The 55222-nt window shown below is 69.0% G+C and carries 59 protein-coding genes (2 of these 59 running past the window's edge); 20 read left to right on the forward strand and 39 right to left on the reverse strand.

Going from position 1 to position 55222, the window contains the following annotated elements:
* The 17 genes from FFS10_RS01995 to FFS10_RS02075 form a co-directional block, all read right to left on the reverse strand.
* A protein-coding gene (locus FFS10_RS01995) for a DEAD/DEAH box helicase family protein (protein ID WP_137890932.1) crosses the window boundary here: on the reverse strand, positions 1-1001 show its beginning. It extends 2449 nt beyond the left edge of the window; the window shows 1001 of its 3450 coding nt (coding positions 1-1001); it begins with the start codon at positions 999-1001; its stop codon lies off the left edge, out of view.
* 33 nt (positions 1002-1034) lie between these two features.
* Complete coding sequence (locus tag FFS10_RS02000; protein WP_137890933.1) at positions 1035-1613, reverse strand: hypothetical protein; 579 nt, start codon at positions 1611-1613, stop codon at positions 1035-1037.
* Positions 1610-2869 (reverse strand): AAA family ATPase, encoded by a 1260-nt coding sequence (locus FFS10_RS02005; RefSeq protein WP_137890935.1) that lies wholly within the window; start codon positions 2867-2869, stop codon positions 1610-1612. Before FFS10_RS02005 ends, FFS10_RS02000 begins: the two co-directional genes overlap by 4 nt.
* A gap of 35 nt (positions 2870-2904) precedes the next feature.
* Positions 2905-4101, reverse strand: a complete 1197-nt coding sequence (locus tag FFS10_RS02010) for a restriction endonuclease subunit S (protein WP_137890937.1) — start codon at positions 4099-4101, stop codon at positions 2905-2907.
* Positions 4098-4778, reverse strand: a complete 681-nt coding sequence (locus tag FFS10_RS02015) for a type I restriction-modification system subunit M N-terminal domain-containing protein (protein ID WP_137890939.1) — start codon at positions 4776-4778, stop codon at positions 4098-4100. The genes FFS10_RS02010 and FFS10_RS02015 overlap by 4 nt, the downstream gene beginning before the upstream one ends.
* 110 nt (positions 4779-4888) lie before the next feature.
* Entirely contained in the window at positions 4889-5224 is a 336-nt protein-coding gene (locus FFS10_RS02020) for a hypothetical protein (protein WP_137890941.1), read from the reverse strand.
* A gap of 55 nt (positions 5225-5279) precedes the next feature.
* The gene (gene htpG, locus FFS10_RS02025; RefSeq protein ID WP_137890943.1) at positions 5280-7199 is read right to left on the reverse strand and encodes a molecular chaperone HtpG; all 1920 of its coding nucleotides are present in this window, start codon (positions 7197-7199) and stop codon (positions 5280-5282) included.
* A 92-nt stretch (positions 7200-7291) separates the two neighbouring features.
* Positions 7292-8323: a diguanylate cyclase gene (locus FFS10_RS02030; protein ID WP_137890945.1), complete on the reverse strand. Its 1032-nt coding sequence runs from the start codon at positions 8321-8323 to the stop codon at positions 7292-7294.
* 62 nt (positions 8324-8385) lie between these two features.
* Positions 8386-9372: a pseudouridine synthase gene (locus tag FFS10_RS02035; RefSeq protein ID WP_249931132.1), complete on the reverse strand. Its 987-nt coding sequence runs from the start codon at positions 9370-9372 to the stop codon at positions 8386-8388.
* Between the two features lie 39 nt (positions 9373-9411).
* Positions 9412-10188 carry a LamB/YcsF family protein gene (locus FFS10_RS02040; protein ID WP_137890947.1) on the reverse strand — a complete coding sequence of 259 codons (777 nt, stop codon included), beginning with the start codon at positions 10186-10188 and terminating at the stop codon, positions 9412-9414.
* 101 nt (positions 10189-10289) lie between these two features.
* Positions 10290-11336 carry a 5-oxoprolinase subunit C family protein gene (locus FFS10_RS02045; protein WP_137890949.1) on the reverse strand — a complete coding sequence of 349 codons (1047 nt, stop codon included), beginning with the start codon at positions 11334-11336 and terminating at the stop codon, positions 10290-10292.
* On the reverse strand, positions 11324-12100 hold the full coding sequence (gene pxpB, locus FFS10_RS02050) for a 5-oxoprolinase subunit PxpB (RefSeq protein ID WP_137890951.1): 777 nt from the start codon (positions 12098-12100) through the stop codon (positions 11324-11326). The genes FFS10_RS02045 and pxpB overlap by 13 nt, the downstream gene beginning before the upstream one ends.
* A 27-nt stretch (positions 12101-12127) precedes the next feature.
* A complete protein-coding gene (locus FFS10_RS02055) occupies positions 12128-13438 on the reverse strand; it encodes a TRAP transporter large permease (RefSeq protein ID WP_171015986.1) in 1311 nt (436 codons plus the stop codon).
* Positions 13439-13457: 19 nt separating this feature from the next.
* Positions 13458-13991 (reverse strand): TRAP transporter small permease, encoded by a 534-nt coding sequence (locus tag FFS10_RS02060; RefSeq protein ID WP_137891103.1) that lies wholly within the window; start codon positions 13989-13991, stop codon positions 13458-13460.
* A gap of 122 nt (positions 13992-14113) precedes the next feature.
* Positions 14114-15079 (reverse strand): TRAP transporter substrate-binding protein, encoded by a 966-nt coding sequence (locus tag FFS10_RS02065; protein WP_137890953.1) that lies wholly within the window; start codon positions 15077-15079, stop codon positions 14114-14116.
* Positions 15080-15092: 13 nt separating this feature from the next.
* Positions 15093-15917 (reverse strand): putative hydro-lyase, encoded by an 825-nt coding sequence (locus FFS10_RS02070; protein WP_502702589.1) that lies wholly within the window; start codon positions 15915-15917, stop codon positions 15093-15095.
* Between the two features lie 742 nt (positions 15918-16659).
* On the reverse strand, positions 16660-17535 hold the full coding sequence (locus tag FFS10_RS02075) for a LysR family transcriptional regulator (protein WP_137890957.1): 876 nt from the start codon (positions 17533-17535) through the stop codon (positions 16660-16662).
* Positions 17536-17774: 239 nt separating this feature from the next.
* Here FFS10_RS02075 and FFS10_RS02080 point away from each other — a divergent pair, with 239 nt between their 5' ends.
* Entirely contained in the window at positions 17775-18419 is a 645-nt protein-coding gene (locus FFS10_RS02080) for a 2OG-Fe(II) oxygenase family protein (RefSeq protein WP_212744071.1), read from the forward strand.
* Here the strand turns inward: FFS10_RS02080 and FFS10_RS02085 are convergent.
* Positions 18400-19125 (reverse strand): Crp/Fnr family transcriptional regulator, encoded by a 726-nt coding sequence (locus FFS10_RS02085; RefSeq protein ID WP_137890959.1) that lies wholly within the window; start codon positions 19123-19125, stop codon positions 18400-18402. The genes FFS10_RS02080 and FFS10_RS02085 overlap by 20 nt on opposite strands.
* A 176-nt stretch (positions 19126-19301) precedes the next feature.
* Between FFS10_RS02085 and FFS10_RS02090 the strand changes: the two genes are divergently transcribed.
* The 9 genes from FFS10_RS02090 to FFS10_RS02130 all read left to right on the forward strand — a co-directional run bounded on the left by FFS10_RS02090 (position 19302) and on the right by FFS10_RS02130 (position 30041).
* Entirely contained in the window at positions 19302-21236 is a 1935-nt protein-coding gene (locus FFS10_RS02090) for an AMP-dependent synthetase/ligase (protein WP_137890961.1), read from the forward strand.
* Positions 21237-21316: 80 nt separating this feature from the next.
* Positions 21317-22102: an ABC transporter ATP-binding protein gene (locus FFS10_RS02095; protein ID WP_137891107.1), complete on the forward strand. Its 786-nt coding sequence runs from the start codon at positions 21317-21319 to the stop codon at positions 22100-22102.
* Positions 22103-22117: 15 nt separating this feature from the next.
* A complete protein-coding gene (locus FFS10_RS02100; RefSeq protein WP_137890963.1) occupies positions 22118-23047 on the forward strand; it encodes a branched-chain amino acid ABC transporter permease in 930 nt (309 codons plus the stop codon).
* 95 nt (positions 23048-23142) lie between these two features.
* A complete protein-coding gene (locus FFS10_RS02105) occupies positions 23143-24219 on the forward strand; it encodes a branched-chain amino acid ABC transporter permease (RefSeq protein ID WP_137890965.1) in 1077 nt (358 codons plus the stop codon).
* A gap of 44 nt (positions 24220-24263) precedes the next feature.
* Positions 24264-25586 carry an ABC transporter substrate-binding protein gene (locus FFS10_RS02110; RefSeq protein ID WP_137890967.1) on the forward strand — a complete coding sequence of 441 codons (1323 nt, stop codon included), beginning with the start codon at positions 24264-24266 and terminating at the stop codon, positions 25584-25586.
* A 106-nt stretch (positions 25587-25692) separates the two neighbouring features.
* On the forward strand, positions 25693-26502 hold the full coding sequence (locus FFS10_RS02115; protein ID WP_137890969.1) for an ABC transporter ATP-binding protein: 810 nt from the start codon (positions 25693-25695) through the stop codon (positions 26500-26502).
* Positions 26503-26535: 33 nt separating this feature from the next.
* The gene (locus FFS10_RS02120; RefSeq protein ID WP_137890971.1) at positions 26536-27810 is read left to right on the forward strand and encodes a phenylacetate--CoA ligase family protein; all 1275 of its coding nucleotides are present in this window, start codon (positions 26536-26538) and stop codon (positions 27808-27810) included.
* Positions 27811-27901: 91 nt separating this feature from the next.
* Positions 27902-28888 (forward strand): tripartite tricarboxylate transporter substrate-binding protein, encoded by a 987-nt coding sequence (locus FFS10_RS02125; protein ID WP_137890973.1) that lies wholly within the window; start codon positions 27902-27904, stop codon positions 28886-28888.
* Positions 28889-29024: 136 nt separating this feature from the next.
* Positions 29025-30041, forward strand: coding sequence for a Bug family tripartite tricarboxylate transporter substrate binding protein (locus FFS10_RS02130; protein WP_171015984.1), 1017 nt, complete (start codon positions 29025-29027; stop codon positions 30039-30041).
* A gap of 411 nt (positions 30042-30452) precedes the next feature.
* Here FFS10_RS02130 and FFS10_RS02135 read toward each other — a convergent pair whose 3' ends face one another.
* Positions 30453-30785 (reverse strand): DUF1840 domain-containing protein, encoded by a 333-nt coding sequence (locus FFS10_RS02135; RefSeq protein WP_137890977.1) that lies wholly within the window; start codon positions 30783-30785, stop codon positions 30453-30455.
* Positions 30786-30987: 202 nt separating this feature from the next.
* Between FFS10_RS02135 and FFS10_RS02140 the strand changes: the two genes are divergently transcribed.
* The 6 genes from FFS10_RS02140 (at position 30988) to FFS10_RS02170 (ending at position 36699) form a co-directional block, all read left to right on the forward strand.
* Positions 30988-31461: a MarR family winged helix-turn-helix transcriptional regulator gene (locus FFS10_RS02140; protein ID WP_137890979.1), complete on the forward strand. Its 474-nt coding sequence runs from the start codon at positions 30988-30990 to the stop codon at positions 31459-31461.
* Entirely contained in the window at positions 31458-32312 is an 855-nt protein-coding gene (locus FFS10_RS02145) for an enoyl-CoA hydratase family protein (protein ID WP_137890981.1), read from the forward strand. The genes FFS10_RS02140 and FFS10_RS02145 overlap by 4 nt, the downstream gene beginning before the upstream one ends.
* 2 nt (positions 32313-32314) lie before the next feature.
* Entirely contained in the window at positions 32315-33487 is a 1173-nt protein-coding gene (locus tag FFS10_RS02150; protein WP_137890983.1) for an acyl-CoA dehydrogenase family protein, read from the forward strand.
* A gap of 93 nt (positions 33488-33580) precedes the next feature.
* A complete protein-coding gene (locus tag FFS10_RS02160) occupies positions 33581-35188 on the forward strand; it encodes an AMP-binding protein (RefSeq protein WP_137890987.1) in 1608 nt (535 codons plus the stop codon).
* Positions 35189-35280: 92 nt separating this feature from the next.
* A complete protein-coding gene (locus FFS10_RS02165) occupies positions 35281-35673 on the forward strand; it encodes a RidA family protein (protein ID WP_137890989.1) in 393 nt (130 codons plus the stop codon).
* 84 nt (positions 35674-35757) lie between these two features.
* Positions 35758-36699, forward strand: coding sequence for a diguanylate cyclase domain-containing protein (locus tag FFS10_RS02170; protein ID WP_137890991.1), 942 nt, complete (start codon positions 35758-35760; stop codon positions 36697-36699).
* A gap of 2 nt (positions 36700-36701) precedes the next feature.
* Here FFS10_RS02170 and FFS10_RS02175 read toward each other — a convergent pair whose 3' ends face one another.
* The 8 genes from FFS10_RS02175 to FFS10_RS02210 form a co-directional block, all read right to left on the reverse strand.
* A complete protein-coding gene (locus FFS10_RS02175; RefSeq protein WP_171015983.1) occupies positions 36702-37349 on the reverse strand; it encodes an EAL domain-containing protein in 648 nt (215 codons plus the stop codon).
* Between the two features lie 2 nt (positions 37350-37351).
* Positions 37352-37948 (reverse strand): MarC family protein, encoded by a 597-nt coding sequence (locus FFS10_RS02180; protein ID WP_137890993.1) that lies wholly within the window; start codon positions 37946-37948, stop codon positions 37352-37354.
* Between the two features lie 82 nt (positions 37949-38030).
* The gene (locus FFS10_RS02185) at positions 38031-39452 is read right to left on the reverse strand and encodes a DcaP family trimeric outer membrane transporter (RefSeq protein WP_137890995.1); all 1422 of its coding nucleotides are present in this window, start codon (positions 39450-39452) and stop codon (positions 38031-38033) included.
* Between the two features lie 76 nt (positions 39453-39528).
* The gene (locus FFS10_RS02190) at positions 39529-40266 is read right to left on the reverse strand and encodes an amino acid ABC transporter ATP-binding protein (RefSeq protein ID WP_137890997.1); all 738 of its coding nucleotides are present in this window, start codon (positions 40264-40266) and stop codon (positions 39529-39531) included.
* Positions 40263-41051 carry an amino acid ABC transporter permease gene (locus tag FFS10_RS02195; RefSeq protein ID WP_137890999.1) on the reverse strand — a complete coding sequence of 263 codons (789 nt, stop codon included), beginning with the start codon at positions 41049-41051 and terminating at the stop codon, positions 40263-40265. The genes FFS10_RS02190 and FFS10_RS02195 overlap by 4 nt, the downstream gene beginning before the upstream one ends.
* Before the next feature lie 35 nt (positions 41052-41086).
* Entirely contained in the window at positions 41087-41851 is a 765-nt protein-coding gene (locus tag FFS10_RS02200; protein ID WP_137891001.1) for an ABC transporter substrate-binding protein, read from the reverse strand.
* Between the two features lie 77 nt (positions 41852-41928).
* Positions 41929-42870, reverse strand: coding sequence for an arginase (gene rocF / locus FFS10_RS02205; RefSeq protein WP_137891003.1), 942 nt, complete (start codon positions 42868-42870; stop codon positions 41929-41931).
* A 333-nt stretch (positions 42871-43203) separates the two neighbouring features.
* Positions 43204-43902: a YggS family pyridoxal phosphate-dependent enzyme gene (locus FFS10_RS02210; protein ID WP_137891005.1), complete on the reverse strand. Its 699-nt coding sequence runs from the start codon at positions 43900-43902 to the stop codon at positions 43204-43206.
* Positions 43903-43938: 36 nt separating this feature from the next.
* Here FFS10_RS02210 and FFS10_RS02215 point away from each other — a divergent pair, with 36 nt between their 5' ends.
* Genes FFS10_RS02215 through FFS10_RS02225 form a run of 3 tightly spaced genes read left to right on the forward strand, consistent with a single transcriptional unit; the run spans position 43939 to position 47125 of the window.
* Positions 43939-44982 carry a type IV pilus twitching motility protein PilT gene (locus FFS10_RS02215; protein ID WP_137891007.1) on the forward strand — a complete coding sequence of 348 codons (1044 nt, stop codon included), beginning with the start codon at positions 43939-43941 and terminating at the stop codon, positions 44980-44982.
* A 56-nt stretch (positions 44983-45038) separates the two neighbouring features.
* Entirely contained in the window at positions 45039-46175 is a 1137-nt protein-coding gene (locus tag FFS10_RS02220; RefSeq protein WP_137891009.1) for a PilT/PilU family type 4a pilus ATPase, read from the forward strand.
* A gap of 8 nt (positions 46176-46183) precedes the next feature.
* Positions 46184-47125, forward strand: a complete 942-nt coding sequence (locus tag FFS10_RS02225) for an NAD(P)-dependent oxidoreductase (protein ID WP_137891011.1) — start codon at positions 46184-46186, stop codon at positions 47123-47125.
* Positions 47126-47146: 21 nt separating this feature from the next.
* Here FFS10_RS02225 and FFS10_RS02230 read toward each other — a convergent pair whose 3' ends face one another.
* The 3 genes from FFS10_RS02230 to FFS10_RS02240 form a co-directional block, all read right to left on the reverse strand.
* Positions 47147-47806, reverse strand: coding sequence for a BON domain-containing protein (locus FFS10_RS02230; protein WP_137891012.1), 660 nt, complete (start codon positions 47804-47806; stop codon positions 47147-47149).
* Positions 47803-48402: a phosphoheptose isomerase gene (locus tag FFS10_RS02235; RefSeq protein WP_137891014.1), complete on the reverse strand. Its 600-nt coding sequence runs from the start codon at positions 48400-48402 to the stop codon at positions 47803-47805. The genes FFS10_RS02230 and FFS10_RS02235 overlap by 4 nt, the downstream gene beginning before the upstream one ends.
* Before the next feature lie 65 nt (positions 48403-48467).
* Positions 48468-48860, reverse strand: coding sequence for a YraN family protein (locus FFS10_RS02240; RefSeq protein WP_502702599.1), 393 nt, complete (start codon positions 48858-48860; stop codon positions 48468-48470).
* On the opposite strand from FFS10_RS02240, the gene rsmI reads away from it, so the two are divergent.
* On the forward strand, positions 48851-49765 hold the full coding sequence (gene rsmI, locus FFS10_RS02245) for a 16S rRNA (cytidine(1402)-2'-O)-methyltransferase (RefSeq protein WP_137891018.1): 915 nt from the start codon (positions 48851-48853) through the stop codon (positions 49763-49765). The two genes, FFS10_RS02240 and rsmI, sit on opposite strands and share 10 nt — an antisense overlap.
* Before the next feature lie 11 nt (positions 49766-49776).
* On the opposite strand, the gene FFS10_RS02250 is transcribed toward rsmI, so the two are convergent.
* The 9 genes in view from FFS10_RS02250 to hpaD are tightly spaced (at most 57 nt apart) and all read right to left on the reverse strand, a layout consistent with a single transcriptional unit that may run on beyond the window.
* A complete protein-coding gene (locus FFS10_RS02250) occupies positions 49777-50250 on the reverse strand; it encodes an EamA family transporter (protein ID WP_137891020.1) in 474 nt (157 codons plus the stop codon).
* A complete protein-coding gene (locus tag FFS10_RS02255; protein ID WP_171015982.1) occupies positions 50250-50633 on the reverse strand; it encodes a type II toxin-antitoxin system VapC family toxin in 384 nt (127 codons plus the stop codon). The genes FFS10_RS02250 and FFS10_RS02255 overlap by 1 nt, the downstream gene beginning before the upstream one ends.
* 50 nt (positions 50634-50683) lie before the next feature.
* Complete coding sequence (locus tag FFS10_RS02260; protein WP_137891024.1) at positions 50684-51013, reverse strand: FitA-like ribbon-helix-helix domain-containing protein; 330 nt, start codon at positions 51011-51013, stop codon at positions 50684-50686.
* Positions 51014-51070: 57 nt separating this feature from the next.
* Entirely contained in the window at positions 51071-52051 is a 981-nt protein-coding gene (locus FFS10_RS02265) for a 2-dehydropantoate 2-reductase (protein WP_137891025.1), read from the reverse strand.
* Positions 52048-52857 (reverse strand): class II aldolase/adducin family protein, encoded by an 810-nt coding sequence (locus FFS10_RS02270; protein WP_137891027.1) that lies wholly within the window; start codon positions 52855-52857, stop codon positions 52048-52050. Before FFS10_RS02270 ends, FFS10_RS02265 begins: the two co-directional genes overlap by 4 nt.
* 10 nt (positions 52858-52867) lie before the next feature.
* Positions 52868-53680 (reverse strand): aldolase/citrate lyase family protein, encoded by an 813-nt coding sequence (locus tag FFS10_RS02275; protein WP_137891029.1) that lies wholly within the window; start codon positions 53678-53680, stop codon positions 52868-52870.
* A 17-nt stretch (positions 53681-53697) separates the two neighbouring features.
* Entirely contained in the window at positions 53698-54501 is an 804-nt protein-coding gene (gene hpaH, locus FFS10_RS02280; protein ID WP_137891030.1) for a 2-oxo-hept-4-ene-1,7-dioate hydratase, read from the reverse strand.
* Positions 54502-54506: 5 nt separating this feature from the next.
* The gene (locus FFS10_RS02285; protein ID WP_137891032.1) at positions 54507-54938 is read right to left on the reverse strand and encodes a 5-carboxymethyl-2-hydroxymuconate Delta-isomerase; all 432 of its coding nucleotides are present in this window, start codon (positions 54936-54938) and stop codon (positions 54507-54509) included.
* 13 nt (positions 54939-54951) lie between these two features.
* Positions 54952-55222: the 3' portion of a 3,4-dihydroxyphenylacetate 2,3-dioxygenase gene (hpaD, locus tag FFS10_RS02290; protein ID WP_137891034.1), read on the reverse strand. Its footprint extends 653 nt past the window's final position; 271 of the gene's 924 nt are visible here — the last part of the coding sequence; its start codon lies beyond the right edge, outside the window; its stop codon occupies positions 54952-54954.

The following is a 55222-nucleotide window of genomic DNA, read 5'->3' on the forward strand; positions in this document are numbered from 1 at the left end:
TCCTTCTTGTGGAAGCCCTGCACCGGGCGCGGCGGATAGCGCGTGTCGTCCCACAGCCAGTGTTCGTAGCCGTTCGTGGTGTAGATCAGCGGGCGCTGGCCGAACTGGCGTTCAAGACAATCGGCGTACAGCTTCGCCTGCTGCTGGCCCACGCGGGCGTCGCGCCGCGTGCGCTTGGCTTCCACCATCGCCAACGGCTTGCCGTCGTCGCCCCAGAGCACGTAGTCCACAAATCCCTTGCCCCCGGCATTGGGCATGCCGGCGACTTCGAATTCGCGGTCGCGGGGCTGGTCCAGCCCCCAGCCCGCTTCTTTCAGCAGCAGGTCGATGTAGAGGTCGCGCGTCTGCGCCTCGTTGTAGTCGTGGGCGTCGGGCGTGGCCGCGTTGGCGGCCTTGGCGGCGGCCACCTCGGCGCGCAGGCGGGCAAGCTCTTCGTCCAGCGCGGCGGACTTCAGCTGTACCGCGGCCAGCGCGGCGTCGCGCGCGGCCAGGTCGTCGGCCAGTTTCTGCAGCGCGGCCTGGGACTGTGCCGCCGCGCCGGCTGCCTCGGGCCGGGGCAGCCACTCGGGGTGGAACTGCTGCGCCGCATCGGGCCGCGCGGCCACGTTGCGCCCATAGTGGCGCGCCAGCCAGAACGCCACCTGGAACAGCTCACGCAGCACGGCCACGGCATCGGGCGCGGCCATCGCGCGGGCGCTGTGCACGGCGCTGTTGCCCTGTTTGCGAATCACGTCCATCTTGGCGTGCAGGCCCGGCCCCACCAGCGCCTTGAAACTCGGCTCGAACAGGAAGGCTGATAGGTCCGGCTTGTAGGGCATGCGCAGGCTGCCACCGCGCCCGCCCTCGGCCTGGTACAGCCAGGCCACCGCCAGCTCCAGCGCGCGGCGCGCGTAGAAGCAGGCCGTGCGCGGATCGGCAAGGGCGGCTTGCTCGGCTTTCAGGACCTCGACATGCAGGGCGGGCCACTCGGCGTGCAGGAAGGAAAAGTTCGATGGTGTCATGCGTTCTTTTCTCTCCTTGGCTTGCCGTCAGCGTTATTTGGCGACCTGCCCGCCCGCGACAACCGCGTCGGCAATCAGCGGAGCCACTTCTTGCAATCCGTCCAGGGTCAGTTGTCCTGCCAAGTACAACTTGTACCAAGACCGGCGCCACTTAATGATCCGCTCACCGTCGCGCAGCTTGAGCTCTTTGAGGGTGAGCTCCGCCTTCGCCCGGCAGCTCTTCGGCACGGCCTCCGTCAGCACCATTTGCAGAGAGGGCAGCAGTATCTTGAACCAACCCGCTTTCACCTCGAAAGGGTCCAGAACCGTGTCATCCTTGTTCCGCTTGGACGAATTCAGGGTGTTCGAAGCGAACCGGTAATTGCTCCATTCGTAAGCGAGGGTCCGGTGATTTTTGAAACTCAAATAGTGGTCCACAGAGCCGCCTGTCGGGTCCAGCATCGCGGCGTAGCCACACCGGTTGGCAAACCCATCTGCGAGCGCGGACGTGAACGGCACCCAAAGTGTTTTGGGGCGTTTGGCGTTCGGGTTGGCCTTGAGCCACTGGTTCCCGGGTGTCTTGACCTCGGCGTCAAACTTGGCGGGTTTCTTTACCTTGGCAACGGGAATCACGAGCGCGCTCCCGTGGCACCCTTGATGGCGTTGGTGTGAACCAACCATCGAGGCCAGAACTCATCTCCTGCTGGCAGCAGCTTTTGCAGCTGCGCGTGGATGGCCTTCTTCGACTCGAAGCCGGCTGGCAACGGCCTTTCCTCACGCATGAAAGCTTCTGCCGCTTCGATGGCCTTTTCGGCTTCCATCGAGCGTGCTTGTTCCAGACCAAATGTTTCCGACACCAGCCAGTTCGTCACGTCGCCCTGCGTGGCCCAGCCCCCTTGCTCCAAGTTAACTTGACCGTTGCGCAAAGACAGGTGAATCAGGTCATCCAGGGCTTCGTCAAAGAACGGCTCCAGGGAGGCAGCCACCAGCGGCGCATGGGTGGCCACCAAGACCTGCGGTGGTGTGCCGGGCGCGCCCCGCAATTCGTCAATGGCCTTCAACATGCTTGGCAGGACCGTCCGCTGCCAGCGCGGGTGCAGGTGAGTCTCTGGTTCGTCAAACAAGATGACAAAACGGTCCTCGGGTTTCTTGCCCAGCAACTTGGCCGCCACGTTGTGTTCGTGCCACGCCCAGACCAGAAAGTAAACCAGGGCCAGCACACGACGAACCCCTGCAGAGGCCAGCGCCACCGGCACGGTCCGATGACCCACCAGCAAGGTCGGTCGATCACGCCCTTCGCCAATGAACACCCGCTGAGGTTGCCCAGCCCGCAAGGGCTCTGAGGGGGGCGACATGACTTCCAGCACCTTTTCCAGCGCCCGAAACTGGGGCTTGCGCCCTTCCTGCCAGTTCACCCAGTCGCGCTCCAGTCCCTCGCAGACACGCTGACCATTCACCTCCAGCCCGTTCCACACTTCGTCGGCCTTGAAGTGGTAGGCCGACGGGCGGGAGGGGTCGGTTCGCCAGTAGTTGCGAGCGGGGTCCCAGACAGAGAAGCCGCCATCAATGCGGATGTATACCACGATGCCTGGCATTACTGGTCGTGCGGCGGGCAAAGGCCAGCTCCCATCCGATTTGGAGTAGGTCGAGGCAATCACCTTGGGGGCCGCTGTCTTGCCCTTAATCGCAAACTCAATGGATGCCTTCTTGGAGGTCATGGGCAGCGCCACAGCGCCCGCCCAGGTGCGCGTGAGCGCCCACCATGCCAGGTCGAGCAGGAAGCTCTTGCCCAGCCCGTTGTCACCAGCAATCAGGTTCAAGCGCGGAGCCCAATCAACCCGAACATCGGGCGAAAGGCCCACGTTGGTGAGGTGCAGATACTTGAGCATGGCGGGCTTCCTTAGACGAATAGCGTGAATTTACTTCACAGCAAACCTGCAAACGCCCGCTGCTGCAGCGAGGCGAACAGCGCGTCCAGCCCGGCCAAGGCCGCGCGGTGACTGGCTTTGAGGGCTGCTATGGCCTGGATGCGGGTGGCGAAGGTTTGTTGGAGGGGGAGCGGGGGCTGGATAACCTGCGTTTCACAAATCTGCTTGATGTTTAGCGTGGGCTGGCTGACCGTTCGCAGCTCGGCGGTGAAGTACCGCTGCACAAAGTCCGTTCGCAAGTAGCTGGCTACAAAAGTACGGTTCACCTTCTCCGACAACGGAACTCGCGCCACGGCACGCGCAATGTTGAATCCTTTCATGGCGGGATCGACCAGCGCAACTACGCCGATGGAACCCACGCAGGTGACCAATACTTCATCGCCTTTCAACCGTGAGCGCTTGTACGCAGCCTCAATAGCTGGATCAATCCGCTTTAGTGCTTTCGGGTCGAAGTTGCCGTCAACGACGTCACCCACCCGGACCAAGGGAATACCCACATCGAGCGCGTCGCCCGGCTGAACAACGCCGTAGTTGATCGTGTCATCTGGTCGCACCAACTGATCCAAGCGAATGATCGACCAGCCCTTCGGATTCGTCACCGGGTCGCCGAACATGTCGAGGAAGATGGACTGGGCGAGGCCGTCGAGTTGGGCCAGGGCGGCGCGGCGCTGGGTGCGCAGGGTTTCGGCCTGATCCAGGATGGCGGCGATGCGGCGTTGTTCGGGGAGGGGTGGGAGTGCAATCTCAAGATCGTCGAGGTGCTCGTTCTTGAGGTTGTTGATGTTCGCGCCTGCTGCCAAGCTGGAGATTTTTCGCCGGTAGTCGCCAGTCTTGAAGAAGTGCGCAAAGAACGAGGCATCGACTTTGGCGTTTGGGCGAAGCACTTTGCAAAACGCACCAAACCCGCCGTTGAATGAGCTTGGCGCAGGAGCCGCCTTGCCGACCACATCCAGGCTTCCGCTGGATGCCGTTATGACAACATCGCCTTTTTGCACCAGCTGCTTTTGTGAGATTCGAGCACTCGGGACATAGACCAGATCGTCGAATACGAGTCCTTCGTCAGTGATGTTCCCGGCTCTCAGAACTGGAAGGTAGCCTTCTTTCGGAATGCGCGATGCGTCTTCCTTTCCATACGAAACGCCGCGGACCTGCTCCGCAAGATCGCCGACACGCGCTCGAACCGGAGCGCTCACTTCAACAACCCCTCCAGCGCCCTCATCCCCCGCGCAATCTCGTCCTCCAGCCGCACCAGTTCGGCCAGTATCTCGGCGGGTGCGCGGTGCTGCACGGGCTCGTGCACCACTTCCTTGTAGCGGTTCAGGCTCAGGTCGTAGCCGTTGGCGGCAATGTCGGCCTTGGGCACGCAGAAGCTCTGGGCGGTGCGGGAGCGGGTGAGTTCGGGCGAGCCCTCACCCTTGGTGTCGCGGTCTTCCAGGGGCACGGCGTCCAGCAGATCGACCACCTTGGCCAGCAGCGCCGGCGTGGGGATGGTGAAACGCGCGTCCTTCATGTGGTGGGCGTAGGTGGAGCCTTCGCTGGCACCACTCGCGCCCAGTGTGCGCAGGAACGGAAACACGTGTTCGCCGACCACGGTGAACATGTCGGCCGGGGCCTGGTTCTTGAAGCGGCTCCAGCGCAAGGCTTCGTAGGGGCGGCCACGCGGGTCCAGGCCCTCGGGGAAGATGCGGCGCTGCAGCGGCGTGCCGAGCCGGACGGCCTTGTTTTCTTCCAGCGTGTGCAGGTCGTCCAGGCGGCGCAGGAACAGCAGGTAGGTGATCTGCTCGATGACCTCGATGGGATTGGCGATGCCGCCGGACCAGAAGGCGTTCCAGATCTGGTCGATTTTGCTTTTCAGGTCGCCGGTAAGCATGTTTGGAGAATGGAACGGGGGAGAGAGGCGCTGAGTGTAGCCATGAAAAAACCCCGTCCGCGGCACCGCGGGCGGGGTTTGACAGGCGGTTGAGGGGACCGGCTGGCCGTTTATTTCGCGTCGCTGCCCGGCTTGCGCTGCGCCGGATCGTTCGGGTCGTAGAGCACCGTGCCGGTGCCCACGCCCACCCCCACGCGCGCGCCACCCACATCGGTGCCGGCGCCCACGCCTACGCCGCCCGTGACCTGGCCGCGCTGGTTGACGCCGACGCCCACGCCGACCGGGCCGGAGCCGGCCGAGACGCCGGCGTTCACCCCGCCCGTGCCCACGCTCACGCCGATGGAGACGCCGGGCGCGATCGGCACGCCGACGCCAACCCCGGCGCCCAGGCTGCCGCAGCCGGCCAGCAGCACGGCGACGAGCAAAGGCAACAGGGCGCTTGTCATGGCCTCATCCTAGCCACAAAGCGCTTCCACGTCGTCACAAGGTGTATGACGGAGCTCAGGCCAGCAGGGCGTTGACGCGCTTGACGTAGGCCGCGGGGTCCTCGGGCAGGCCGCCCTCGGCCAGCAGGGCCTGGTCGAACAGGATATGGGCCAGGTCATGGAAATGCACCGAGCCATCGAGCTTTTTCACCAGCGGGTGCTCGGGATTGACCTCGAGCACGGGCTTGACCTGGGGCGCCTGCTGGCCGGCCTGCTTGAGCAGGCGCGCCAGCTGCATGCTCATGCCAGCGTCCTGCACCACCAGGCAGGCCGGGCTGTCGACCAGGCGCGTGGTCACGCGCACGTCCTCGACCCGGTCCTTGAGCGCCTCCTTGAGCTTGGCCAGCAGCGGCTTGAAAGCCTCGGCGGCTTCTTCGGCGGCCTTCTTCTCGGCCTCGTCCTGCAGCTTGCCCAGGTCCACCGCGCCCTTGGCCACCGACTGCAGCGGCGTGCCGTCGAAGTCATGAAGGAAGTTCAGCGCCCACTCGTCGACGCGGTCGCTCATCAGCAACACCTCGATGCCCTTCTTCTTGAACACCTCGAGCTGCGGGCTGTTCCTGGCCGCGGCCAGGGTGTCGGCCGTGATGTAGTAGATGGCCTCCTGGCCCTCCTTCATGCGCGCCTTGTAGTCGGCGAAGGACACGCTGGCCTGGTCCGAGGCGGTGGAGGCGAAGCGCAGCAGCTTGGCGATGCGCTCGCGGTTGCCGAAGTCCTCGCCCAGGCCCTCCTTGAGCATGGCGCCGAACTCCGCGTAGAACTTGCCGAACTTGCCGGCGTCGGCCTTGTCTTCCTCGCTCGCATCGGCGGCCGGGACCTCGCGCCGGGCCAGGTCCTCCAGCATGGCGAGCACGCGGCGCGTGTTGCCCTCGCGGATGGCCTTGACGTCGCGGCTTTCCTGCAGCAGCTCGCGGCTCACGTTGAGCGGCAGGTCGGCCGAGTCGACCACGCCCTTGACGAAGCGCAGGTAGCCGGGCAGCAGGGCCTCGGCCTCGTCCATGATGAAGACGCGCTTGACGTAGAGCTTGAGCCCGCCCTTGCGCTCGCGGTTCCAGAGGTCGTGCGGCGCATGGGCCGGCAGGTAGAGCAGCTGGGTGTACTCGGTGCCGCCCTCGACGCGGTTGTGCGACCAGCTCAGCGGTGCCTCGAAGTCGTGGCTGATGGCCTGGTAGAAGGCCTGGTACTGCTCGGCCGTGATGTCCTTCTTGGCGCGCGTCCACAGCGCCGTGGCCTGGTTGATGGTCTCCCACTCGCCGGTCTTGATCATCTGGCCGGGCTGCTCGTTCTCGCCCTCCTTCCACTCCTCCTTCTCCATCAGTATGGGCAGGCTGATGTGGTCGGAGTACTTGCCGACGATCTCCTTGAGCTTCCAGCCGTTGGCATACTCCAGCGCGTCCTCGCGCAGGTGCAGGACGACGCTGGTGCCGCGCTGCTCGCGCAGTATGGACTCGACCTCGAAGTCGCCCGTGCCGCCGCTGACCCAGCGCACGCCGGCTTCGGCCGAGAGGCCGGCGCGGCGCGACTCGACGGTGATCCTGTCGGCCACGATGAAGCCCGAGTAGAAGCCCACGCCGAACTGGCCGATCAGCTGGGCGTCCGCCTTCTGGTCTCCCGAGAGCTTGCCCATGAACTCCTTGGTGCCACTCTTGGCGATGGTGCCCAGGTGGTCTATCGCCTCCTGCTCGCTCATGCCTATGCCGTTGTCGCTGATGGTCAGCGTCCTGGCGTCCTTGTCGAAGGACAGGCGCACCTCCAGCTTGGGTGCGTCCTCGTACAGCGCGGCGTTGTGCAGGGCCTCGAAGCGCAGCTTGTCGCAGGCGTCGGAGGCGTTGGAGATCAGCTCGCGCAGGAAGATTTCCTTGTTGGAGTACAGCGAGTGGGTGACCAGGTGCAGCAGCTGCGCGACCTCGGCCTGGAAAGAATGGGTGTGTTTGCTCATGTGAAAAAAGCGTATGGACAGAAGGGAACAAACCGGATCGATCGCGCCCAGATGGGGGCGACCGGTCCGCTTTCAAGGGGCGGAACCGCGACTCACCAGCCGCTGAAGGCCTCGACCCGGCTGCCCCCGCGGCGAATCGCCGTCTGCAGGGCATGATCGGCGCGCTCCGTCAGCTGCCGCGGGTCCTGGTCCCGCCCCGGCACCATGGCCGACAGGCCGATGCTGGCGGTCATGGAGCGCCCGGCCCAGGGGTGGTGCTCCAGCGCCAGCCGCACGCGCTGGGCCGCCGTCATGGCCGAGCTCACGCCGTTCGAAGGCAGAATCGCCGCGAACAGCTCGCCGCCGTAGCTGGCAACGAGGTCGCTGCAACGCAGCGCTTCCACGATCAGCGCCGCGGCCTGGGCCTGAGCGGCGCTGGCCTCGTCGGGTGACCGCCCTTGCTGTGCCGCCGGCTGCGCCAGGGCGCCGCGCACCGCCACCAGCAGCATCGCCAGGGACTCGTTGCGACGCGCGTGGCGTTGCCACTCCTCGGCCAGGCGGCGCTCGAAGGCCCGGCGGTTCCAGACCTGGGTGAGCGGATCGACGGCGCCCAGCCTCTCGCCCAGCCAAGTCAGTTGACGCAGCTCGAACTGGGCCACCGCTTGGCGCGCCAGGGCCGCCAGCGCCTGACGCTGGGCATTGCTCAGGGCGCGGACCTGCCGGTCGAACACGCAGAGGACGCCCAGCGCATGACCGGAAGACACGACCAGCGGCGCGCCGGCGTAAAAGCGCAGGCCCTCGGCCCCCTGCACCCAGGGATGTTGGGCGAAACGCGCATCGCGCGTGGCATCCAGCACCTCGAGCAGCCGGCCGGGCTGCTCGATCGCCCGGGCGCAGAAGGAAACGGCGCGCGCAACCTCGCGCTCGGCCCAGCCGTGCATGGCCTTGTTCCATTGCCGGCCGACATCGACCAGGGACAGCATGGCCACCGGCGCCGCACAGACCTGGGCCGCCAGCAGGGCCAGGTCGTCGAAGGCCGGCTCGGGCGGCGTGTCGAGCAAGCCGTAGCGGCGCAGGGTATCGAGCCGGTGCGCCTCGTTCGCACTGGCTGGCGGGGCATCGGCGAAGGCCGTCAGCGGGTTCATGGCGGGTCTCCCCAAAGCGCCTCTTTGAATGTTGTGGCCGGCGCTCGCGAAACTGTAGCAGATCAGAACCGCTCCTGCGGCCCCAGGTACCGCCACTGGCCCAGCGGCAGCTGGCCCAGCGTCACGCCGCCGATGCGTATGCGCTTGAGTCCCACCACCTTCAGGCCCACCAGCTCGCACATGCGCCGGATCTGGCGCTTCTTGCCCTCGGTCAGCACGAAGCGCAGCTGCTCGGGGTTCTGCCAGTCGACCCGGGCCGGCTTGAGCGGCTTGCCGTCCAGGCTCAGGCCATGGCGCAGGCGCGCGAGCTGCCCGGGCGGGAAGGCGGCCTGCACGTCGGTCGTGACCTCGCCGGCCGGCGTGGCGTAGCTCACGCGCACCAGGTATTCCTTGTCCACCAGGGAGTCCTCGGCTATCAGCTGGCGCGCCACGCGGCCGTCCTGCGTGAGCACCAGCAGGCCGACCGAGTCGATGTCCAGCCGCCCCGCGGGCGCCAGGCCGCGCAGCTGGGCCGGGCTGAAGCGGGTGGGCGAGGGATCGCCGCGCCAGTGGTTGCGCGCCTGCACCAGGCTGGCCGCCGGCTGGTGGCCGTCCTCGGCCTGGCCGCTGACATAGCCCACCGGCTTGTTGATCAGGATGGTGACCTGCTGTGCCTGCTGGCCCTGGGCCTGGCGATCGACCGTGATGCGCGCCTGGGCCCCGACCTGCAGGCCCATGGTGGCGAGCTCGCCGTCCACGCGCACCCAGCCGCGCTCTATCCATTCGTCGGCCTCGCGGCGCGAGCACAGGCCCAGATCGGCCATGCGCTTGTTCAGGCGCACCGTATCGGCCGGACCGGCCTGGGGGCGCGGCGCCGCAGGCGCGGGGCCTCTGGCCTCGGCGCCCCTCACCGGGTGCTGCGGGTGCTCCTGGCGCTGCTTGGCCGGCGGTGGCGCCGGCCGCGCCGGGGCGGACGGGCGCGGGCCGCCGGCACGGCGCACTGGCGCGGCAGCGGGCGGCTTGGCGGCGGCCGGCGCCGGCTTCCTGGGCAGGGACAGGGTCTTGCTCATCGCCGGGATTGTCGCACCGGCCCCGTCCCGGCCGGGCGCTCAGCGGCCCAGCCGGTCCAGCCCCACGATGGCGTAGCCCGCCGCCTCCAGGCCCTGGCGGATCGCGCCGGCGGTCTGGACGGCGTCGGGGCTGTCCCCGTGCACGCAGATGCTGTCGATGGCGGTGGGCAGGCGCCTGCCGCTCACGCTGACGATGGCCTGCTCCTGGAGCATGCGCAGCACATGGGCCAGCGCGGCCTCGGCCCCGTGCACCATGGCCCCGGGCTGCGAGCGCGGCACCAGTTGCCCATCGTCCTGGTAGGCCCGGTCGGCGAACACTTCCAGCGCCACGCGCAGCCCCAGGCGTTCGCCGGCAAGGGCCAGTTCCGAACAAGGGGGCGCGAGCAGCAGCAGCTCGCGGCCGGCGGCGCGCACCGCGCGCACCACGGTCTCGGCCAGGGCCGGGTCGGCGCAGGCCATGTTGTGCAGGGCGCCATGCGGCTTCACATGGCTCAGCGCCCCGCCCTCGGCGGCGGCCAGGGCCTGCAGCGCCCCGACCTGGTAGACGATGGCGGCCTCCAACTCCGCCGGCGCCATGTCGATGCGGCGGCGGCCGAAGCCCTGCAGGTCGGGAAACGAGGGATGGGCCCCGAGGCTGACCCCCTGCGCCAGGGCCTGCCGCACGGTCTGGCGCATGACCAACGGGTCGCCGGCGTGGAAGCCGCAGGCGATGTTGGCGCTGGCGACGACGGCCAGCATGGCGCCGTCGTCGCCCATCTTCCAGGCGCCGAAGCTCTCGCCGAGGTCGGCGTTCAGGTTGATCTCTCGCTGGTTCATGGCTCGTTCCGTCAGTTGCCGCCGGGCCGCCCCAAGGCAACTGCGGCCCCCTCGGGGGGCAGCGCAGCACACGCAGTGGCAAGCGTGGGGGCTGTCATCACTCATTGTCCCCACGCGGCGCACACCATGCCGCTGACCAGGTTGGCGGCGTACAGCGCCTCCTCGTCGACGAAGCCCGGCGGCAGGAAGCTCTCCAGACCCGTCGCCCAGGCCTGCCAATGCGCCCGCAGCTCCTGCAGCGCCTGGCGCGCCGCGCCGGCGTCCACGGCCTCGAAGCGCAGCGCCTGGCCGGGCCGGGCCTGCGCCAGGCGCGGCAGGTCGGCGCTGATCACGGTCGCGATCTTGGGGTAGCCGCCCACGGTCTGGCAGTCGGCCAGCAGCACGATGGGCTGGCCGCTGGCCGGCACCTGGATCGCGCCGGGCGTGACCCCGTCCGAGACGATGTCGGCCGCGGCCGGGCTCAGGTGCGCCAAGGGCGCCCCGCTCAGCCGCATGCCCATGCGGTCCTGCTCCGGCGTGACCTGCCAGGGCGAGGCCAGGAAGGCGGCTATCGCCGCGGGCGTGAAATGGTCCTGCTGCGGGCCCAGCATGACGCGGATGGCGCCGGCGCCATGCTCGAACGGCGCGCGGGCACGCCTTTCCTTGGGCCCGGCGCCGGCCGCCAGGCTGCCGCAGGGCAGGCGGTCGCCGGCCTCCAGCGCGCGGCCCCGGAGGCCGCCTATGCCGGCGCGCTGGTAGGTGGACCGGCTGCCCAGCTGGGGCGGCACCCGCAGCCCGCCGGAGACGGCCAGGTAGGCGCAGCCGCCCACCACCGCGCCCAGCTGCAGGCGGTCGCCGACCTCCAGCGTGGCGCTGACCCAGGGCGCCAGCGGGCTGGCCACGCCGCTGGCCCGCACGAGCTTGCCACTGGCCTGGCCGGCCAGGGCCAGCCGCACCGGCCCCTCGCGCACGACCAGGCCGGGCCCCGGGCCGCGCAGCTCGACGCAGGCCTCGCCCAGCGGGTTGCCGACCAGGGCGTTCGCCGCGTCGGCCAGCGGGCGGTCCAGGCAGCCCGAGACCGGGATGCCCTCGTGGCGGCGGCCCAGGCGCCCGCCGTCCTGCACGCTGCAGCCCGGTCCGCCCGCGGTGATCTCGATCAGGCCGGACATGGCGCCTCCTGCGGGTCCAGGAAAGCTTCGCGCGGTATCCGCCCGACCGCCAGCTCGGCGAGCAGGCGCTCGTATTCGCCGCGCGCCACCTCGTACCAGCGCACCTGGTCGCCGGCGGCCAGCCAGGCCGGCTGCTCGCCCTGCGCCAGCGAGAACAGGGGCACGGGGGTGCGCCCGAGCAGGTTCCAGCCGCCCGGGCTGTCCCAGGGGTAGACGCTGCACATCTCGCCGGCCACGGCCAGCGAATGCGCCGGCACGCGCTTGCGCGGCGTGGCCAGCCGGGGCATGGCCAGCTGCGGCGGCAGGCCGCCCATGTAGGGAAAGCCGGGCATGAAGCCGATCATGTAGACGCGAAAGCGCGCCTGGGTCAAAAGGTCGATCACCTGCTGCACCGGCAAGCCCTTGGCCTGGGCCAGCGCGGCCAGGTCGGGCGCGAATTCCTCGTCGAAGCACACCGGCAGGCGCCAGCGCCGGCCCTCATGCGCCCGCTCGTCCACCGCGCCGGCCAGGGCCAGCAGGCGCTGGCCCAGGGCGTTCGCGTCGCTGGCCAGCGGGTCGTAGTGCACGGTCAGCGAGCGGAAGCTGGGCACCAGGTCGAGCACCGTGGCAAAGGCCGGCTCGGCGCCCCGCGCCGCGCGCACGGCGTCGGCCAGGTTCATGACCCGGGCGTTCAGCCCCGGGTCGATGCGGTCGCCGAACTCGACCGTCCAGGCGCTGTCGCCCAGCGGCAGCAGGCGAGGTGCCGCAGCGTATGCCTGAATCATGGTTCGAGCTCCCGTGCGCCGCGGCGCCTAGTTGGCCACGCCCATCACCAGGTCCGGCAACAGGGTCACGATGCCGGGAAAGGCACTGACGAGCGCGATGCACAGCACCAGGCAGCCGAAGAAGGGCAAGGCGGCCTTGGCGATCCGGTTGGCATCCTTGCCGGTCATGTTCTGCAGCACGAACAGGTTGAATCCCACGGGCGGCGTGACCTCGGCGATCTCCACCAGCAGCACCACGAAGATGCCGAACCACACCAGGTCGAAGCCGGCCTTCTGCACCATGGGCAGCACCACGGCCGCGGTCAGCACGATCATGCTGATGCCGTCGAGCGCGGTGCCCAGCACCAGGTACACCACCACCAGCGCGGCGACCAGGGCCAGAGGCGAGAGCTGCATCGCGTCGACCCATTGCGCGAGCTCGCGCGGGATGCCGGTGAAGGCCATGGTCTTGGTCAGGAACGCGGCGCCGGCCAGGATGAACATGATCATGCAGCTGGTGCGGGTGGCGCCCATCAGGCCCTCGCCGAAATTGCGCCAGGTCAGCGAGCGGCTCCACAGCGCGAGCGCCAGCGCACCCAGCACGCCATAGGCGGCGCACTCGGTGGCCGTGGCCCAGCCCGCCACCAGCGCCCAGACGATGAACAGGATCAGCGCGCCGCAGGGAATCAGGTTGCGCGAGAGGCGCAGCTTTTCCCGCAAGCTGATGGGCGGCTCGGCGGGCGGCATGCGCTCGGGGTGGCGCAGCGCCCACCACATGATGTAGCCGGAGAACAGCGCCATCAGCAGGAAGCCCGGCATGAAGCCCGCTAGGAAGATGCGGATGATGGACACGTCGGCCGCCACCGCGTACACGACCATGGTGATCGAGGGCGGGATCAGTATGCCCAGCGTGCCGGCCGTGGCCAGCGAGCCCAGCGTGGTCTGCTCGTCGTAGCCGCGCTTCTTCAGCTCGGGCAGCGCGACCTTGGCGATGGTGGCGCAGGTGGCGGCCGAGGAACCCGACACCGAGCCGAAGATGCCGCAGCCCAGCACGGTGGTGTGCATCAGCCGGCCCGGCACGCGGCCCAGCCAGGGCGCCAGGCCGCTGAACATCTCCTCGCTGAGCTTGGTGCGAAACAGGATCTCGCCCATCCAGATGAACAGCGGCAGGGCCGCCAGCTCCCAGCTCGCATTGCTCTCCCAGAAGGCCGAGAACAGGTTCAGCCCCGGCTGGGTGGAAGTGAAGAAGGCCTGCCCGACCCAGCCGCAGATGGCCAGGGTCATCGCAATCCACACGCCGCCCGAGAGCAACAACAGCATCAACAGCAGCAGCACGCCGCCCACCATCAGGATGTCCATGATCGTTTGCTCCAGGGGGTCAGAGGTCGGACGAGAAATCGCCCGCGGCGTGGCGCTCCTCGACCAGGCGCACGAAGGTGGGCAAGCCGCCGCGCAGCACGATGAGGAACTCGTCGGCCACGGCCAGCACCAGCAGCAGCGCGCCCAGTGCAAAGCTGAGCTGCGGAATCCAGATCGGCAGCGGCAGCAGGCCCTGCGCCACCTCGTTGAAGGCCCAGCTCTGGTAGGTGAAGCTGCAGGCCCACCAGGCCAGGTAGGCGCTGGCGACGGTGGCCACGCCGAGCGAGAACAGCTCGAAGGCGCGGCGCGGGCCGGGCGCCAGCTTTTCCAGCAGCAGGGTCACGCGCACGAAATCGCCATGCTTGAAGGCATGGGCCATGGTCAGGAAGGCCGCCGCGGCGCACAGCCAGGCCACGACGTCGGTGATCGCGCCCGTGGCCCAGCCGAACTGGCGCCCCAGGGTCTGCACCACCATCAGCGCGCCGATCAGGGCCACGCAGGCGGCGCCGAGCACGCCGGCACCGAGATAGATGCCGTCGAGCGCGCGGCGCAGGCGCGACCCGCCGTCCGGGTCCGCGGCCCGGGTCTCCCCGGGCAGGGGCGGCGTGCGCTGCGCCGGTGTAGGTTGAGCCGTTGTGTGCATGTTGGTCTCCTGTGGGGCCGCCTGCGGCCCGTTCACTTCCTGTGGTAGGCGTCGACGATGGCTTTGCCATCGGCGCCGGCCAGCTTGAGCCAGTCCTCGGTCATGCGCGCGCCTATGGCCTTGAGCTCCTGCTTGAGCGTCTCGCTGGTGGGGTCGACCTTCATGCCCTTGGAGGCCAGCGTCTTGACGTACTCGCCGTCCTTTTCCTCGCTGATGCGCCAGCCGCGCTGCTCGGCCGCAGCCGCCTGCCTGAGCACGGCCTCCTGCGTGGGCTTGTCGAGCGCGTCGAAAGCCTTCTGGTTCACCACCACCGCATTGCGCGGCAGCCAGGCGTTGACGTCGTAGAAGTACTTGGCCTGCTCGTAGAGCTTGCTGTCTACGCCGCTGGCGCTGGAGGTCAGGAAGTTGTCGACGCCGCCGGTGGCCAGCGCGGCGCTCAGCTCGGCCAGCTGGATGGTCACTGGCTGGGCACCCACCAGCTGCGCGATGGTCGAGGTGGCCGGGTTGTAGGCGCGCATCTTGGTGCCCTTGAGGTCCCTGGTCGAGGCCACCGGCTTGATCGAGTACAGGCCTTGCGGCGGCCAGGGCACGGCGTACAGCAGCTTCAGGCCCTGCGCCGCCAGCGTCTTGACCAGGTAGGGCTGCGAGGCCTCGTGCAGGCGCCTGGCCTCGGCATAGCTGGTGGCCAGGAAGGGGACCGAATCGAGCCCGAAGATGGGCGCCTCGTTCGCGGCGCTGGAGAGGATGAACTCGCCGATCGACGTCTGGCCCGACTGCACGGCGCGCTTGATCTCGTTGGCCTTGAACAGCGAGGCGTTGGGGTGCACCGTGATCTTGAGCTTGCCGGCGGTGGCCTTGCCGACATCGTCGGCAAACTGCTGCAGGTTCTGCACCTGGTAGGTGTTGGCGCCATAGCCCGAGGGCAGGTCCCATTTGCTCTGGGCGGCCGCGGCGCCGGCCATCATGAGAATCGAGAGAGAGAGGCCAAGCTTGTTCATGGGGGCTCCTGGGTCAGAAAGTGGCGATTCGGCTGTTGAGAAGGTCGGTGATCAGCATGGCGCCCGGGGCGTGGGTGATGCAGAACTCGGGACGCGCCTGCTGGACGGCGGCTTGCGGGGTCACGCCGCAGGCCCAGAACACCGGCATCTCGTCGGGCAGGACATCGACGGGATCCCCGTAGTCGGGGCGCGACAGGTCCGCCACCCCGATCAGGCCGGGGTCGCCCAGGTGCACGGGCGCGCCATGCACGTTGGGAAACCGGGAAGTGATCTGGATCGCACGGATGGCGTCCGCTGCGCGTAGAGGACGCATGGACACGACCATGGGGCCGGAGAAGGCCCCGGCGGGCTCGGTCTGTATAGCCGTGCGGTACATCGCGACGTTGCGCCCCTGCTGGACATGGCGCAAGGGAATGCCCGCCTCGATCAGGGCCTGCTCGAAGCTGAAGGAGCAGCCGATCACGAAGCTGACCAGGTCCTGCGTCCACAGCGCGCGGATGTCGGTGACCTCGTCGACCAGCTCGCCATGCCGCCAGATCCGGTACCGGGGCACGTCGCTGCGGATGTCGATGTCCGCGCCCAGCGTCGGCAGCATCGCCTGCCCCGGCTCCGAAACGGCCAGCAGGGGACAGGGCTTGGGATTGCGCTGGCAATAGCGCAGGAAGTCCGTCGCCCATGCCTGAGGAAGAATCACGACGTTGCCCTGCACATGGGCTTGCGCCAGCCCGGTCGTGTGCGAGGTCCAGACCCCTTCGCGGATCAGCGCCCTGATCCGGTCGGCGTTCAGCCGCTCTGATTCTTTCAGCGCATGCGGGCGCTGCTGCGTCGGTAAACCCACGGTGTCTCCTTTTGTCGTCGCCCGATTGACTAGGCGCATGGACAGATTGTCGAGACCACCACCGACCGAATCAAGATCATTATTTTTCTATCAGACCATCGAAATTTTCGATGGTGAACCCAGCTTCGGTAAGGCCTTAGCGCCACCCCTTTCAAGGTCTTGCTTTCTGCACGCGTCGCACCTCGCGCCGTGGCAGGCGGTGCCCGGCGGGGGCTCATACTGTGGCGGTCGGCATGCGCCGACTGCGCTGTGCTGAACGGCCTGGGGCCGGCGCGGCCGAACTCGCTCCGCGCCCTGCGGGCGCTGCACTCGGACAGCGGCCGCGAGTCAGAAACGAAGCGCGCTGCGCGCGCCCGGCCCCAGACCGCCCAGCACAGTCGCCACAGAAATCGCCCCCACCGGGCACCGCCTGCCGCGGCAAAGTGATGACGCAGCGCTCAATCCTGTAGGAGCGCCAATACGGCCTCTGCAAAGGCTTGCGCGGGTAGGCTGCAGCGCGCCTGCGAGGCGCCGAGAAGCGCAGGGCGCGTGGCCGCGCGCGCAGCGCGCTTCGTGCTCTGACTCGTCGCAGCTGTTTGAGCGGAGTGAGCGCAGCGAACGCAGCGAGTTCTGCGACGGGCCACGTGACCGAGCATCGCAGGGGAGTCGCCGCGCAGCGGCGACCGGATCGCTTGAAGCGCTGCGGCCTGCCCGTGCACGCCTTTGCCGCGCGGCGCGACGAACACCTTGAAAGGGATGGGCCTTAGCGCGTATCGAAGCGCATGGCCGACGCCAGCACGGTTTCAAGCACCTGGCTGGACGGATCGACCCGATAGCTGGCGTGGATGGGCAAGGGCTGGAGCTGGACGTCGGCGCGCAGCGTCTTGAGGTCCGACAGGCTTTTGAGCCGCTCCACCGCCAGCCGCGGCAGCGTGGCGATGCCAAACCCGCCCTGGACCAGCTGCACCATCGCCGATATCGACGAAATGCTGTGCACCCGCAGCGGCGCGATCCGGGCCTGCCGGAACAGGTCGATCAAGGTATGGTGGGGCTGCGAGCCGCGCTGGAAGGTCATCAACTCCATGCCGGCCAGGGCCTGCAGCGTATAGACGCGCTTTCGATGCAGGCGGCTGTTGCCTATGAAGGCCATCTCCATGGGGCGCAGCACCCTGTTCCTGATGCCCTCGCCGGAGGCGGGCAGCGCGGCGAAGGCCAGGTCCAGGGTGCCCCGGGTGACCTGGTCGATCAGGATGGGCGTGGTCTCCACCGTGAGCTCCAGCGCCAGCGAGGGGTGATCGACCCGAAGCTGTTCTATCCAAGGGATCAGCCAGGAGTGCAGCACGGACTCGATGGCGCCTATGCGTATCGACATCGCCACTTGCTCGCCGGCCCCCATCTCGGTCTTGATTTCCCTTTGCAGCTCGAGCAGCTGCTGCGCATAGCTGAGAAAGCGTGCGCCGGCAATCGTCAATCGGAACTGCTTGTCCCTGCGGTCGATCAGAAGCACGCCCAGCTCTTCCTCCAGGGCGCTGATGCGGCTGGACATGGCGGACTGGGTCAGGAAAAGCTTCTCCGCCGCGCGGGTCATGCTGCGCAGCGAGGCGACCCAATAGAAGGCTTCAACAAATCGAAGGTTCATGGCGCTCCACCCACCCGGCCGATACGGCCTGCGCGGCACATCGACTGGCGAATTTCGGCAGCGGTGCCGGCGGCGGCCCAGTCTAACGCAGCGTGGGCTGGCCGCTGGAGGGGCGATGCCCAGCCTTGGCGCTGCGCCGCCTCTGCGTGGCCGAGACGCCCTGCCGACTTGGCGCCGCATGACGCGGCGCCTATAGTGCTGAGGCAGGGACTGACCCTTGCGCGGCACGAGGTGACGGCATGAGCGACGCGGGCGACAAGTGGATGGAAACATCGGACGTGATCAGCATGTTCCCCACCCTGGTCTGGAAGATCCAGCTCCAGGCCGCGCTGCACCAGCCCCTCGATGCCCGGATCCTGGCCCTGCTGGCCCAGATGCGGGCGGAAGCCGAACGGCCCGCCCAGGCCCATACTTGGCAGTCGGGCCACGACCTGCACCGCTGCGAGGAGTTGCGCGAGCTGCAGGCCTGCGTCCTCAAGGCCGGGCGCGGCGTGCTGCGCGCGCTGCGCATCGGCCAGGACGAGCTCGTCGTCACCGGCTGCTGGGCCAATGTGCTCGGGCCGGGCGCGGCGCACCGCATGCACAGCCATCCCAACAACTTCCTCAGCGGCGTCTACTACCTGCGCACGCAGGCCGGCGCCGACACGATCAACTTTCACGACCCGCGCCCGCAGGCGCGCGTGATCCGGCCGCCGGTGACGGAGCTCACCTCGGCCAACACCGACCAGGTCGTGGTCAAGGTGGCGGACGGCACGCTGCTGCTGTTTCCCTCCTACCTCGAACACTCGGTCGACGCCAACCAGAGCAAGGGCGAGCGCGTCAGCATCAGCTTCAACCTGATGTTCCCCTCGTTCACCGAGCAGCTCAGCCAGCCGCTGTGGTAGTCAGGCCGCTGGCGCGCAGCGCCTGCAGGTCCAGCACGCGCAAGCCCCCGTACTCCACGCGGATCGCACCCTGCGCGGCCAGCGCGGCCAGCGCCTCGTTGACGCGCTGGCGCGACAGGCCCACGAGGTAGGCCAGCTCCTGCTGGGTGATGCGCAGCACCTGGCCCACGCCGGGGTAGAGTACCGGGTTGAACAGCGCGGCCAGGCTGCGCGCCACGCGCAGGTCGGGGTCGTTCATGCGGTCGATCTCGCGCGCCGCGATGAACTGGCCCAGCCGCTCGTTGAGCTGGTTCATGACGAAGCGGTTGAAGCCGATCGAGTGGTCCAGCAGCCAGTGGAAGGTGTCGATCGGCAGGCCCGCCACCACGCTCCTGCGCAGCGCCTGGATGTTGTAGCGGTAGGCCTCGCGCTTGAGCGCCGTGCCCTCGCCGAACCAGCCGCCGGGCGGCACGCCGGTAAAGGTCATGGTCTGGCCCTGGGCGTTGTCGCTGCTCATCTTGAGCAGGCCGTCGACCACGCCAAACCAGTAGGTCACGGGCCGCCCGACGCGGCACACATAGTCGCCCGGCAGCGCGTCGCCCACGCGCAGCTCGTCGAGCGCGCGCTCGCGCTCGAGCGGCTGCAGCCGCGCCAGCCACGGAATGCCAGCCAGCTCCTGGGCGGTGGGCGCGCGGCGGCGCTGGTAGAGGGGCGATTCGGTGGCCATGGCTCGGGGACGGCTGCGCCAGGGCCTGCTCACAGGCCCTAGGGAAAGTCCTGGGGGTTGAGACCCCTAAATTGTCGTCGCAACGACAACATGGCGTCAAACTCACGCCTACATTCGCGGCATGAAACGGCCCGCCGCGTGGCGCGCGGGTCCAGGCCCAGGAGACAAGGAAGACCATGTTGACCACGTTCCCCAGACTGCTGCTGCAGCATGCCGCCGAGCGCAGCAGCGCACCCGCGATGCGCGAGAAGGAATACGGCATCTGGCAGACCCACAGCTGGGCCGCACTGGCGCAGCTGGTCGAGCGCATGGCCTGCGGGCTGCACCAGGCCGGCCTCGGGCGCGGCGAGCACCTGATCGTGATCGGCGCCAACCGCCCGCGCCTGTACGCCGCCATGCTGGCCGCGCAGTCGCTGGGCGCGATTCCCGTGCCGCTGTACCAGGACGCGGCGGCCGCCGAATGCGTGTTCCCGATCAACAACGCCGAGGTGCGCTTCTGCCTGGTCGAGGACCAGGAGCAGGTCGACAAGATGCTGGAGATCCGCGAGCAATGCCCGCAGCTCGCGCGCATCTGGTACGACGACCCGCGCGGCCTGCGCAACTACACCGACCCCGGTCTGGCCTCGCTGGACGAGCTGGTCGCCACCGGCCAGGCCTTCACGGCCCAGCACCCGGAGTTCTTCCGCGCCGAGGTCGAGCAGGCCCGGCCCGAGGACGTGGCCGCCATGTTCTTCACCTCGGGCACCACCGGCACGCCCAAGGGCGTGGTCCACACCCATGCCTCGCTGATCGACCGCGCCCAGGCCGGCGCCGCCTTCGACAAGCTCAGCGCCAGCGAGGACGTGCTGGCCTACCTGCCGCCGGCCTGGATAGGCCAGAACATCTTCAGCTACGCGCAGTGGCTGGTCTGCGGCTACGTGGTCAACTGCCCGGAGTCGGCCGCCACGGTCTCGATCGACATGAAGGAGATCGGCCCCACCTACTATTTCGCGCCGCCGCGCGTGTTCGAGGGCCTGCTGACCAGCGTGATGATCCGCATGGAGGACGCGGGCGCGCTCAAGCGCCGCATGTTCCACTACTTCATGGAGCTGGCGCGACGCGTGGGCCCGGCGCGCATGGATGGCCAGACGGTGGGCGCGCTCAACGGCCTGCTCTACGCCCTGGGCGACCTGCTGGTCTACGGCCCGCTGCGCAACAACCTCGGCATGAGCCGCGTGCGCGTGGCCTACACCGCCGGCGAGGCCATAGGCCCCGACCTGTTCAGCTTCTACCGCGCCATAGGCATCAACCTCAAGCAGCTCTACGGCTCGACCGAGACCGCGGTGTTCGTCTGCCTGCAGCCCGACAACCAGGTGCGCGCCGACACCGTGGGCGTGCCCTGCCAGGGCGTGGAGATCAAGGTGGCCGACAACGGCGAGATCCTGGTCAAGTCGCCCGGCCTGCTCAAGGGTTACTACAAGAACCCGCAGGCCACGGCCGAGGTGCTGACGCCCGACGGCTGGTACCACACCAGCGACGCCGGCTTCATCGACACCAACGGCCACCTCAAGATCATCGACCGCGTGAAGGACGTGGGCCGCCTGGCCGACGGCGCCATGTTCGCGCCCAAGTACGTGGAGAACAAGCTCAAGTTCTTCCCCCACATCAAGGAGGCCGTGGCCTTCGGCGACGGGCGCGACAAGGTCTGCGTGATGCTCAACATCGACTTCGAGGCCGTGGGCAACTGGGCCGAGCGGCGCAACCTGCCCTACGCCGGCTACACCGACCTGGCACAAAAGCCCGAGGTCTACGAGCTGGTCCGCGACTGCGTGGAGAAGGTCAACGCCGACCTGGCCCAGGACGCGATGCTCGCGGGCTGCCAGATCGCGCGCTTCCTGGTGCTGCACAAGGAGCTGGACGCCGACGACGGCGAGCTCACGCGCACCAACAAGGTCAGGCGCGGCTTCATCGCCGAGAAGTACCAGCCGCTGGTCGAGGCGCTGTACGGCGGCAAGACCGAGCAGTACATAGAGACCGCGGTGAAGTTCGAGGACGGCCGCAGCGGCCGCGTCAGCGCCACGCTGAAGATCGCCGACGCCAGGACGTTCGAACCCATGAAGGCAGCAGCATGAAGAACCCGACCCCCGATATGATCATCGCCGGTCCGTCTGCAGGCGTGCCGCCTGCCGGCGTCGATGAAAGCGAGGCGCTCATGCAAGGCAAGAAGATCGGCGAGGTCATCCTCGACGTGCAGAACATCAGCCTGCGCTTCGGCGGCGTCAAGGCCCTGACCGACATCTCGTTCAACGTGCGCGAGCACGAGATCCGCGCCATCATCGGCCCCAACGGCGCAGGCAAGAGCTCCATGCTCAACTGCATCAACGGCGTCTACCAGCCGCAGGAAGGCCGCATCACTTTCCGCGGCCAGACCTTCAGCCACATGAACTCGCGCCAGGTGGCCGAGATGGGGGTGGCGCGCACCTTCCAGAACCTGGCCCTGTTCAAGGGCATGAGCGTGCTCGACAACCTGATGTCGGGCCGCAACCTCAAGATCAAGAGCAACCTGCTGCTGCAGGCGCTGCGCGTCGGCCCGGCCGAGCGCGAGGAGATGCGGCATCGCGAGGCGGTGGAACGCATCATCGACTTCCTGGAGATCCAGGCCTGGCGCAAGACGCCGGTGGGCCAGCTGCCCTACGGCCTGCAAAAGCGCGTGGACCTGGGCCGGGCCCTGGCCATGGAGCCGCAGGTGCTGCTGCTCGACGAGCCCATGGCCGGCATGAACGTCGAGGAAAAGCAGGACATGTGCCGCTTCATCCTCGACGTCAACGACGAGTTCGGCACCACCATCGTGCTGATCGAGCACGACATGGGCGTGGTGATGGACATCAGCGACCGCGTGGTGGTGCTCGACTACGGCAAGAAGATCGGCGACGGCGCGCCCGACGAGGTGCGCGGCAATCCCGAGGTCATCAAGGCTTATCTCGGCACTTCGCACTGATCTCGGAGAGACAAAATGGCATTCTTCCTGGAAACCCTGCTCGGCGGCCTGATGGCCGGCATGCTGTATTCGCTGGTGGCGCTGGGCTTCGTGCTGATCTTCAAGGCCTCGGGCGTGTTCAACTTCGCCCAGGGCGCGATGGTGCTGTTCGCCGCCCTGGCCATGGCCCGCTTCGCCGAATGGATCCCGGCCTGGACCGGCATCAGCCACCCGGTGTTCGCCAACGTGATGGCCTTCGCGGTCGCCGGCGCCGTGATGTTCGCCGTCGCCTGGACGGTCGAGCGCCTGGTGCTGCGCCACCTGGTCAACCAGGAAGGCGCGACGCTGCTGATGGCCACGCTGGGCATCGCCTACTTCCTCGAGGGCCTGGGCCAGACCCTGTTCGGCAGCGACATCTACAAGATCGACGTGGGCATGCCCAAGGACCCGATCTTCGCCCTCGACAAGGTGTTCGAGGGCGGCGTGCTGATCAGCCAGGAGGACCTGATCGCCGCCGGCATCGCCGCGGTGCTGGTGGCGCTGCTGAGCCTGTTCTTCCAGAAGACCGGCACCGGCCGCGCGCTGCGCGCCGTGGCCGACGACCACCAGGCCGCGCAGTCCATCGGCATACCGCTGGGCCGCATCTGGGTCATCGTCTGGTGCGTGGCCGGCGTGGTGGCCCTGGTGGCCGGCATGATCTGGGGCAGCAAGCTGGGCGTGCAGTTCTCGCTGGCCACGGTGGCGCTGCGCGCGCTGCCGGTGGTGATCCTCGGCGGCCTGACCTCGGTGCCCGGCGCCATCATCGGCGGCCTGATCATAGGCGTGGGCGAGAAGCTGTCCGAGGTCTACCTCGGCCCCTTCGTCGGCGGCGGCATAGAGATCTGGTTCGCCTACGTGCTGGCCCTGGTGTTCCTGCTGTTCAGGCCGCAGGGCTTGTTTGGCGAAAAGATCATTGACCGGGTGTGAAATACCCGGGCAATGAACTTTCGTCGCAGACTAACTTTGCGCAGCAAAGTTAAGCGCAGCGGGTCGTAGACAAAAGATCATCGGAGACACAACTCATGCTTTACCGCGAAAACGGCCAGTTCAAGACCAGCTACCGCGCCGACCAGCAGATCTTCCCCATCCTGCAGGACCGCGCCTTCATCGCCCTGCTGCTGGCCTTCGCCTTCCTGGCCGTGCCGGCCCTGGCCAGCGACTACCTGTTCCGCGCCATCCTGATCCCCTTCGTCATCATGGCGCTGGCCGCTTTAGGCGTGAACATCCTGGTCGGCTACTGCGGCCAGATCTCGCTGGGCTCGGGCGCCTTCATGGCCGTGGGGGCCTACGGCGCCTACAACTTCTTCGTGCGCATCCCCGGCCTGCCACTGATCCCCGCGCTGATCCTGGGCGGCCTGTGCGCCACGGCCTTCGGCATCCTGTTCGGCCTGCCCAGCCTGCGCGTCAAGGGCCTGTACCTGGCGGTGGCCACGCTGGCCGCGCAGTTCTTCGCCGACTGGATGTTCCTGCGCATCAAGTGGTTCACGCTGGACACGCCCTCGGGCTCGGTCTCGGTGTCCAACCTGCAGGTGTTCGGGCTGCCGATCGAGAGCGCCTCGTCCAAGTACCTGTTCTGCTTGGCCATCCTGGTCGTCGTGGCCCTGCTGGCCAAGAACCTGGTGCGCGGCGCGATCGGCCGCGAATGGATGGCGATACGCGACATGGACGTGGCGGCGGCGGTGATCGGCATCCGCCCCATGTACGCCAAGCTCAGCGCCTTCGCCGTCAGCTCCTTCATCGTCGGCCTGGCCGGCGCGCTCTGGGCCTTCGTCTACCTGGGCGCCTGGGAGCCGGCGGCGTTCTCGGTCGACCAGTCGTTCCGCCTGCTGTTCATGGTCATCATCGGCGGCCTGGGCTCCATCATGGGCGGTTTCTTCGGCGCGGCCTTCATCGTGGTGCTGCCGATCGCGCTGAACCAGTTCCTGCCGCTGGCGGCCAGCCTGGTCGGGCTGGAGATCTCCACCGCCGGCATCGCGCACGCCGAGCTGATGATCTTCGGCGGCCTGATCGTCTGGTTCCTGATCGTCGAGCCGCATGGCCTGGCCAAGCTCTGGTCCACGGGCAAGCAGAAGCTGCGCCTGTGGCCGTTCCCGCACTGATCCCGGTTTTTCTCGTGGCACATAACTTTCCAAAGGAGACAGGCATGAAGTTTTCGAAACGGATGCTGACCGCGGCCCTGCTGGCCGCCGGCGCAGCCATGGCAGGCAACGCCTTCGCCCAGGCCAAGGAGCAGTTCATCCCCGTGCTGTCCTACCGCACCGGGCCCTTCGCGCCCAACGGCGTGCCCTGGGCCAACGGCTACGTCGACTACCTCAAGCTGGTCAATGCGCGCGGCGGCCTGAACGGCGTGAAGCTCAGCTTCGAGGAATGCGAGACCGGCTACGACACGGCGCGCAGCGTCGAGTGCTACGAACGCCTCAAGGGCAAGGGCGCGAGCTTCGTGCAGCCGCTGTCCACCGGCGCCACCTTCGCCATCACCGAGAAGGCGCCCACCGACAAGATCCCGGTGGTCACCATCGGCTACGGCCGCAGCGAGAGCGCCGACGGCTCGGTGTTCAAGTGGAACTTCCCTATCGCCGGCACCTACTGGGTGGCGGCCGACACCATCCTGCAGGTGGTGGCCAAGAAGGAAGGCGGCTGGGACAAGCTCAAGGGCAAGAAGATCGCGCTGGTCTACCACGACAGCCCGTTCGGCAAGGAGCCCATCCCGCTGCTGCAGGAGCGCGGCAAGATGCACGGCTTCGACCTGCAGTTGCTGCCCGTGACCGCGCCCGGCGTCGAGCAGAAGGCCACCTGGCTGCAGATCCGCCAGGCGCGCCCGGACTACGTGCTGCTGTGGGGCTGGGGCGTGATGAACTCGACCGCCCTCAAGGAAGCCCAGGCCACCGGCTACCCGCGCGAGAAGATGTACGGCGTCTGGTGGGCCGGCGCCGAACCCGACGTGAAGGACGTGGCCGACGGCGCCAAGGGCTACAACGCCGTGACCATGCAGCATGGCGCCGAGCCGCAGTCCAAGGTGGTGCAGGACATCCTGGCCCAGGTGCACGGCAAGGGCCAGGGCACGGGCCCCAAGGAGGAGATCGGCCAGGTGCTCTACATGCGCGGCGCCATGAGCGCCATGCTGGGCGTGGAAGGCATACGCGCGGCGCAGGAGCGCTTCGGCAAGGGCAAGGTCATGAGCGGCGAGCAGGTGCGCTGGGGCCTGGAGAACCTCAACCTGAGCCAGGCCAAGCTCGATGCGCTGGGCTTCGCCGGCGTGATGCGGCCCATCAGCACCTCCTGCGTGGACCACATGGGCGCGGCCTGGGCCCGCATCCACAGCTGGGACGGCAAGCAGTGGAAGTTCAGCTCCGACTGGCTGCAGGCCGACGAGCAAATCATCAAGCCGCTGGTCAAGGCCCAGGCGGCCAAGTACGCGGCCGAGAAGAAGCTGAGCCCGCGCACGCCTGCCGATTGTCAGTCCTGAACCCGGACGCCGGCCCCCGCCTCGGGGGCTGGCACGGCGGCCCTGGCGGGCCGCCAAATGAAAGAGCCGCAGCGCGGGTCTTTCATTTGGTCGAAAGGCAGGATCCATGGAATCCCGAAACATCGTTCTCAACGTCAACGGCATCGAGGTCATCTACAACCACGTGATCCTGGTGCTCAAGGGCGTCTCGCTGCAGGTGCCCGAGGGCGGCATCGTGGCCCTGCTGGGCGGCAACGGCGCCGGCAAGACCACCACGCTGCGCGCCATCTCCAACCTGCTGCAGGGCGAGCGCGGCGAGGTCACCAAGGGCGCGATCGAATTGCGCGGCGAGCGCATCGAGAACCTTTCGCCGGCCGATCTGGTGCGGCGTGGCGTGGTCCAGGTCATGGAAGGTCGGCACTGCTTCGCCCACCTCACGATCGAGGAGAACCTGATGACCGGCAGCTACACGCGCGCCGACAGGGGCGAGGTCGCCGCCAACCTCGAGAAGGTCTACAGCTACTTCCCGCGCCTGAAGACGCGCCGCAGCAGCCAGGCCGCCTACACCTCGGGCGGCGAGCAGCAGATGTGCGCCATCGGCCGCGCCCTGATGGCCAACCCCAGCATGGTGCTGCTCGACGAGCCCTCCATGGGCCTGGCGCCGCAGATCGTCGAGGAGGTGTTCGAGATCGTGAAGGACCTCAACGACAAGGAGAAGGTGACCTTCCTGCTGGCCGAGCAGAACACGCACATGGCGCTCAAGTACGCCGACTACGGCTACATCATGGAAAGCGGCCGCATCGTGATGGACGGCGCGGCCAGCGACCTGGCCAGCAACGAGGATGTCAAGGAGTTCTACCTGGGCATGGGCGGCGGCGAACGCAAGAGCTTCAAGGACGTCAAGAGCTACAAGCGCCGCAAGCGCTGGCTGGCCTGAACAGAGTCCCGCGCAGCGCCAAGGAAATCACCCATGACGGAACACTACGACGCCCTCGAGACGCGCGACCCGGCCGAACGCGAAGCCGCCCTGATGGCGGCCCTGCCGCGCCAAGTCGCCCATGCGCGTCAGCATGCCCCGGCCTTCGCCGAGTTGCTGGCGCCGATCGACCCCGCGGCCATCACCAGCCGCGCCGCGCTCGCCAAGCTGCCGGTGACGCGCAAACACGAGCTGCTGGAACGCCAGAAGGCCAGGCGCGCCCAGGGCGGCGACCCCTTCGGCGGCTTCAGCGCCCTCGCCTTCGGCGCCGCCATGCCGCGCGTGTTCGCCAGCCCCGGCACGATCTACGAGCCCGAGGGCCGGCGCGGCGACTACTGGCGCATGGCGCGCGCCATGTACGCGGCGGGCTTCAGGCCCGGCGAGCTGATCCACAACAGCTTCAGCTACCACTTCACGCCCGCCGGCTCGATGATGGAGACCGGCGCCCACGCCCTGGGCTGCACGGTCTTCCCCGGCGGCACCGGCCAGACCGAGCAGCAGGTGCAGGCCATGGCCGAGCTGCGCCCGGCCGGCTACATCGGCACGCCCAGCTTCCTCAAGATCCTGCTCGAGAAGGCCGCCGAGCTGGGCCTGGCCCTGCCCAGCGTCACCAAGGCCCTGGTCTCGGGCGAGGCCTTTCCGCCCAGCCTGCGCGACTGGTTCGCCGAGCGCGGCATCCAGGGCTACCAGTGCTATGCCACGGCCGACCTGGGCCTGATCGCCTACGAGACCGCGCCGCGCGAGGGCCTGGTGCTGGGCGAGGAGCTGATCGTCGAGATCGTGCGCCCCGGCACCGGAGACCCCGTGCCCGAACCGCAGGCGGGCCAGGCCCCCGAAGTGGGCGAGGTCGTGGTCACCACGCTGAACCCCGACTACCCGCTGATCCGCTTCGGCACCGGCGACCTCTCGGCCGTGCTGCCGGGGACCTGCCCCAGCGGCCGCAGCCACACGCGCATCCGCGGCTGGCTGGGCCGCGCCGACCAGACCACCAAGGTGCGCGGCATGTTCGTGCACCCCGGCCAGGTGGCCGAGATCGCGCGGCGCTTCCCCGAAATCGCGCGGGCCCGCCTGGTGGTCAGCGGCGAGATGGCCAACGACCGCATGACTCTGCAGGTCGAGACCGCCTGCGGCGGCCCCGACGGCCTGAGGGACCGCATCGCCGAGGCCATCCGCGAGGTGACCAAGCTGCGCGGCGAGGTCGAGCTGCTGCTGCCCGGCAGCCTGCCCAACGACGGCAAGGTGATCGAGGACGCGCGCAGCTACAAGTAGGCGGCGCCGGGACCGCGGCCATACGTAGTTTTCGCGATGCCGAGAGCCCGGGCGGGCGCTACCATTCCGGCGTTACTCGAATGGAGCTTTCATGAAACCACTGATGACGCTGGCGGCCATGGCCGCCGCCCTGCTGGCCACCGCAGGCGTGCAGGCCGCTGATTTTCCCGCCAAGGACAAGCCCGTCACCATCGTCGTGCCGTTCGCGGCCGGCGGCCCCACCGACCGCGTGGCGCGCGACCTCGCCGAGGCGCTGCGCAAGCCGCTGGGCGCCACCGTGGTGGTCGACAACGCGGCCGGCGCCGGCAGCTCGATCGGCTCCAACAAGGTCGCCAAGGCCGCGCCGGACGGCCACACCCTGCTGCTCAACCACATCGCCATGGCCAACATGCCGACCCTGGTGCGCAACCTGCCGTTCAAGGTCGAGACCGACTTCGAATACCTGGGCATGATCAACGAGGTGCCGATGACCCTGATCGGCAAGCCCAGCCTGGCCGCCAACAACTACAAGGAACTGAGCGCCTGGATCCAGCAGAACAAGGGCAAGGTCAACCTCGGCAACGCCGGTGTGGGCTCGGCCTCGCACCTGTGCGGCCTGCTGCTGCAGAACGCCTTGCAGATCGACATGACCACGGTGCCTTACAAGGGCACGGCGCCGGCCATGACCGACCTGATCGGCGGCCAGATCGACCTGCTGTGCGACCAGACCACCAACACCACGAGCCAGATCGAGGGCAAGAAGGTCAAGGCCTTCGCCGTGACCACCAGCAAGCGCCTGAGCACGCCCGCGCTCAAGGACCTGCCCACGCTGCAGGAATCCGGCCTCAAGGGCTTCGAAGTGACGATCTGGCACGGCCTCTATGCGCCCAAGGGCACGCCGGCCGAGGTGCAGGCCAAGATCAACGGCGCGCTCAAGGCGGCGCTCAAGGACCCCGAGTTCCTGAAGAAGCAGGAAGGCCTGGGCGCCGTGGTCGTGACCGACAAGCGCGTGGAAGGCGCCGAGCACAAGAAGTTCGTGGCGGCCGAGATCGCCAAGTGGAGCCCCATCATCAAGGCGGCGGGCGTCTACGTGGACTGACCGGCCCCTGGTTCCGCAAAGCCGCTGCGTCGCAGGACGCAGCGGCTTTTTTCTTGAGCTTGCGCCAGCACAAACCCGCTTGGACGGCAGGCCGTTAGGCTGTAAAAGCAATGCCATCCAACCGAAAGGAGAAGCCGTGAAGCAGCCCGTCAAGACCCTTCGCCGCCTGGCCCTTTGCGCCAGCGCCGGCGCCGCCCTGCTGGCCTGGGCACCGCTGGCCGGGGCACAGCCGGCCTGGCCCGCCAAGCCGGTCAAGATCGTCGTGCCGTTCGCCCCGGGCGGCACCACCGACATCCTGGCGCGCGCGGTGGCGCCCGAGCTCTCGCGGGCCTTCGGCCAGCAGTTCATCGTCGAGAACCGCGCCGGCGCGGGCGGCAACGTCGGCGCCGACATCGTGGCCAAGTCCCCCGGCGACGGCTACACGCTGCTGATGGGCACGGTGGGCACGCACGGCATCAACCGCGCGCTCTACGACAAGCTGCCCTACGACCCGATCAAGGATTTCGCGCCCATCACGCTGGTCGCGGGCGTGCCCAACGTGATGGTGATGAACGCCGACAAGGCCAGGGCGATGGGCATACAGAGCGTGGCCGACTTCGTGCGCTACGCCAAGGCCCGTCCCGGCAAGCTCAACATGGCCTCCAGCGGCAACGGCACCTCGATCCACCTGGCGGGCGAGTTGTTCAAGACCATGACCGGCGTCTACATGACCCACATTCCCTACCGCGGCTCGGGTCCGGCCCTGCTGGACATGGTGGCCGGCAACATGGACGTGATGTTCGACAACCTGCCCTCCTCCCTGCCCCAGATCCGGGCCGGCAAGCTCAAGGCCCTGGCCGTGACCAGCGCCCAGCGCTCGGTCGCCCTGCCGGACGTGCCGACCGTCGAGCAGGCCGGCGGCCCCGCGCTCAAGGGCTACGAGGCCAGCAGCTGGTTCGGCCTGCTGGCGCCGACCGGCACCCCGCCCGAGATCGTGAGCCGCATCCAGCAGGAGGTGGCGAAGTCCCTGAACAGCCCCGCGATCAAGGACAAGCTGGTGGCCCAGGGCGCCATCCCCAGCGGCAACACCCCGGCCCAGTTCGCCCAGCTGATCGAGAGCGAGCACCGCAAATGGGCCGAGGTCGTCAAGGCCTCGGGCGCGAAAGTCGATTGAGGCGAGAACGGGGCTCAGACCCACCCCTTCAAGGTGTTCGTCGCACCGCGCGACAAAGGCGTGCACGGGCAGGCCTTTGCAGAGGCTGTATTGGCGCTCCTACAGGATCGAGCGCTGCGTCATCACTTTGCCGCGGCAGGCGGTGCCCGGTGGGGGCGATTTCTGTGGCGGCTGTGCTGGGCGGTCTGGGGCCGGGCGCGCTTTGAGCGCGCTTCGTTTCTGACTCGCGGCCGCTGTCCGAGTGCAGCGCCCGCAGGGCGCGGAGCGAGTTCGGCCGCGCCGGCCCCAGGCCGTTCAGCACAGCGCAGTCGGCGCATGCCGACCGCCACAGTATGAGCCCCCGCCGGGCACCGCCTGCCGCGGCGCGAGAGGCGACGCGTGCAAAAAGCAAGACCTTGAAAGGGCTGGGGCTCAGACCCCCCAGACCACGTCCTTGCCCGCCGCTGCGCTGACGCGCAGCAGTTCGATGAAGGGCGCGGCGCGCTGGCGCAGCATGACGCCGTCGCCCTCCGGCTCTTCATCGGGCACCTGGCCGGCGGCGGCCGCTTCGGCATGGGCGCGCGCCTGCGCCGCCTCGTGCGCCCGCACGGCCGCCTCGAGCGCGGCGATGGCGGCGGGAATCTGGTCCAGCGTGATGATGCCCTGCGGCGTCGGATCCTTGCCGATGATGGCGAGCATCTGGTGCCCGTTGCTCTGCAGCATGATCACGTCGGCGGCAGCCTGGGACTTGAACTTGTACAGCATAGGTCAGCCCTCCAAGGGGAAAAAGTCGCGCGGGGCCCGCGACGCATCCATTGTGCCCCCGCCGAGACGGGTCTGTCGACGCCCCCGGCATCTCCGCACAAGCCCGGCTTGACAGTTTATTGTTTAAGCCTAAACTATTTCACTATAAATCAATCGACGGACACCCCTGTCCGGCCGAGACCCCGAGAAAAGGAGCCAGAGCATGGACATGGAAGCCCGCGCCCACAGCGAACATCCCGAGGCGCTGCGCTTGTGGCTGCGCCTGCTGACCTGCACCCAGCTGGTGGAGAAGCAGGTGCGCAGCGCCCTGCGCGAACAGTTCGACACCACGCTGCCGCGCTTCGACCTGATGGCGCAGCTCGAGCGCGCGCCCGAAGGCCTGCGCATGAACGAGCTCTCGCGCCGCCTGATGGTGACCGGCGGCAACGTCACCGGCATCACCGACCAGCTGGTCGCCGAAGGCCTGGTCGAGCGCGTGCCGGTCGAGGGCGACCGGCGCGCCTTCTGCGTGCGCCTGACACCCTCCGGCCGCCGGCAGTTCAACGAGATGGCGCGGGCGCACGAGGCCTGGATCGTCGAGGCCTTCGCCGCGCTCGGCGAGAAGGACATAGCAACGCTGTACCGCCTGCTCGGCAAGGTCAAGGACCATTTTCAGAACCCTCAGGAGACCGCATGAAACACTACATAGGCAGCGCCAACCCCATGCGCGCGCAGTTCGACGCGCGCGCCGGCTACGCGGCGCGCCACTTCGCCTGGAGCTTCGAGGCCGGCGTGGCCACCCTCACGCTGAACCGGCCCGAGCGCAAGAACCCGCTGACCTTCGACTCCTACGCCGAGCTGCGCGACCTGTTCGGCGCGCTCAAGTACGCCACCGACGTCAAGGCCGTGGTGGTCGGCGGCGCCGGCGGCAACTTCTGCTCGGGCGGCGACGTGCACGAGATCATCGGCCCGCTCACGCGCATGAGCATGCCCGAGCTGCTCGAGTTCACGCGCATGACGGGCGACCTGATCAAGGCCATGCGCGCCTGCCCCCAGCCCCTGATAGCCGCGATCGACGGCGTCTGCGCCGGCGCCGGCGCGATGATGGCGCTGGCCTGCGACATGCGCCTGGGCACGGCCGCCGCCCAGACCGCCTTCCTGTTCACGCGGGTCGGCCTGGCCGGCGCCGACATGGGCGCCTGCGCCCTGCTGCCGCGCGTGATCGGCCAGGGCCGCGCTTCCGAGCTGCTGTTCACCGGCCGCGCCATGAACGCGCAGGAGGGCCTGGCCTGGGGCTTCTTCAACGCCCTGCACGACAGCACCGAGCTGCTGGAGCGGGCCCAGGCGCTGGCGCGCCAGCTCGCCGAAGGCCCGAGCTTCGCGCACGGCATGACCAAGACCATGCTGAGCCAGGAATGGGCCATGAGCATAGAGCAGGCGATCGAGGCCGAGGCCCAGGCCCAGGCCATCTGCATGCAGACCCAGGACTTCCGCCGCGCCTACGAGGCCTTCGCGGCGAAGAAGCGGCCGGTGTTCGGCGGGGACTGAGCATGAGCCCCTCCACCCGCCATCTGGACCTGCCGTTTTTCGACGCGGCGCACCGCGAACTGGCGCAGGGCCTCGCGCCCTGGGCCGCCGCCCAGCAGGTCGACGAGCGCGACGACCGCGCCGCCTGCCGCGACTGGGTGCGGCGCCTGGGCCAGGCCGGCTGGCTGCGCTACTGCGTGCCGGCCGCCCATGGCGGCGCGCTGGCGCAGCTGGACTCGCGCGCCCTGGTGATCCTGCGCGAGACCCTGGCCTACCACTCGCCGCTGGCCGACTTTGCCTTCGCCATGCAGGGCCTGGGCAGCGGCGCCATCACCCTGGCCGGCACGCCGGCCCAGCAGGCCGCCTACCTGCCGGCCGTGGCGCGCGGCGAGAAGATCGCCGCCTTCGCGCTGAGCGAGCCGCAGGCCGGCTCCGACGTGGCCGCGCTGAGCACCCGCGCCCAGCCCGAGGGCGAGGGCTTCCGGCTCGACGGCAGCAAGACCTGGATCAGCAACGGCGGCCTGGCCGACTTCTACTGCGTGTTCGCCAAGACCGAGCCCGAGGCCGGCGCGCGCGGCATCACGGCCTTCGTGGTCGACGCGGCCACGCCGGGCCTGGACAGCAGCGAACACATCGCGGTCATGGCGCCGCACCCGCTGGCCACGCTGCGCTTCGAGGCTTGCCGCGTGCCGGCCGGCGCCCGGCTCGGCGCGCTGAACGGCGGCTTCAAGCTCGCCATGCAGACGCTGGACATCTTCCGCGCCTCGGTCGCCGGCGCGGCGCTGGGCATGGCGCGGCGCGCCCTGGACGAGGCCGTGGCCCATGCGCAGCAGCGCCCCATGTTCGGCCAGCGACTGGCGGACTTCCAGCTGACCCAGGCCAAGCTGGGCGAGATGGCGGCCCTGGTCGACGCCGCCGCCCTGCTGACCTACCGCGCGGCCTGGCTGCGCGATCTCGGCCCGGCCGGCGCCGAGGGCTGGAAGGACCGCAGCGCGGCCGCCGCCATGGCCAAGATGGCCGCCACCGAGAACGCCCAGCGCGTGATCGACATGGCGCTGCAGATGCACGGCGGCCTGGGCGTCAAGGTCGGCACGCCGGTCGAGCACCTGTACCGCGACATCCGTTCGCTGCGCATCTACGAAGGCGCGACCGAGGTGCAGCAGCTGATCATCGGCAAGTCCCTGTTGCAGGAGTAAGGCATGGAGTTGACACAAGCCATGAGCGCCGCTGGGCCGTCCCAAGGCGCGAGGGCCCCCTCGGGGGGCAGCGAGGACACGACAGTGCCGAGCGTGGGGGCCCAGGTCGATCGCTTCGTCCACGACCGGCTGCCGCCCAAGGCGCAGTGGCCCGAGCTGCGCTACGAGCTGCCCGAGACCCGCCTGCCCGAGCAGCTCAACCTGGTCGAGCAACTGCTCGACCGGGCCGGCGAACGCGGCTGGGCCGACCGGCCCCTGCTGCGCTCGCCCCGCGTCACGTTCAGCTATGCCCAAACGCGCGAGCGCGTGGACCGCATTGCCCAGCTGCTGACCGAGGACCTGGGCCTGGTGCCCGGCAACCGCGTGCTGCTGCGCGGCGGCAACTCCATCGGCATGGCGCTGGCCTGGCTGGCCGTGGTCAAGGCCGGCGGCATCGCCATCGCGACCATGCCGCTGCTGCGCGCCGGCGAGCTCGGCGACATCATCGCCAAGGCCCAGCCGGCGCTCGCGATCTGCGACGCCCAGCTGCTGGACGAGCTCGAGCAGGCCCAGGCCGCCCACCCGGTGCTGCGCCGCATCCTCAGGTTCAACGCGCCCGGCGACCCGCAGGACCTGGGCGCGCTGTGCGCGGCCAAGTCCGGGCAGTTCAGCGCCTGCCCCACGGCCGCCGACGACATCGCGCTGCTGGCCTTCACCTCGGGCACCACCGGCAAGCCCAAGGCCGCCGTCCACACCCACCGCGACGTGCTCGCGGCCTGCGAGGCCTGGCCGCGCCATGTGCTGCAGGCCGAGCCGTCCGACATCGTGATCGGCTCGCCGCCGCTGGCCTTCACTTTCGGCCTGGGCGGCCTGCTGCTGTTCCCGATGCGCGCCGGCGCCTCGGTCTGCTTCCCCGACATCGCCTACACGCCCGAGGCCATGGTGCGCCTGATCAACGAGGTCGGCGCCACCATCTGCTACACCGCGCCCACCTTCTACCGCCAGATGGCGCCGTTCGCCAAGGCCCTGGGCCTGCCCACGCTGCGCCGCTGCGTGAGCGCCGGCGAGGGCCTGCCCGACGCCACGCGCCAGCTCTGGAAGGAGGCCACGGGCATAGAGATGACCGACGGCATAGGCGCGACCGAGATGTTCCACATCTTCATCTCCTCGGCCGGCGACCAGGTGCGCCGCGGCGCCATCGGCAAGGTGGTGCCGGGCTACCAGGCCAAGGTGGTGGACGAGGAAGGCCGCGAGCTGCCGCGCGGCAGCGTGGGCCGGCTGGCCGTGATCGGCCCCACCGGCTGCAAGTACCTCCAGGACGAGCGCCAGACCCAGTACGTGCGGGACGGCTGGAACTACCCCGGCGACGCCTTCATAGAGGACGCCGACGGCTACTTCTTCTACCAGGCGCGCGCCGACGACATGATCATCACGGCCGGCTACAACGTGGGCGGCCCCGAGGTCGAGGACGCGCTGCTCAAGCACCCGGCCGTGGCCGAGTGCGCGGTGATCGGCAAGCCCGACGAGACGCGCGGCATGATCGTCAAGGCCTTCTGCGTGCTCAAGCCCGGCCAGACCGGCGACGCGGCCATGGTCCGCACCCTGCAGGACCATGTCAAGGCGACCATCGCCCCGTTCAAATACCCGCGCGAGATCGCGTTCGTGGCCAGCCTGCCGCGCACCGAGACCGGCAAGCTGCAACGTTTCAAACTGAGGACCTGAAATGAAACGCCCCCACGCTCATCACTTCGTGTATTCGCTGCCCCCCGAGGGGGCCCAGGCCTCCTTTGGGGCGGCCCGGCAGGAGGCCTGATATGAAATTCCTCCAACCGCCCGACTGGGCGGCCCCCAAGGGCTACGCCAACGGCGTGGCCGCGCGCGGCACCCTGGTGTTCGTCGGCGGCCAGATCGGCTGGAACGCCGAGCAGCAGTTCGAGAGCGACGACTTCATCGCCCAGACCGAGCAGGCGCTGCGCAACGTCGCGGCCGTGCTGCGCGAGGCCGGTGCCGGCCCCGAGCACATGGTGCGCATGACCTGGTACATCGTCGACCGCGACGAATACAACCGGCGCCTGCCCGAGCTCGGCCGCACCTACCGCGAGGTCATGGGCCGCAACTTCCCGGCCATGAGCTGCGTGCAGGTGGCGGCCCTGGTCGAGGCGCGCGCCCAGGTCGAGATCGAGGTCACGGCGGTGCTGCCCGACTGAGGAGACGGCCTTCACCGAGCCGGGCGAGGTGATTGGCCGCTATGATGCAGCCAATCGCGGACGCGCCCTACTCTCGCCACCTTCATGTCAAACGCAAAGCTGTTGCTGGTACACGACGACCCCCAGGTGGTCCAGGCCCTGCGCCAGGTGCTGACCGACTATCCGCACCAACTGTCCACCGGCTCCGCATCCGAGGCGCTGAGGCTGGCCAGGGAAACGCACCCCGACCTGATCCTGCTGGGCGGCGAGGACAGCCTGGCGCTGTGCCGCAAGCTCGCCAAGAGCCCCGAGGCGGCCGACATCCCCGTGCTGCTGCTGACCGGCGAGGAGGGGCCCGAACTAGAAGCCGAGGCGCTGGCCGCCGGCGTGTCCGACTTCATCAGCCTGCCGGCGCGCGAGCTGCGCGTGCTGACCCGCTTGCGCACCCACCTGCGCCTCAAGGGCCTGAGCGAGCGCGTGCGCAAGCTGACCCTGGTGGACGAGGCCACGGGCCTGGCCAATCGCCGCGCCTTCGAGCAGGCCTTGGAGCAGGAGTGGAAACGCGCCCTGCGGGTGTCTGCTTCGCTGTCGCTGCTGCGCGTCGAGCTGGACATCGGCAACCCCAAGGCCCATGCGCTGGGTCAGGCCTCGAGCGGCCAGGCCGCGCTGGCCGCGGCCAAACTGCTGAGCGCCTCGGTGCACCGCCCCAGCGACCTCGTTGCCTGCCTGGGCGAGAACAGCTTTGCGCTGCTGCTGCCGCACACCGACACGCCCGGCGCGCTGACCGTTGCCGAGAAACTGCAGGCAGCGGTTCGGCAGGCCGCCATTGCGCTGCCCGGAGCGCCGGCCGGAAAAATCCTCTCGATCCGTGTCGGCGTGACGACGGTCGACGCCGGCACCGCAGAATGGCTGGCCCTGGGCCATTACTTCACCGAGGACGGCCACAAACACACGCCGACGGAGAAGACCCTGCTGGAGATGGCCGAGCTGGCGCTGCGGCAAGCCGGCCCCAGCGGCATACGCAGCCACGTGCTGGGCGCAAGCTAGGGCTAGGCCTCGGCGGTACAGACCTCGAGCAGCTGCGGCAGGGCCAGCACCTGGCGCAGCGGCATGGCCCGGGAGTACAGCCAGCCCTGGCCGCGCTGCGCCTCGGTTTCCACCCCTTCGGCGGAGGCTTCCAGCCCCAGGGCGCTGGACAGGCTCAGGATACTCCGGACCACGCGCCGGCAGTTCTCCTGGTGGAGGCTGGCCATGAAGGCGGCGCTCACGCCCGCCAGGTGGGTCTCGGTGATCTCCAGCTCGAGGGCCTCACAGAGCCCGCCATGGGCTCGGTTCAGCTCGGTCAGCAGCGCCCACACGCCGTCCTTCTCGAGCAGGTCGGGCGAGGTGTTGAACGCCACCCTGACCTCGGGAAAGCGCTGGCACAGCGTCGGCAGGTCGGCCAGCACCTTGCGGAACATCAGCTCGGTGAGGGCCGAGATCAGGCCGGCCTCCTTGGCCACCGGAATGAATTCGGCCGGCGAGGCCGGGCCGAGCTGATCGTCGGTCCAGCGCGCCAGCGCCTCGAACACGACGATGCGCCCGTCGCGCATGTCCACCTCGGGCTGGTAATGCGGGGCCAGGTCGCCCCGCTCGATGGCCTTGCGCAGCCGCTGCTCGATGCGCAGCCGGCGCTTGCGCCGCTGGACAGGTGCCACCCCTAGCCCGCCCAGGCGCTGCGCAGCCCGGAAATCAGCATCTCCACGGCCATTGCCGACAGCAACAGGCCCATCAGGCGCTCCAGCGCCACCAGGCCCGGCTTGCCGAGCCGCCTGGCCAGGGTGCTCGCCGACAGCAGCACCAGCCAGACCAAGCCCATCGACAGGCCGATCGCGGCGGCCCAGGTCCAGCCGCGCTCGGGCTGGCGCGCGGCCAGCAGCAGCACGGTGGCCAGCGCCGAGGGGCCGGCGATCATGGGAATGGCCAGCGGCACCAGCAGCGGCTCGGCGCCTCGCTCGGGGTCGGAGAAGCTCACGCCCATGCCGGGGAAGGCCATGCCGATCGCGATCAGGAACAGGATCACGCCGCCGGCGATCTCCAGCGAGGCGTCGGTCAGGCGCATGGCGTGCAGCAGCCGGTCGCCGGCCCACATGAAGAGCAGCAGCACCAGCATGGCGAACAGGCATTCGCGCGTGATGATGCGCACGCGGCGCGGCGCCGGCACGTCGCGCAGCAGGCCCAGGACCACGGGCACGTTGCCCAGGGGGTCGAGCACGATCAGCAGCACGATCAGGGCCGAGAAGAAATCATGTTGCACGCAAAGCCTCCCTTGCAGCGGTGACGGTCATGCCTGCAGCGCGCCGGCACCGGGGTGCCGGCGCGCGCGCTGCCGCCGCGCCTCAGTTGAAGTTGTACTTGGCCGACAGGTTCAGGCGCGAGAGATCGCCCTTCTCACCGCTGAGGGTCTGGCGCTGGCCCAACACGTACTCGGCACCGAGGTCCACGTTCTTGATCGGGTTGTAGATGAAACCCAGGTGCGCCTGGTAGATGCGGCGGTTGACGCCGAACTGCCCGCTGTCCAGGCCGTTGGCACGCGCGAACGCCGTGTAGGCGTTGTCGTAGTTCTTCTGCCAGCCCAGCACGAAGTTGGCGCGCAGGCTGTCGCTGGCCTTGTACTGGTAGCCGACCACCACGCCTAGCGCCTTCTCCAGCAGGATGTCGTTCGTCGCCGGGTCGTAGCTCGCGCCCTCGATGTAGTTGAGGTAGCGGCCTATGCCCTTGCCGTAGGTCAGCCCGAAACTCGCGAAGTCCTTGGCCTCGCGCATCTTGACCAGGGCCGTCGCGCCCAGGCCCCAGCCGCGCCGCGAGGCCTTGACGTTGCTGCCGGCTATCTCGCCGTTGACGCGCAGATCGTGGCTCAGGCCGCGCAGGCTCATGGCGCCCCAGCCGAAGCTCTTGTCCCAGCGCGCAATGAGGTCGGGCACGCGCGAGAAGCCGGCCGGCGTCGCCACCCCCGTGCTGTCGAGCACGTAGCTCGCCGAGTTCTCGGCCGCCGCGGTGAAAGTGCCCAGGTCCTTGGTGACATAGGCATAGCGGACCTGCGGCTGGCGGATGAAGGTCGAGCCTATGGGGCCGTTGAAGTCCACCGTCTCGGGCGAGTTGTCGAGGTCCATGAAGGTCGACCAGGTCTGGCCGGCCAGCAGGCCGCCGAACTGGCCATAGGCATGGCGCAGGCGGAAGTTGTAGGAGTTGGTCGCCTGCTGGGTGTAGATGTTGCCGACCGTGCCGTAGACCGCGCTGTTGCCGGTGCGCGGCTCGTTGTTGAAGTCACCTTCGACCTTCACCGCCAGCGGACCGTAGGGCGTAGGCGTGGAAGCCTCGATGCCTATGCGCGAGGTGCGGGCGTGCAGGTAGCTCTGGCCGGTGCGCGTGGTCGAACCGTTGATCGGCGCGTAGGGCGCAAAGGTCGAGTAATCGTTCATCGAGTTGTCGCCCTTGGCCTCGTGCACGGCGCTGAGCTCGGCGAAGCCGTACAGGCGCAGCGAGGTCTCCGAGCCCGGCAGGCGGAAGCTGCCGGGGATGTCGCCCAGCACCACCGCGTCCTTCTGCTTGAGCTCGAGCTGCTCGATGCGCTCGGCCGTGGCGGCGGCGTCGGGCGCCGGCGCCGGCACCGGCTGCTGGGCCTTGAGCTGGTTGATCTCCTGCCGCAGGCGCTGCAGCTCCTGGCGCAGCTCCTCGAATTCGCTGCGCGTCTGGGCCTGCGCCGGCAGGCTGAGGGTGCCCGAGGCCAGCAGCAGCAGGGTGATGAAGGATCTTTTCATGTTGTCTCCTTTGAAAAATCGGACGAAGAAAGCCACCGGACCCACATGGCGCCCGGCGGAAAGGAGCAGGCGGCGACTAGCGCTCCACCTGCCCCAGGAAGGCACGGATGCGGGGGTTCTGCTGGGCGCCGAAGAACTCGGCCGGCGGCGCGTCCTGCGCCACCTGCCCCTGGTCGAGGAACAGCACGCGGTCGGCCACGTCGCGCGCAAAGCCCATCTCGTGCGTGACGATGACCATGGTCATGCCCGACTGGGCCAGATGCTTCATGACGTCGAGCACTTCCTTGACCATCTCGGGGTCCAGCGCCGAGGTGGGCTCGTCGAACAGCATCACCTTGGGCTGCATGGCCAGGGCGCGCGCGATCGCCACACGCTGCTGCTGGCCGCCGGACAGCGCAAACGGGTACTTGTGCGCATGCGCCTCCATGCCCACGCGCCGCAGCAGCGCCATGGCCTGCTCGTTGGCCTCGCTGCGCGGCGTCTTGCGCACGCGCCGCGGCGCCAGGGCCACGTTGTCGAGCACGCTCAAATGCGGGAACAGGTTGAACTGCTGGAACACCATGCCGAGCTCGCGGCGCAGCGCGTCCAGGTGCTTGAGGTCGTCGTCGACCTCGATGCCGTCGACCCGGATATGGCCAGAGTCGTGCCGCTCGAGCCGGTTCAGCATGCGCAGCAGCGTGCTTTTGCCCGAGCCCGAGGCGCCCAGGATCACGCTGACCTGGCCAGCGTCGAAATGCGTGCTCACGTCGCGCAGCACATGCTGGGGGCCGAAATGCTTGTTGACCTTCTCCACAGTGATCAGGGGGGTGCTCATGGCTGGCGGCCCTCCACGTCGTAGCGGCGCTCCACCGCGCCCGAGATCTGGGTCAGCACGGTCGTGAGCACCAGGTAGATCAGGGCCGTGGTCACCAGGGTCGGCACCGGCTGGAAAGTCGCGGCCTGGATGCGGTTGCCCACGTTGGTCAGCTCGACCACGCCAATCGCGTAGGCCAGCGAGGAATCCTTGAGCAGGGCCACCGTGTTGTTGACCAGCGGCGGCAGCGCGACCTTGAAGGCCTGCGGGAAGGTCACGTCGATGAAGGTGTACCAGCGCGACAGGCCCAGCGAGCGCGCGGCCTCGATCTGGCCGCGCGGCACGGCGAGCAGGCCGCTGCGGATCGCCTCGGCGTTGTAGGCGCCGGCGTTGAACGCCAGGGCCACGCAGGCCGAGGCGAAGTCGCTCAGCTGCAGGGCCGGCACCAGGGCCGGCAGGGCCAGGAAGACGAACAGCACCTGAACCAGCAGCGGCGTGCCGCGCACCACCCAGATGTAGAACGAGGCCACCCAGCGCAGCGGCGGCAGGCGCGAGGTCTTGCCCAGCGCGGCCAGAATGCCGATGACGATGCCGGCCAGGCCGGCGAGCACGGTGAGCTGCACCGTGACACGCGTGCCCTCGGCGAAAGCCTGGGCGTTCTCGCCTATGGGTTCGGGCGCCATGGCCAGCGGAATGGCCATCAGCCACAGCAGCAGCAACAGCACCACGCTGGCCAGCACCATGGTGGCGCTGCTGCGCTGCTGTCGGCTCCAGTGGCGGGGCCATGCGGGAAACGCGAGCATCATGAGGGTTCTCCGGCGGTCGGGAAGCGATGAGGCGGTCATTTGCAGCGCACGTCTTCGTTGAAATATTTCTTGGACAGCGCGGCGTAGCTGCCGTCGGTCATGGCTTCGGCCAGGGCCTTGTTGTAGCCCTGGGCCAGCGACTGGTTGCCCTTGGCCACGGCGGCGGCGATGCGCTCGATGAAGACGAAGTCACCCAGCTTCATGCCGGCACCGGGGTTGGCGTTGATCGCGATGGCGGCGACGAACTTGTCGGTCACCCAGGCATCGACGCGGCGCGACACCAGGGCGCTGCGCGCATCGGTGTCCTGCGGGAAGTTCTTGACCTCCTTCACGCCGCTGAGCTTTCTGACGTTCTCGAGGTAGGTGGTGCCGGTCTGCACCGAGACCAGCTTGCCGTTCAGATCGGCCACGGTACGGATCGCCGGATCCAGCGAGACGATGGCGCCGCCGGAGCAGTAGTGCGGCGCGGTGAAAGTCACGGCGCGGGTGCGCTCCTCGGTGACGCCGTGCGAGGCGATCACGAGGTCCCAGCGGTCCTGGCGCAGCCCCGCGAGCAGCGCGTCGAAGCCCAGGGCCTTCCACTCCACGCCCAGGCCCATCTTCTTGGCCACCAGCTCCGCCACCTCGATCTCGAAGCCCGACAGCTTGGCGCCCTGGAAGTAGTTGAAGGGCGGAAACTGGCCCTCGGTGGCGATGACGATCTTGCCCGACTTCTGCACCTCGTCGAGGCTGCGCGCCTGGGCCGCGGTCGCCGCCCACAGCGCCAGGGCGAGCAGCGCCCATATCTTGAATCGTTTCATCAGAGTCTCCTTTATGGTTGAAAGATGCGAAAAAAGGGCTCGCGGTGTCCGCGCGGCCGGGGTTCCGGCGCACCGCCCTAGCGCGAGGGCGCGCGCATCAGCGTGCTCTTGCCGAACAGGCTCTCGATCAGGTCCACGGCCAGCTCAGCGGTCTGGTTGCGCACGTCGAGCGCGGGATTGAGCTCCACGACGTCGAGCGAGGCCAGACGACCGGTGTCGGCGATCATTTCCATGCACAGCTGCGCCTCCCGATAAGTCGGCCCGCCGCGCACCGTGGTGCCCACGCCGGGCGCGATGTCGGGATCGAGGAAGTCGACGTCCAGGCTGACATGCAGGTGGGTGTCGGCGTCCACGCCTTCGAGCGCGCGCTCCATCGCGTGGCGCATACCCATCTCGTCGATGTAGCGCATGTCGAACACTTCGATGCCCAGGTCGTGCACCAGGCGCTTTTCGCCCGCGTCCACGCTGCGTATGCCGATCTGCCGGAGCTGGCGCGGATCGAGAGCCGGCACATGGCCGCCGATGCCGACCAGGTCCTGCGGACCGTGGCCGCACAGGCAGGCCACCGGCATGCCGTGGATGTTGCCGGTCGGGGTCAGCGTGGCGGTGTTGAAATCGGCGTGGGCGTCGAACCACAGCACGCGCAGCGGGCGCCGCCGTTCGCGGCAGTGGCGCGCCACGGCGCTGATCGAGCCTATGCCCAGGCTGTGGTCGCCGCCCAGAACGATGGGCAGGCGCCCGGCCTGCAGCTCGGCACGGACGGCCTCATGCAGCAGCCGGTTCCACAGCACGACCTCGGGCAGGTGGCGAAAGCCGTCGACCGCGTCCTGCCAGGGGTTGGCCGGTCCCTGCAGGTCGCCGCAGTCGCGCACGTCCAGGCCGAACTGCGCGATGGCCTGCGCCACGCCGGCCACGCGCAGGGCCTCGGGTCCCATGCTCGCGCCGCGCATGCCTGCGCCCACGTCGGTGGGCGCGCCGATCAGGCTCACGCCCGGTCTCTGGGAAGTACGGCGGCTCATGCGGCCAAGGAGTAGATGCCCGCCGTCGTGCCGCGGGCACGGTCGCTGGCGCCACGGTGCACAGGGGCGGCGGGGGCATGCCGCCGGCGCGGCAAGGGGCTGGCGATCGACAAGGGGAGTCTCCTCGGACAAGGCTTTGTTGGCATGGCGGGCAGTGTCCCAGGACCGGATTCCAACAGGAACCCCCAAGATTGGTCGCTTTTTGTCACATCTTTGGCAATTGGCCAGAGAAAATTGGCGAAATGCAAGATCGCCGCGACTCAGGCGCGGCCTGCACCCGCCAGCGGCCCTCGTCGGGCTGGCGACGGCGACCAGCCAGTCGCCTGGTGGAGATCAGCCGGCGGCGGGCGCCGTCCGCTGCCCGAAGATCGCCGTGCCCACGCGCACCAGGGTGCTGCCGGCGTGGATCGCGGCCTCCAGGTCGGCCGTCATGCCCAGCGACAGGGTGTCCAGCGGCAGGCCCGCGGCGCGCAGCTGCTCGAACAGGGCCCGCGCGCGGCCATGCACGGCACAGGCCGCATCGAAATCGGGCGCGGGCTCGGGTATGCACATCAGGCCGCGCAGCGCCAGGTGTGGCAGCTGCGCCACGGCGCGCGCCAGCGCCAGCGCATCCTGCGGCGCCACACCCGACTTGTTGGCGCCAGCGTCGATGTTGACCTGCAGGCAGACCTGCAGCGGCGCCAGCCCCTCGGGGCGCTGGGCGGACAGGCGCTCGGCGATGCGCAGCCGGTCCACGCTGTGCACCCAATCGAAATGCTCGGCCACCAGCCGCGTCTTGTTGCCCTGCACCGGGCCCAGGCAATGCCACTCGAGCGGCAGGCCGCGCAGTGCCTCGATCTTGGCCACGGCTTCCTGCACGTAGTTCTCGCCGAAGGCCGTCTGCCCGACCGCATGGGCCTCGCGCACGGCCTCGGGACCGAAGGTCTTGGACACGGCCAGCAGCCGGACCTCGCGCGCATCGCGGCCGGCCGCGGCGCAGGCTGCCGCGATCCGGGCGCGCACCGCCCCGAGATTCTGCGCAATCGTGGTCATAATGCTCGCGAGCGTATCAAAACGACAGAGGGATCCGTGGACATCACCCAACTTCTGGCCTTCAGCGTCAAGAACAAGGCTTCCGACCTGCACCTGTCCGCCGGACTGCCGCCCATGATCCGGGTGCACGGCGACGTGCGCCGCATCAACGTCGAGCCGCTGGACCACAAGCAGGTCTATGCCATGGTCTACGACATCATGAACGACGCGCAGCGCAAGAACTACGAGGAGTTCCTCGAGTGCGACTTCTCGTTCGAGATCGAGGGCCTGGCGCGCTTTCGCGTCAACGCCTTCAACCAGAACCGCGGCGCCGGCGCGGTGTTCCGCACCATTCCGAGCAAGATCCTCACGCTGGAGCAGCTCAACGCGCCCAAGATCTTCGCCGACCTGGCGCTCAAGCCGCGCGGCATGGTGCTGGTGACCGGCCCCACCGGCTCGGGCAAGTCGACCACGCTGGCGGCCATGGTCAACTACCTCAACGAGAACGAGTACGGCCACATCCTCACCGTCGAGGACCCGATCGAATTCGTGCACGAGTCCAAGAAATGCCTGATCAACCAGCGCGAGGTCGGGCCCCACACCATGAGCTTCAACGCCGCGCTGCGCTCGGCGCTGCGCGAGGACCCCGACGCCATCCTGGTCGGCGAGATGCGCGACCTGGAAACCATACGCCTGGCCATGACCGCCGCCGAGACCGGCCACCTGGTGTTCGGCACCCTGCACACCTCGAGCGCGGCCAAGACCATAGACCGGGTCATCGACGTGTTCCCGGCCGAGGAAAAGGACATGATCCGCGCCATGCTGTCGGAGTCGCTGCAGGCCGTGATCTCGCAGACCCTGTGCAAGACCAAGGACGGCCAGGGCCGCGTGGCGGCGCACGAGATCATGATAGGCACCAGCGCCATCCGCAACCTGATACGCGAGGCCAAGGTGGCGCAGATGTACTCGGCCATACAGACCGGCAGCAGCGTGGGCATGCAGACGCTGGACCAGAACCTGCTGGACCTGGTCAAGCGCAACGTGATCAGCCCGGCCGAGGCCCGTTCCAAGGCCAAGAGCCCCGAGAACTTCCCCGGCTAGGCCGGACAGGCATTTTTCCCCGGCGCTGAGCGATCGGCGTGGAAAGGAGAGCAGTTATGGAACGCGACCAAGCCACCAAGTTCATCAACGACCTGCTCAAGCTGATGATCAGCCGCAACGGCAGCGACCTGTTCATCACGGCCGACTTCCCGCCCGCGATCAAGGTCGACGGCAAGGTCACCAAGGTCTCCTCGCACCCGCTCAGCGGCGCCCATACGCTGGCGCTGACGCGCTCGGTCATGAACGACAAGCAGATGGCCGAGTTCGAGCGCAGCAAGGAGTGCAACTTCGCGATCGCGCCGGCCGGCATAGGGCGCTTCCGCGCCAACGCCTTCGTGCAGCAGGGCAAGATCGGCATGGTGCTGCGCGTGATCCCGGCCATCCTGCCGACCATCGACGGCCTGGGCGTGCCGCAGGTGCTCAAGGACGTGGTCATGTCCAAGCGCGGCCTGTGCATCCTGGTCGGCGCCACCGGCTCGGGCAAGTCGACCACGCTGGCGGCCATGGTCGACTGGCGCAACGAGAACTCGGCGGGCCATATCCTCACCGTGGAGGACCCGGTCGAGTTCGTGCATCCGCACAAGAACTGCGTGGTCACGCAGCGCGAGGTCGGCCTGGACACCGACAGCTGGGAGGCCGCGCTCAAGAACGCGCTGCGCCAGGCGCCCGACGTGATCCTGATGGGCGAGATCCGCGACCGCGAGACCATGGAGCACGCGGTGGCCTTCGCCGAGACCGGCCACCTGTGCATGGCCACGCTGCACGCCAACAGCGCCAACCAGGCGCTGGACCGCATCATCAACTTCTTCCCCGAGGAGCGCCGCGCCCAGCTGCTGATGGACCTCTCGCTCAACCTCAAGTCCATGATCTCGCAGCGCCTGGTGCCCAAGCAGGACGGCAAGGGCCGCACGGCCGTGGTCGAGGTCATGCTCAACACGCCGCTGGTCTCCGACCTGATCTTCAAGGGCGAGGTGGCCGAGATCAAGGAGATCATGAAGAAGAGCCGCAACCTCGGCATGCAGACCTTCGACCAGGCGCTGTTCGACGCCTACGAGAACAACGTGATCAGCTACGAGGACGCGCTGCGCAACGCCGACTCGGTGAACGACCTGCGCCTGCAGATCAAGCTCTCCAGCCAGCGCGCCAAGTCGCAGGACCTGGGCGCCGGCACCGAACACCTCTCGCTGGTTTGAAACACCCCATGAACAACGTCAACGCCAGGGACTACGAACCCACCCCCTCGCGCCAGGTCGCCTTCCTGGGCCTGGGCGTCATGGGCTACCCCATGGCCGGCCACCTCGCGCTGGCCGGCCATGCCGTCACGGTCTACAACCGCACGCCGGCCAAGGCCGCGGCCTGGTGCGCCGAATTCGCGCGCAGCCGGGCGCCGCGCCAGGCCGACACGCCGCGCCAGGCCGCCCTGGGCGCCGACCTGGTGTTCTGCTGCGTCGGCAACGACGCGGACCTGCGCTCCGTGGCCCTGGGCGAAAGCCTGGGCGGCGGCGCCCGGGGCGCCGACGGCGCCTTCGCCGGCATGAAGCCCGGCGCGGTCTTTGTCGACCACACCACGGCTTCGGCCGACGTCGCGCGCGAGCTGCACGCCGCCGCCGGCGAGGGCGGCCTGTACTTCGTCGACGCGCCAGTCTCGGGCGGCCAGGCCGGCGCACAGAACGGCCAGCTCACGGTGATGTGCGGCGGCGAGGCGGCGGCTTTCGAAGCCGCCAGGCCGGTCGCCATGGCCTTCTCGCGCGCCTTCACGCTGATGGGCGCCAGCGGCGCGGGCCAGCTGACCAAGATGGTCAACCAGATCGCGGTCGCCGGCCTGGTGCAGGGCCTGGCCGAGGCCATCGCCTTCGGCCAGCATGCGGGCCTGGACATGGGCCTGGTGCTGGAGGTGATCTCCAAGGGCGCGGCCCAGAGCTGGCAGATGGACCACCGCGGCAAGACCATGGTGGCCGACCAGTTCGACTTCGGCTTCGCCGTCGACTGGATGCGCAAGGACCTGGGCCTGGTACTCGACGAGGCCAGGCGCAACGGCGCCCGCCTGCCCGCCACCGCCCTGATCGACCAGTTCTACGCCGACGTGCAGCGCATGGGCGGCAACCGCTGGGACACCTCGAGCCTGATCAAGCGGCTGCGCTGAGCGCCTGATCAGGCGCTGCGCTCACTGCCTGGGCGGCGCGGCCGGCGCGGGCGCAGCCGCGGCGTCGGGCTGCAGCTGCAGGCGCTGCAGCTCATCCTCGCTGATGATCTCGAGGATGCGCACCACGCGCCGCACGCCGCTCACGCCGCGCGTGACCTCGGTGGCGCGGTCGGCCTCGCGCTGCGTCACCCGGCCCATCAGGTAGACCGTGCCGCGCTCGGTGACCACCTTGAAGGCGTTGGCGAAGACATCTTTGCTGTCCACCATCGAGGCCTTGACCTTGCCGGTCACCAGGGCGTCGGCCGAGCGCTGCTGCAGGTTGGGGCTGTCCATGATGACCAGCTCGTTGACCACCGCGCGCACGTTGTCCATGCCCGCGACGACCTGCTCGACGCGCTGGCGGTCCTGCTCGTTCGGCGTCTCGCCGGTGAGCAGCACCTGGCGGTTGTAGCTCGTGAGGTTGACGCGCACGCGGCTGCCCATGGCGTCGCGGATGCGGTTGGCGCCGCGCAGCTCTATGCTCTCGTCGTCCAGCTGCGCGCCGGAACTGCGCCGGTCGGTCGCCACCATGCCGCCGACCACGGCCCCGCCGACCACCAGCGGGGCGCAGGCCGGCAGCGCGCCGGCCACGATCGCGGCGGCCAGCAGCCTCAGAATCAGCTTGTTCGAAAAAGACTTCATGCGGGGTTCTCCTGTTCGCCGAGCAACTGGGTGTCGACCCCATCGCACAGGCAGTGCAGCGTGAGGTGGTGCACCTCCTGGATGCGCGCGGTGCGCTCGTGCGGCACGCAGATATGGACGTCGGTCTCGCGCAGCAGCGGGGCGAGCTCGCCGCCGCCGCGTCCGGTCAGCGCCACCACGGTCATCTCGCGCTCGTGCGCGGCCTGCACCGCGCGCAGCACGGTGGGCGCGCTGCCGCTGGCCGACAGGGCCAGCAGCACGTCGCCGGCCTGGCCCAGGGCGCGCACCTGCTTGGCGAAGACCTCCGAATAGTCGGAGGCGCTGGCGATGGCCGTGAGGATGGCGGTGTCGGCGCTCAGCGCGAGCGCCGCCAGCTCGGGGCGCTCGCGCTCGAAGCGCCCGATGAACTGGGCCGCGAAATACTGGGCCGCGGCCGACGAGCCGCCATTGCCGCAGGCCAGCACCTTGCCGCCGCTGGTCACGCAGGCCAGCAGGGCCTGCACGGCGTCGGCAATCGGTTTGCCCAGGGTTTGCGCCGACTGGTACTTGAGGTCGGCACTGTCGATGAAATGCTGTTGAATGCGTTGCTCTAGCATGGTCTTCGATGATAACCGTGCGTGATGCAACAGGATGTTGCCTTTGTGAGCGGCATCCAGAACCATCAGGCGGCGTCGAAGGCGGCGCGCAGCCAGGTGATGCCCGTGGGCTCGACCAGCACCACGTCGAAGCGGCAGGGCGGCATCGCGCGCCAGCGCAGCAGGTAGTGGCGCGCCGCGAAGACGATGCGGCGCTGCTTCTCGGCGCCCACACTGGCCGCGGCCCCGCCCCAGGCGCGGCTGGCGCGCTGGCGCACCTCGACGAACACCAGGGTGCCGCCGGGCTCGCGCATCACCAGGTCGATCTCGCCGCCGCCGCGGCCCGGCGTCCGATAATTGCGCTGCAGCAGGCGCAGGCCCTGCGCCTCCAGGTGGCGCAGCGCGGCGTCCTCGGCGGCGTCGCCGCGCTGTTTGGTCGTCACCGCCGCTTTTCGTGTGAGGTATTCCATTGAGCGCATCCCTGTCCGCGGCCTCGTTCGCCGCCGCCCTGCCGGCCGCGCATGAGGCCGCCGCGTCCCAGCATTATCCGCAGGGCGCGCTCTACGTCGTCGCCACGCCGATCGGCAACCTGGCCGACATCACGCTGCGCGCCCTGCATGTGCTGGCCCTGGTCGACGCCGTGGCCTGCGAGGACACGCGCCATACCCAGCAGCTGCTGCGCGCCTACGGCATGGACCGGCCCGCGGCCCAGCTGCTGGCCCTGCACCAGCACAACGAGGCCCAGGCCTCGGCCGCCGTGATCGAGCGCCTGCGCCTGGGCCAGCGCATCGCCTATGTCAGCGACGCCGGCACGCCGGCCATCAGCGACCCCGGCGCGCGCCTGGTCGCGGCCGTGCGCGAGCAGGGCCTGCGCGTGCTGCCGCTGCCAGGCGCGAGCAGCGTCACGACGGCGCTCAGCGCCGCCGGCCTGAGCGAGGGCGGCTTCGTCTTCGAGGGCTTCCTGCCCGTGAAGGCGACCGAGCGCGTGCACGCGGTCGAGGCACTGGCCCGCGAAACGCGCGCCGTGGTGCTGCTCGAGGCGCCGCACCGCATCGAAGTCCTGGCCCAGGCACTGGCGGTCCTGGGCGAGCGCCCGGTGACCGTGGCGCGCGAGCTGACCAAGCAGTTCGAGGAGATCGCCACCGTGCCGGCGGGCCAGTTGCCCGCCTGGCTGGACCAGGCGCCGCAGCGCCAGCGCGGCGAGTTCGTGCTGGTGCTGCACGCCGCGCCCCTGGCCGCCGATGCCGGCGCGGACCTGCGCGTGCTGCGCCTGCTGCTGGCCGAGCTGCCGCTCAAGACCGCGGTCAAGCTGGCGGCCGAGATCACCGGCACGGCGCGCAACAGCCTGTACGAGGCGGCACTGGCGATCAAGCAGCAAGCGTGAAGAGCGCCTGGCTAGCGCCTGCGCAGGCCCAGCCAGACCACGGTGCCGACCACCAGCCCGGCGCCCGCCAGTTGCACCGGCGCGATGCCCTGGCCCAGCAGGGCCCAGGCCAGCACCAGGGCGAACACCGGCTCGACGTTCATGATGGCCGAGCCGCCGACCACGCCCAGCCGCGGCAGCACGGTGAACATGATGGTGAAGGCCGTGCCGTAGAGCAGGGTCAGCGCCGCCAGCCCCCACCAGCCCGCGGGCGCCTGCGGCAGCATGCGCCGGTGCCGCGCCGAGAGCTTCAGCGGCACGCGCTGCACCAGGACCAGGGCGCCCACCGCCAGCGCCGTGAGCGCGCTGCGAAAGCTCACCGCCGTCGCGACGTCCACCCCATGGTTGAACGCCAGGCGCGCCGCCACATGGTTGGCGCCCATCATGAAGGCGATCAGCAGCAGGGTGGCGAAGGCGCCGGTGCCAAGGGCTCGCGTCGAAGCCATCAGCTCAGACTGGCCAGGTGCGCCTGGGTGGCGGCGGCCAGCTTCTCGTCGAAAGTCGCCAACGGGCACTTGAGCTCGGCCGCCAGCCAGAGGTAGGCGGCGTCGTAGGCCGACAGGCCGTAGCGCAGCGCGAGGGCCGCGACGGCCGGGGGATCGATGCGGTGCAGGTCGATCTCCATTTCGGCGGCAAAGGCCAGACCGGCAGCCGCATGGGCTTCGCCGCGCCGCATTTTCTTGACGGCCACGCTGGCGATTTCCGACTGCAAAAGATGGGGCGCGTGCAGTTGGCGCCCCCGGATGCTCTGCTCGGCCTGGGCCTGCCAGGGTTCGCTGAACACCAGGCCCGCCAGGGCGCTGCAGTCGATGACGATGGGTGGCCGCACGAGGTACTGTGCAGGCGGCTCCGCAAGATGCAGCCGCCGCTGGCCGGGCTTCATCGGGCGTCGCGCTCGGCGCGGATGATGTCCGCCCCCAGCAACTGGTCATGGATGGGCTCAGGATGCCGGGCGCGCAACTCGGCCAGGACCTGCTCGGGCGCCTTCCAGCCTTGGCGGACGATGGGAAAGCCCCGTCCGTCGAAACCCACGACCCGCGTCGCCTGGGGACCACCCGCCGAAGCAGCGGCCTGCGAGCCCGTGCCGCCGGATTCGGCCACCGATCGCTCAATGATGGCCATCAACTCCCCTTGCAGGGAACGGTGGTTAAGGGCGGCGCGCTGGCGCAAGGCCTCGGCCCAGGCCTCGGGCACGTCCTTGATGGACAAATTGGGCATTCTGGACTCCAAAACAGTTTTTAGAACCATTTTGGAGCCAAAACGGAATCACTGCAAACCCTTCACGCGTGCCTGCAGCCGCGCCAGGCCCAGCAGGGCGTCGGTGAACGGCGTGGCCACGCCGGTGAGCTGGCCCAGTTCGCGCACCACCGTGACCAGGGCGTCGAGCTCGACCGGCTTGCCGGCCTCCACGTCCTGCAGCATCGAAGTCTTGAAGGCGCCGAGCTTGAGCGTGACCGCGTGGCGGTCCTCGGGCTGCTGGTCTATGGGGATGCCGATGCGCGCGCCTATCTCCTTGGCCTCGAGCATCACGCTGGAGATGAAGCCGCGCACCAGCTCGTCGCCCAGGATCAGGTCGGTGGTGGCGCCGGTGATCGCGCTGACCGGGTTCACGGTCATATTGCCCCAGAGCTTGTACCAGATGTCCTTCTGGATCTGCTCCGACAGGCTCGCGGCGAAGCCCGCGCGGGCGAGCAGATCGACCAGGGCCAGCACGCGCGCGCTGCGCTCGCCCGAGGGCTCGCCGACGATCAGGCCCGCGCCGAAATGGTGGCGGATCAGGCCCGGCGCATCGACCGAGCAGCTGGCGTGCACCACGCAGCCTATGACCTGGCGCGCCGGGATGGCCGCGGCGATCGCGCCCTCGGGGTCCACGGCCGCGAGCCGCGTCCCCGCGAGCGGGCCGCCGAAGCCCTCGAAGAACCACCAGGGCACGCCGTTCATGGCCGTCAGCACGACGGTGTCGGGGCCGAGCAGCGGCGCGATCGCACGCGCGACCCCGGCCAGGGCCGGGGCCTTGACGGCAAGCACCACCAGGTCCTGCACGCCCAGATCGGCCGGGTGGGCGCTGGCCCGCACCGGCACGGCCGAGACCTGTTCTCCTTGTCGCAGGCGCAGGCCCTGTGCGTTCAGTGCCTCGAGCGTGGCGCCGCGCGCGACCACGCTGAGCGCGCAGCCGGCCTGGGCCAGCTTGACGCCCAGCCAGCCGCCTATGGCGCCCGCGCCGTAGATGCAGACCTTGTAGCTCATGCCAGGTAGCCCGGATCGATGCGCTCGACCTGGCGCACCAGGGCGTCGAACACATCCTGGCCCGCGCCGTGCCGGGGGTCGAACTGCAGGGCGTCGCGCGTGCACTTGGCCGCGATGGCCTCCGGCACGGGAATCGGCGCGCCCATGGACAGCGTGGCCAGCTGTATCTCGCAGGCGCGCTGCAGGGTCCAGAGGATGGCGAAGGTCTGCGGCAGGGTCTGGCCCCAGGCCAGCAGGCCGTGGTTGCGCAGGATCACGGCCGGCTTGTCGCCGATGCTGGCCAGCAGGCGCGGCCCCTCGTCGGCGTGGATGGTGATGCCCTCGAAGTCGTGGTAGGCCAGCATGCCGTGCAGCTGTGCGCTGTAGAAGTTGGTCTGCTGCAACCCGCCCTGCAGGCAGGCCACGGCCACGCCGGCCGTGGTGTGGGTGTGCATCACGCAATGCGCCTCGGGCAGGCCGTCATGGATGGCCGCATGCACGGTGAAGCCGGCCGGGTTCACCGGGTGGGGCGAGCCGTCCAGCACCTCGCCCTGCAGGTTGATCTTGACCAGGTTGCTGGCCGTGACCTCGCTGTAGTGCAGGCCGAAGGGGTTGATCAGGAACTGCCGGGACTCGGAAGCCCCTGCGGCAGCGCCGCCGCTCACGCTCTCCGGCAGGCGCAGCGTGATGTGGTTGTAGATCATCTCGGTCCAGCCCAGCATGGCGAAGATGCGGTAGCAGGCCGCGAGCTGCTGGCGCGCGGCCCATTCGTCGGGGTGGACCTGGCCGGCACGGCTGGCGACCATGGGAAGCTCGGATCTGTGCATGACGTCCTCCTCAGTAAACGCTGCCGGACGCGGACGGGGTGGGCGCGGCGCCCTTGAATTTGGCAGCCAGGGCGCTGGTCTGGCGCGCCAGGATCTGGCTGTCCAGGCCCACGGCGACGAACAGGGCGCCGAGTGCGAGGTAGTGGCGCGCCAGGGACTCGTCGCTGGTCAGGATGCCGGGCGCCTTGCCGGCCCTGAGGATGCGCGCGATCGCGTCCTCGATCGCGGCCTGCACCTCGGGGTGGCCGGGGTTGCCCACATGGCCCAGCGAGGCCGAGAGGTCGGCCGGGCCGATGAACACGCCGTCCACGCCGGGTGTGGCGGCAATCGCATCGAGCTGGGCCAGCGCGGCGCGCGTCTCGGCCTGCACCAACAGGCCCACCTGGGCGTTGGCTTCCTTGGCGTAGTTGGGGTAGCGGCCCCAGCGCGAGGCGCGGCCGCCGGCCATGCCGCGCACCCCGCCCTGCCCGTCGTCCTGCGGGTAGCGGCAGGCGCGCACCAGCTGGGCCGCCTGCTCGGGCGTGTCGACCATGGGCACCAGCAAGGTCTGCACGCCCAGGTCCAGGTACTGCTTGATCAGCGCGGTGTCGCCCACCGGCAGGCGCGCGATGGCGTGCGAATCCGGGTAGGCCGCGATGGCCTGCAGCTGGCCCAGCAGCTCGGGCAGGCCGTTGGGCGAGTGCTCGCCGTCGAGCAGCAGCCAGTCGAAGCCGGCGCCGGCGCAGATCTCGGCGCTGTAGGCATGGACCAGGCCCAGCCAGAGGCCGATCTGCGGGCGGCCCTCTTGCAGGGCTCGCTTGAAGGTATTGACAGGGGTTTGCATGGCGAATGTCCGTGGTTTTATGCGAAGCGGAAGGCTATGGCGCCCAGGGGCCCGTAGTCGGCGTGGAAGCTGTCGCCGGGCGCGGCCGCCACTGGGCGCGTGAACGAGCCGCCGAGCACCACCTCGCCGACCGCCAGGTGCGCGCCCCAGGGCGCGAGCTTGTTGGCCAGCCAGGCCACGCCCTTGGCCGGGTGGCCCAGCACGCCGGCCGCCAGGCCGGTCTCCTCGATCACGCCGTTCCTGTAGAGCAGGGCGCCGACCCAGCGCAGGTCCACCGCGTCGGGCTTGACCGGGCGCCCGCCGGTGACGATGCCGGCGTTGGCCGCGTTGTCGGAAATCGTGTCGAACACCTTGCGCATGGCCTTGCTGTGGCGATCGAACTGCTCGATGCGCGCGTCGATGATCTCGATCGCGGGCACCACGTAGTCGGTCGCGGCCAGCACCTCGAACACCGTGACGTTCGGCCCCTTCAGCGGCTTGCCGAGCACGAAGGCCAGCTCGACCTCGACGCGCGGCGCGATGAAGCGCGTGAACGGGATGTCGCCACCCTCGGGGAAGAACATGTCGTCGAGCAGGGTGCCGTAGTCGGGCTCGGCGATCTGGCTGGCCTGCTGCATGGCGCGCGAGGTCAGGCCGATCTTGTGGCCCCGCACTTGGCGGCCCTCGGCCAGCTTCATCTGCACCCAGGCGCGGCTGATGCGGTAGCCGTCCGCGATGTCCATCGCCGGGTAGCGCTTGGAAAAATGCTCGAGCTGCACGCGCGTCTTCTCGCTCTGGTGCAGCTCGGCGGCGAGCTGGTGGATCAGGTCTTCGGACAGCATGGATTTCAGGGCTTGGCAAACAGGGGGTGGAGGCTGCTGTGCTTGGCGTCGAAGACCTCGTGGCCCTCGTCGACCTGCAGCGTGATGCCTATGGGTCGCTGCGCGAGCAGCGGGTCCATGCGCTTGCGCACGGCCGCCAGCAGGGCCTGGCCGGCGCGTTGCTGGGTGGCCGCGCTGCGGCCAGCCGCCATGCGCAGGTTCAGGTACATGAAGCCGTAGTCGCCGCTGCCACCCGCGGCGCGTCCCGCGGCCCCACCATCGGCCACCGCGTAATGCGCGGCCGGATAGGCCAGCACGCGGGTGCCGCCGGTGGGGAAAACCTGGCGGCCCTCGTCGTCGCGCACGGCCAGCATGGCGTCGGCGGCGTCTCGGCACAGCGCGCCCATGTCGACCTCGGTCTCGAGGTTGGGGGTGTAGAGGATGACCAGATGGGGCATGTCAGGACGAGTCTCAGAGGCGGCCGGCGGCATGGTAGCCCGCGGCCGAGGAGGCCTGGGCCGCGGGGATGGAAGCGCCGGTCTGCGGCGTGACCGGAAACAGGGCGTTGATCTGGCCCGTGCCCGAGGCGCCGAAGTAAGGCGTGAGCACCTCGGCCTGGCCGTCGTAGTCCGACCAGCCCAGGGCGCCGAGCAGCATGGCCGTGTCGTGCATGAAGCCCTCGCCATGGCCCTTGCTCGCGTACTCGGGCAGCATGGCGCAGAAGTCGGCCCAGTCGCCCTGC

The organism is Ramlibacter sp. 2FC, from assembly GCF_005503345.1.
GTDB lineage: Bacteria > Pseudomonadota > Gammaproteobacteria > Burkholderiales > Burkholderiaceae_C > SCMQ01.

Excerpts from the sequence above, each read along its gene's own strand:
- FFS10_RS02005 (WP_137890935.1), bottom strand. The coding sequence starts at position 2,869 with ATGCTCAAGTATCTGCACCTCACCAACGTGGGCCTTTCGCCCGATGTT.
- FFS10_RS02015 (WP_137890939.1), bottom strand. The coding sequence starts at position 4,778 with ATGCTTACCGGCGACCTGAAAAGCAAAATCGACCAGATCTGGAACGCC.
- FFS10_RS02020 (WP_137890941.1), bottom strand. The coding sequence starts at position 5,224 with ATGACAAGCGCCCTGTTGCCTTTGCTCGTCGCCGTGCTGCTGGCCGGC.
- htpG (WP_137890943.1), bottom strand. The coding sequence starts at position 7,199 with ATGAGCAAACACACCCATTCTTTCCAGGCCGAGGTCGCGCAGCTGCTG.
- FFS10_RS02030 (WP_137890945.1), bottom strand. The coding sequence starts at position 8,323 with ATGAACCCGCTGACGGCCTTCGCCGATGCCCCGCCAGCCAGTGCGAAC.
- FFS10_RS02035 (WP_249931132.1), bottom strand. The coding sequence starts at position 9,372 with ATGAGCAAGACCCTGTCCCTGCCCAGGAAGCCGGCGCCGGCCGCCGCC.
- FFS10_RS02040 (WP_137890947.1), bottom strand. The coding sequence starts at position 10,188 with ATGAACCAGCGAGAGATCAACCTGAACGCCGACCTCGGCGAGAGCTTC.
- FFS10_RS02045 (WP_137890949.1), bottom strand. The coding sequence starts at position 11,336 with ATGTCCGGCCTGATCGAGATCACCGCGGGCGGACCGGGCTGCAGCGTG.
- pxpB (WP_137890951.1), bottom strand. The coding sequence starts at position 12,100 with ATGATTCAGGCATACGCTGCGGCACCTCGCCTGCTGCCGCTGGGCGAC.
- FFS10_RS02055 (WP_171015986.1), bottom strand. The coding sequence starts at position 13,438 with ATGGACATCCTGATGGTGGGCGGCGTGCTGCTGCTGTTGATGCTGTTG.
- FFS10_RS02065 (WP_137890953.1), bottom strand. The coding sequence starts at position 15,079 with ATGAACAAGCTTGGCCTCTCTCTCTCGATTCTCATGATGGCCGGCGCC.
- FFS10_RS02075 (WP_137890957.1), bottom strand. The coding sequence starts at position 17,535 with ATGAACCTTCGATTTGTTGAAGCCTTCTATTGGGTCGCCTCGCTGCGC.
- FFS10_RS02080 (WP_212744071.1), top strand. The coding sequence starts at position 17,775 with ATGAGCGACGCGGGCGACAAGTGGATGGAAACATCGGACGTGATCAGC.
- FFS10_RS02085 (WP_137890959.1), bottom strand. The coding sequence starts at position 19,125 with ATGGCCACCGAATCGCCCCTCTACCAGCGCCGCCGCGCGCCCACCGCC.
- FFS10_RS02090 (WP_137890961.1), top strand. The coding sequence starts at position 19,302 with ATGTTGACCACGTTCCCCAGACTGCTGCTGCAGCATGCCGCCGAGCGC.
- FFS10_RS02095 (WP_137891107.1), top strand. The coding sequence starts at position 21,317 with ATGCAAGGCAAGAAGATCGGCGAGGTCATCCTCGACGTGCAGAACATC.
- FFS10_RS02100 (WP_137890963.1), top strand. The coding sequence starts at position 22,118 with ATGGCATTCTTCCTGGAAACCCTGCTCGGCGGCCTGATGGCCGGCATG.
- FFS10_RS02105 (WP_137890965.1), top strand. The coding sequence starts at position 23,143 with ATGCTTTACCGCGAAAACGGCCAGTTCAAGACCAGCTACCGCGCCGAC.
- FFS10_RS02110 (WP_137890967.1), top strand. The coding sequence starts at position 24,264 with ATGAAGTTTTCGAAACGGATGCTGACCGCGGCCCTGCTGGCCGCCGGC.
- FFS10_RS02115 (WP_137890969.1), top strand. The coding sequence starts at position 25,693 with ATGGAATCCCGAAACATCGTTCTCAACGTCAACGGCATCGAGGTCATC.
- FFS10_RS02120 (WP_137890971.1), top strand. The coding sequence starts at position 26,536 with ATGACGGAACACTACGACGCCCTCGAGACGCGCGACCCGGCCGAACGC.
- FFS10_RS02125 (WP_137890973.1), top strand. The coding sequence starts at position 27,902 with ATGAAACCACTGATGACGCTGGCGGCCATGGCCGCCGCCCTGCTGGCC.
- FFS10_RS02135 (WP_137890977.1), bottom strand. The coding sequence starts at position 30,785 with ATGCTGTACAAGTTCAAGTCCCAGGCTGCCGCCGACGTGATCATGCTG.
- FFS10_RS02140 (WP_137890979.1), top strand. The coding sequence starts at position 30,988 with ATGGACATGGAAGCCCGCGCCCACAGCGAACATCCCGAGGCGCTGCGC.
- FFS10_RS02145 (WP_137890981.1), top strand. The coding sequence starts at position 31,458 with ATGAAACACTACATAGGCAGCGCCAACCCCATGCGCGCGCAGTTCGAC.
- FFS10_RS02150 (WP_137890983.1), top strand. The coding sequence starts at position 32,315 with ATGAGCCCCTCCACCCGCCATCTGGACCTGCCGTTTTTCGACGCGGCG.
- FFS10_RS02165 (WP_137890989.1), top strand. The coding sequence starts at position 35,281 with ATGAAATTCCTCCAACCGCCCGACTGGGCGGCCCCCAAGGGCTACGCC.
- FFS10_RS02170 (WP_137890991.1), top strand. The coding sequence starts at position 35,758 with ATGTCAAACGCAAAGCTGTTGCTGGTACACGACGACCCCCAGGTGGTC.
- FFS10_RS02185 (WP_137890995.1), bottom strand. The coding sequence starts at position 39,452 with ATGAAAAGATCCTTCATCACCCTGCTGCTGCTGGCCTCGGGCACCCTC.
- FFS10_RS02190 (WP_137890997.1), bottom strand. The coding sequence starts at position 40,266 with ATGAGCACCCCCCTGATCACTGTGGAGAAGGTCAACAAGCATTTCGGC.
- FFS10_RS02195 (WP_137890999.1), bottom strand. The coding sequence starts at position 41,051 with ATGATGCTCGCGTTTCCCGCATGGCCCCGCCACTGGAGCCGACAGCAG.
- FFS10_RS02200 (WP_137891001.1), bottom strand. The coding sequence starts at position 41,851 with ATGAAACGATTCAAGATATGGGCGCTGCTCGCCCTGGCGCTGTGGGCG.
- rocF (WP_137891003.1), bottom strand. The coding sequence starts at position 42,870 with ATGAGCCGCCGTACTTCCCAGAGACCGGGCGTGAGCCTGATCGGCGCG.
- FFS10_RS02210 (WP_137891005.1), bottom strand. The coding sequence starts at position 43,902 with ATGACCACGATTGCGCAGAATCTCGGGGCGGTGCGCGCCCGGATCGCG.
- FFS10_RS02220 (WP_137891009.1), top strand. The coding sequence starts at position 45,039 with ATGGAACGCGACCAAGCCACCAAGTTCATCAACGACCTGCTCAAGCTG.
- FFS10_RS02225 (WP_137891011.1), top strand. The coding sequence starts at position 46,184 with ATGAACAACGTCAACGCCAGGGACTACGAACCCACCCCCTCGCGCCAG.
- FFS10_RS02230 (WP_137891012.1), bottom strand. The coding sequence starts at position 47,806 with ATGAAGTCTTTTTCGAACAAGCTGATTCTGAGGCTGCTGGCCGCCGCG.
- FFS10_RS02235 (WP_137891014.1), bottom strand. The coding sequence starts at position 48,402 with ATGCTAGAGCAACGCATTCAACAGCATTTCATCGACAGTGCCGACCTC.
- FFS10_RS02240 (WP_502702599.1), bottom strand. The coding sequence starts at position 48,860 with ATGCGCTCAATGGAATACCTCACACGAAAAGCGGCGGTGACGACCAAA.
- FFS10_RS02250 (WP_137891020.1), bottom strand. The coding sequence starts at position 50,250 with ATGGCTTCGACGCGAGCCCTTGGCACCGGCGCCTTCGCCACCCTGCTG.
- FFS10_RS02265 (WP_137891025.1), bottom strand. The coding sequence starts at position 52,051 with ATGAGCTACAAGGTCTGCATCTACGGCGCGGGCGCCATAGGCGGCTGG.
- FFS10_RS02270 (WP_137891027.1), bottom strand. The coding sequence starts at position 52,857 with ATGCACAGATCCGAGCTTCCCATGGTCGCCAGCCGTGCCGGCCAGGTC.
- FFS10_RS02275 (WP_137891029.1), bottom strand. The coding sequence starts at position 53,680 with ATGCAAACCCCTGTCAATACCTTCAAGCGAGCCCTGCAAGAGGGCCGC.
- hpaH (WP_137891030.1), bottom strand. The coding sequence starts at position 54,501 with ATGCTGTCCGAAGACCTGATCCACCAGCTCGCCGCCGAGCTGCACCAG.
- FFS10_RS02285 (WP_137891032.1), bottom strand. The coding sequence starts at position 54,938 with ATGCCCCATCTGGTCATCCTCTACACCCCCAACCTCGAGACCGAGGTC.